Annotated in this window: 53 protein-coding genes, 1 tRNA gene and 1 pseudogene (1 of these 55 running past the window's edge); 26 read left to right on the top strand and 29 right to left on the bottom strand. The window is 54.8% G+C overall.

Translation table 11 applies throughout. The annotated features are described in order from the left end of the window. From KHS78_RS16380 to KHS78_RS16370, 3 genes are all read right to left on the bottom strand, one after another. A protein-coding gene (locus KHS78_RS16380; RefSeq protein ID WP_211829560.1) for a carboxypeptidase M32 crosses the window boundary here: on the bottom strand, nucleotides 1-90 show its 5' end (the start). Its footprint begins 1,407 nt before the window's first position; the window shows 90 of its 1,497 coding nt (coding positions 1-90); the start codon lies at nucleotides 88-90; its stop codon lies off the left edge, out of view. A 196-nt stretch (nucleotides 91-286) separates the two neighbouring features. Continuing rightward, complete coding sequence (locus KHS78_RS16375) at nucleotides 287-3,445, bottom strand: efflux RND transporter permease subunit (RefSeq protein ID WP_211829559.1); 3,159 nt, start codon at nucleotides 3,443-3,445, stop codon at nucleotides 287-289. Nucleotides 3,446-3,448: 3 nt separating this feature from the next. Further along, nucleotides 3,449-4,621 (bottom strand): efflux RND transporter periplasmic adaptor subunit, encoded by a 1,173-nt coding sequence (locus KHS78_RS16370; RefSeq protein ID WP_211829558.1) that lies wholly within the window; start codon nucleotides 4,619-4,621, stop codon nucleotides 3,449-3,451. A gap of 811 nt (nucleotides 4,622-5,432) precedes the next feature. On the opposite strand from KHS78_RS16370, the gene KHS78_RS16365 reads away from it, so the two are divergent. Then, nucleotides 5,433-5,738: an RNA recognition motif domain-containing protein gene (locus KHS78_RS16365; protein ID WP_211829557.1), complete on the top strand. Its 306-nt coding sequence runs from the start codon at nucleotides 5,433-5,435 to the stop codon at nucleotides 5,736-5,738. A 68-nt stretch (nucleotides 5,739-5,806) separates the two neighbouring features. On the opposite strand, the gene KHS78_RS16360 is transcribed toward KHS78_RS16365, so the two are convergent. From KHS78_RS16360 to KHS78_RS16325, 8 genes and pseudogenes are all read right to left on the bottom strand, one after another. Then, the gene (locus KHS78_RS16360; RefSeq protein WP_211829556.1) at nucleotides 5,807-6,709 is read right to left on the bottom strand and encodes an iron-sulfur cluster-binding protein; all 903 of its coding nucleotides are present in this window, start codon (nucleotides 6,707-6,709) and stop codon (nucleotides 5,807-5,809) included. Beyond that, nucleotides 6,702-7,724 (bottom strand): 4Fe-4S dicluster domain-containing protein, encoded by a 1,023-nt coding sequence (locus tag KHS78_RS16355; RefSeq protein ID WP_211829555.1) that lies wholly within the window; start codon nucleotides 7,722-7,724, stop codon nucleotides 6,702-6,704. Before KHS78_RS16355 ends, KHS78_RS16360 begins: the two co-directional genes overlap by 8 nt. After that, on the bottom strand, nucleotides 7,711-9,816 hold the full coding sequence (gene fdhF / locus KHS78_RS16350) for a formate dehydrogenase subunit alpha (RefSeq protein WP_211829553.1): 2,106 nt from the start codon (nucleotides 9,814-9,816) through the stop codon (nucleotides 7,711-7,713). The genes KHS78_RS16355 and fdhF overlap by 14 nt, the downstream gene beginning before the upstream one ends. A 276-nt stretch (nucleotides 9,817-10,092) precedes the next feature. Continuing rightward, complete coding sequence (rimK, locus tag KHS78_RS16345; protein ID WP_211829651.1) at nucleotides 10,093-11,034, bottom strand: 30S ribosomal protein S6--L-glutamate ligase; 942 nt, start codon at nucleotides 11,032-11,034, stop codon at nucleotides 10,093-10,095. 84 nt (nucleotides 11,035-11,118) lie between these two features. Beyond that, a pseudogene (locus KHS78_RS16340) lies at nucleotides 11,119-11,529 on the bottom strand (ATP-dependent zinc protease family protein); the annotation flags it as partial. 462 nt (nucleotides 11,530-11,991) lie between these two features. Continuing rightward, nucleotides 11,992-13,575, bottom strand: coding sequence for a BCCT family transporter (locus tag KHS78_RS16335; RefSeq protein WP_211829551.1), 1,584 nt, complete (start codon nucleotides 13,573-13,575; stop codon nucleotides 11,992-11,994). An 11-nt stretch (nucleotides 13,576-13,586) separates the two neighbouring features. Continuing rightward, nucleotides 13,587-14,711, bottom strand: coding sequence for a mandelate racemase/muconate lactonizing enzyme family protein (locus tag KHS78_RS16330; RefSeq protein WP_211829548.1), 1,125 nt, complete (start codon nucleotides 14,709-14,711; stop codon nucleotides 13,587-13,589). A 72-nt stretch (nucleotides 14,712-14,783) separates the two neighbouring features. After that, nucleotides 14,784-16,139 carry an FAD-dependent oxidoreductase gene (locus KHS78_RS16325; protein WP_211829546.1) on the bottom strand — a complete coding sequence of 452 codons (1,356 nt, stop codon included), beginning with the start codon at nucleotides 16,137-16,139 and terminating at the stop codon, nucleotides 14,784-14,786. A gap of 372 nt (nucleotides 16,140-16,511) precedes the next feature. On the opposite strand from KHS78_RS16325, the gene KHS78_RS16320 reads away from it, so the two are divergent. Together KHS78_RS16320 and KHS78_RS16315 are read left to right on the top strand one after the other, a co-directional pair. Continuing rightward, entirely contained in the window at nucleotides 16,512-17,150 is a 639-nt protein-coding gene (locus KHS78_RS16320; protein ID WP_211829545.1) for a GntR family transcriptional regulator, read from the top strand. 261 nt (nucleotides 17,151-17,411) lie between these two features. After that, complete coding sequence (locus KHS78_RS16315; protein ID WP_211829544.1) at nucleotides 17,412-17,870, top strand: hypothetical protein; 459 nt, start codon at nucleotides 17,412-17,414, stop codon at nucleotides 17,868-17,870. A 259-nt stretch (nucleotides 17,871-18,129) separates the two neighbouring features. On the opposite strand, the gene KHS78_RS16310 is transcribed toward KHS78_RS16315, so the two are convergent. Continuing rightward, nucleotides 18,130-18,990: a DMT family transporter gene (locus KHS78_RS16310; protein ID WP_211829543.1), complete on the bottom strand. Its 861-nt coding sequence runs from the start codon at nucleotides 18,988-18,990 to the stop codon at nucleotides 18,130-18,132. A gap of 213 nt (nucleotides 18,991-19,203) precedes the next feature. On the opposite strand from KHS78_RS16310, the gene KHS78_RS16305 reads away from it, so the two are divergent. The 12 genes from KHS78_RS16305 to KHS78_RS16250 all read left to right on the top strand — a co-directional run bounded on the left by KHS78_RS16305 (nucleotide 19,204) and on the right by KHS78_RS16250 (nucleotide 28,130). Then, nucleotides 19,204-19,377, top strand: coding sequence for a hypothetical protein (locus KHS78_RS16305; protein WP_211829542.1), 174 nt, complete (start codon nucleotides 19,204-19,206; stop codon nucleotides 19,375-19,377). 344 nt (nucleotides 19,378-19,721) lie between these two features. Further along, the gene (locus KHS78_RS16300; RefSeq protein WP_211829541.1) at nucleotides 19,722-20,060 is read left to right on the top strand and encodes a c-type cytochrome; all 339 of its coding nucleotides are present in this window, start codon (nucleotides 19,722-19,724) and stop codon (nucleotides 20,058-20,060) included. Next, on the top strand, nucleotides 20,057-21,274 hold the full coding sequence (locus tag KHS78_RS16295; protein ID WP_281417094.1) for a cytochrome D1 domain-containing protein: 1,218 nt from the start codon (nucleotides 20,057-20,059) through the stop codon (nucleotides 21,272-21,274). The genes KHS78_RS16300 and KHS78_RS16295 overlap by 4 nt, the downstream gene beginning before the upstream one ends. Next, entirely contained in the window at nucleotides 21,271-21,744 is a 474-nt protein-coding gene (locus KHS78_RS16290; protein ID WP_211829540.1) for an Lrp/AsnC family transcriptional regulator, read from the top strand. Before KHS78_RS16295 ends, KHS78_RS16290 begins: the two co-directional genes overlap by 4 nt. Then, the gene (gene ahbB / locus KHS78_RS16285; protein WP_211829539.1) at nucleotides 21,735-22,253 is read left to right on the top strand and encodes a siroheme decarboxylase subunit beta; all 519 of its coding nucleotides are present in this window, start codon (nucleotides 21,735-21,737) and stop codon (nucleotides 22,251-22,253) included. The genes KHS78_RS16290 and ahbB (KHS78_RS16285) overlap by 10 nt, the downstream gene beginning before the upstream one ends. Next, the gene (locus KHS78_RS16280) at nucleotides 22,240-22,683 is read left to right on the top strand and encodes an Lrp/AsnC family transcriptional regulator (protein ID WP_211829537.1); all 444 of its coding nucleotides are present in this window, start codon (nucleotides 22,240-22,242) and stop codon (nucleotides 22,681-22,683) included. Before ahbB (KHS78_RS16285) ends, KHS78_RS16280 begins: the two co-directional genes overlap by 14 nt. Then, a complete protein-coding gene (gene ahbB / locus KHS78_RS16275; protein ID WP_246506587.1) occupies nucleotides 22,658-23,251 on the top strand; it encodes a siroheme decarboxylase subunit beta in 594 nt (197 codons plus the stop codon). Before KHS78_RS16280 ends, ahbB (KHS78_RS16275) begins: the two co-directional genes overlap by 26 nt. Nucleotides 23,252-23,253: 2 nt before the next feature. After that, a complete protein-coding gene (gene nirJ / locus KHS78_RS16270; RefSeq protein ID WP_211829536.1) occupies nucleotides 23,254-24,435 on the top strand; it encodes a heme d1 biosynthesis radical SAM protein NirJ in 1,182 nt (393 codons plus the stop codon). A 25-nt stretch (nucleotides 24,436-24,460) separates the two neighbouring features. Beyond that, nucleotides 24,461-25,291, top strand: coding sequence for a uroporphyrinogen-III C-methyltransferase (gene cobA / locus KHS78_RS16265; protein ID WP_246506586.1), 831 nt, complete (start codon nucleotides 24,461-24,463; stop codon nucleotides 25,289-25,291). A 42-nt stretch (nucleotides 25,292-25,333) separates the two neighbouring features. Continuing rightward, nucleotides 25,334-26,917: a cytochrome D1 domain-containing protein gene (locus tag KHS78_RS16260; RefSeq protein ID WP_246506584.1), complete on the top strand. Its 1,584-nt coding sequence runs from the start codon at nucleotides 25,334-25,336 to the stop codon at nucleotides 26,915-26,917. A gap of 129 nt (nucleotides 26,918-27,046) precedes the next feature. Further along, complete coding sequence (locus KHS78_RS16255; protein ID WP_211829534.1) at nucleotides 27,047-27,730, top strand: Crp/Fnr family transcriptional regulator; 684 nt, start codon at nucleotides 27,047-27,049, stop codon at nucleotides 27,728-27,730. A gap of 202 nt (nucleotides 27,731-27,932) precedes the next feature. Further along, nucleotides 27,933-28,130 carry a hypothetical protein gene (locus KHS78_RS16250; RefSeq protein ID WP_211829533.1) on the top strand — a complete coding sequence of 66 codons (198 nt, stop codon included), beginning with the start codon at nucleotides 27,933-27,935 and terminating at the stop codon, nucleotides 28,128-28,130. A gap of 57 nt (nucleotides 28,131-28,187) precedes the next feature. Here the strand turns inward: KHS78_RS16250 and KHS78_RS16245 are convergent, their stop codons facing one another. The 4 genes from KHS78_RS16245 to KHS78_RS16230 form a co-directional block, all read right to left on the bottom strand. Next, a complete protein-coding gene (locus tag KHS78_RS16245) occupies nucleotides 28,188-28,565 on the bottom strand; it encodes a SirB2 family protein (protein WP_211829532.1) in 378 nt (125 codons plus the stop codon). Nucleotides 28,566-28,582: 17 nt separating this feature from the next. Further along, nucleotides 28,583-30,415: a nitric oxide reductase activation protein NorD gene (locus KHS78_RS16240; RefSeq protein WP_211829531.1), complete on the bottom strand. Its 1,833-nt coding sequence runs from the start codon at nucleotides 30,413-30,415 to the stop codon at nucleotides 28,583-28,585. 73 nt (nucleotides 30,416-30,488) lie between these two features. After that, nucleotides 30,489-31,877: a cbb3-type cytochrome c oxidase subunit I gene (locus KHS78_RS16235; RefSeq protein ID WP_281417092.1), complete on the bottom strand. Its 1,389-nt coding sequence runs from the start codon at nucleotides 31,875-31,877 to the stop codon at nucleotides 30,489-30,491. Nucleotides 31,878-31,889: 12 nt separating this feature from the next. Further along, nucleotides 31,890-32,330 (bottom strand): c-type cytochrome, encoded by a 441-nt coding sequence (locus KHS78_RS16230; RefSeq protein WP_211829530.1) that lies wholly within the window; start codon nucleotides 32,328-32,330, stop codon nucleotides 31,890-31,892. Nucleotides 32,331-32,592: 262 nt separating this feature from the next. Between KHS78_RS16230 and KHS78_RS16225 the strand changes: the two genes are divergently transcribed. The 7 genes from KHS78_RS16225 to nrdG all read left to right on the top strand — a co-directional run bounded on the left by KHS78_RS16225 (nucleotide 32,593) and on the right by nrdG (nucleotide 40,684). After that, complete coding sequence (locus KHS78_RS16225; protein ID WP_211829529.1) at nucleotides 32,593-34,629, top strand: ribonucleoside triphosphate reductase; 2,037 nt, start codon at nucleotides 32,593-32,595, stop codon at nucleotides 34,627-34,629. A 38-nt stretch (nucleotides 34,630-34,667) separates the two neighbouring features. Continuing rightward, on the top strand, nucleotides 34,668-34,874 hold the full coding sequence (gene nrdD, locus KHS78_RS16220) for an anaerobic ribonucleoside-triphosphate reductase (RefSeq protein WP_211829528.1): 207 nt from the start codon (nucleotides 34,668-34,670) through the stop codon (nucleotides 34,872-34,874). Beyond that, the gene (locus KHS78_RS16215) at nucleotides 34,871-35,602 is read left to right on the top strand and encodes an anaerobic ribonucleoside-triphosphate reductase activating protein (RefSeq protein ID WP_211829527.1); all 732 of its coding nucleotides are present in this window, start codon (nucleotides 34,871-34,873) and stop codon (nucleotides 35,600-35,602) included. Before nrdD (KHS78_RS16220) ends, KHS78_RS16215 begins: the two co-directional genes overlap by 4 nt. A 111-nt stretch (nucleotides 35,603-35,713) precedes the next feature. Beyond that, on the top strand, nucleotides 35,714-35,935 hold the full coding sequence (locus KHS78_RS16210; protein ID WP_211829526.1) for a hypothetical protein: 222 nt from the start codon (nucleotides 35,714-35,716) through the stop codon (nucleotides 35,933-35,935). A 36-nt stretch (nucleotides 35,936-35,971) separates the two neighbouring features. Continuing rightward, the gene (locus tag KHS78_RS16205) at nucleotides 35,972-37,606 is read left to right on the top strand and encodes a M14 family metallopeptidase (protein ID WP_211829525.1); all 1,635 of its coding nucleotides are present in this window, start codon (nucleotides 35,972-35,974) and stop codon (nucleotides 37,604-37,606) included. Nucleotides 37,607-38,000: 394 nt separating this feature from the next. After that, nucleotides 38,001-40,142, top strand: coding sequence for an anaerobic ribonucleoside-triphosphate reductase (nrdD, locus tag KHS78_RS16200; RefSeq protein WP_211829524.1), 2,142 nt, complete (start codon nucleotides 38,001-38,003; stop codon nucleotides 40,140-40,142). Nucleotides 40,143-40,210: 68 nt separating this feature from the next. Further along, a complete protein-coding gene (gene nrdG / locus KHS78_RS16195) occupies nucleotides 40,211-40,684 on the top strand; it encodes an anaerobic ribonucleoside-triphosphate reductase-activating protein (RefSeq protein ID WP_211829522.1) in 474 nt (157 codons plus the stop codon). Between the two features lie 274 nt (nucleotides 40,685-40,958). Here nrdG and KHS78_RS16190 read toward each other — a convergent pair whose 3' ends face one another. From KHS78_RS16190 to KHS78_RS16150, 9 genes are all read right to left on the bottom strand, one after another. Beyond that, on the bottom strand, nucleotides 40,959-41,297 hold the full coding sequence (locus KHS78_RS16190) for a hypothetical protein (RefSeq protein ID WP_211829521.1): 339 nt from the start codon (nucleotides 41,295-41,297) through the stop codon (nucleotides 40,959-40,961). A 26-nt stretch (nucleotides 41,298-41,323) separates the two neighbouring features. Further along, nucleotides 41,324-41,941: a nitrous oxide reductase accessory protein NosL gene (locus KHS78_RS16185; RefSeq protein WP_211829520.1), complete on the bottom strand. Its 618-nt coding sequence runs from the start codon at nucleotides 41,939-41,941 to the stop codon at nucleotides 41,324-41,326. Nucleotides 41,942-41,957: 16 nt separating this feature from the next. Beyond that, nucleotides 41,958-42,785: an ABC transporter permease subunit gene (locus KHS78_RS16180; RefSeq protein WP_211829519.1), complete on the bottom strand. Its 828-nt coding sequence runs from the start codon at nucleotides 42,783-42,785 to the stop codon at nucleotides 41,958-41,960. Beyond that, a complete protein-coding gene (locus KHS78_RS16175) occupies nucleotides 42,782-43,702 on the bottom strand; it encodes an ABC transporter ATP-binding protein (RefSeq protein ID WP_343216928.1) in 921 nt (306 codons plus the stop codon). The genes KHS78_RS16180 and KHS78_RS16175 overlap by 4 nt, the downstream gene beginning before the upstream one ends. Further along, nucleotides 43,699-45,060, bottom strand: a complete 1,362-nt coding sequence (locus tag KHS78_RS16170) for a nitrous oxide reductase family maturation protein NosD (protein ID WP_211829518.1) — start codon at nucleotides 45,058-45,060, stop codon at nucleotides 43,699-43,701. Before KHS78_RS16170 ends, KHS78_RS16175 begins: the two co-directional genes overlap by 4 nt. Before the next feature lie 58 nt (nucleotides 45,061-45,118). Continuing rightward, a complete protein-coding gene (nosZ, locus tag KHS78_RS16165; protein ID WP_211829517.1) occupies nucleotides 45,119-47,008 on the bottom strand; it encodes a TAT-dependent nitrous-oxide reductase in 1,890 nt (629 codons plus the stop codon). 10 nt (nucleotides 47,009-47,018) lie between these two features. Beyond that, on the bottom strand, nucleotides 47,019-49,088 hold the full coding sequence (gene nosR, locus KHS78_RS16160) for a transcriptional regulator NosR (RefSeq protein ID WP_246506582.1): 2,070 nt from the start codon (nucleotides 49,086-49,088) through the stop codon (nucleotides 47,019-47,021). Between the two features lie 193 nt (nucleotides 49,089-49,281). Further along, the gene (locus KHS78_RS16155) at nucleotides 49,282-50,079 is read right to left on the bottom strand and encodes a CbbQ/NirQ/NorQ/GpvN family protein (protein WP_211829515.1); all 798 of its coding nucleotides are present in this window, start codon (nucleotides 50,077-50,079) and stop codon (nucleotides 49,282-49,284) included. Continuing rightward, entirely contained in the window at nucleotides 50,054-50,257 is a 204-nt protein-coding gene (locus KHS78_RS16150; RefSeq protein WP_211829514.1) for a hypothetical protein, read from the bottom strand. Before KHS78_RS16150 ends, KHS78_RS16155 begins: the two co-directional genes overlap by 26 nt. Here KHS78_RS16150 and KHS78_RS16145 point away from each other — a divergent pair. The 3 genes from KHS78_RS16145 to KHS78_RS16135 all read left to right on the top strand — a co-directional run bounded on the left by KHS78_RS16145 (nucleotide 50,250) and on the right by KHS78_RS16135 (nucleotide 53,689). Continuing rightward, a complete protein-coding gene (locus KHS78_RS16145) occupies nucleotides 50,250-50,549 on the top strand; it encodes a c-type cytochrome (protein WP_246506581.1) in 300 nt (99 codons plus the stop codon). The two genes, KHS78_RS16150 and KHS78_RS16145, sit on opposite strands and share 8 nt — an antisense overlap. Nucleotides 50,550-50,635: 86 nt before the next feature. Then, a complete protein-coding gene (locus KHS78_RS16140) occupies nucleotides 50,636-52,333 on the top strand; it encodes a nitrite reductase (protein ID WP_211829513.1) in 1,698 nt (565 codons plus the stop codon). Between the two features lie 156 nt (nucleotides 52,334-52,489). Then, nucleotides 52,490-53,689, top strand: coding sequence for an NnrS family protein (locus tag KHS78_RS16135; protein ID WP_211829511.1), 1,200 nt, complete (start codon nucleotides 52,490-52,492; stop codon nucleotides 53,687-53,689). A gap of 104 nt (nucleotides 53,690-53,793) precedes the next feature. Here KHS78_RS16135 and KHS78_RS16130 read toward each other — a convergent pair whose 3' ends face one another. The 3 genes from KHS78_RS16130 to KHS78_RS16120 all read right to left on the bottom strand — a co-directional run bounded on the left by KHS78_RS16130 (nucleotide 53,794) and on the right by KHS78_RS16120 (nucleotide 56,184). Next, nucleotides 53,794-54,687, bottom strand: a complete 894-nt coding sequence (locus KHS78_RS16130; RefSeq protein WP_211829510.1) for a hypothetical protein — start codon at nucleotides 54,685-54,687, stop codon at nucleotides 53,794-53,796. A 271-nt stretch (nucleotides 54,688-54,958) separates the two neighbouring features. After that, nucleotides 54,959-55,396 carry a hypothetical protein gene (locus KHS78_RS16125; RefSeq protein ID WP_211829509.1) on the bottom strand — a complete coding sequence of 146 codons (438 nt, stop codon included), beginning with the start codon at nucleotides 55,394-55,396 and terminating at the stop codon, nucleotides 54,959-54,961. A 290-nt stretch (nucleotides 55,397-55,686) separates the two neighbouring features. After that, nucleotides 55,687-56,184 (bottom strand): TDE2712 family protein, encoded by a 498-nt coding sequence (locus KHS78_RS16120; RefSeq protein WP_211829508.1) that lies wholly within the window; start codon nucleotides 56,182-56,184, stop codon nucleotides 55,687-55,689. A gap of 305 nt (nucleotides 56,185-56,489) precedes the next feature. Between KHS78_RS16120 and KHS78_RS16115 the strand changes: the two genes are divergently transcribed. Beyond that, nucleotides 56,490-56,924 (top strand): hypothetical protein, encoded by a 435-nt coding sequence (locus tag KHS78_RS16115; protein WP_211829507.1) that lies wholly within the window; start codon nucleotides 56,490-56,492, stop codon nucleotides 56,922-56,924. Between the two features lie 236 nt (nucleotides 56,925-57,160). On the opposite strand, the gene KHS78_RS16110 is transcribed toward KHS78_RS16115, so the two are convergent. Further along, nucleotides 57,161-57,248, bottom strand: a tRNA-Ser gene (locus KHS78_RS16110). Nucleotides 57,249-57,671 lie beyond the last annotated feature (423 nt).

Below are 57,671 nucleotides of genomic sequence, written 5' to 3'. Positions count from 1 at the left end.
AGCCTGATCCCATTGCCCCATGGCGGCAAGATGGCTTAAGCGATGAATCTTTCGAAAATGTTCCTGCAGGTTGTCCAGCGCGTTGCCCATAATTTCACCCTATGATTGAGTCAATCCGAATCATCGCCTGCCAACATGATCAGCGATACCGCAGTTCGACACCGGCGTTTTTCGTTTGCAGCAGCGGCAAGGAGGCCGCGGTAGCATCGCAGGGCAGGAGCCCTGTCGATGCGGTGGAAAACGGAAAGCGCCGGTGCGATCTACCCCGATCTCACCCAAACAGCACTCACCGCTTACCCAGAGCCGCCAAACCAAAACCTTGCCACACCCGCTGCCTGATAGCCGTCAAATCATCCAGCATCATATACAACGCGGGAATCAGAAACAGGGTGATGACCGTGGCAAACAGAATCCCGAATCCCAGAGATACCGCCATCGGTATGACAAACTGTGCCTGCAGACTCTTCTCGAGAAGAATCGGTACCAGCCCCAGAAAGGTGGTCAACGACGTCAGTATGATAGCCCGAAAACGATTTTCACCCGCCTGCAGCACGGCATCTTTCAGCCGCATACCCGCTTCACGCCCCCGGTTAATGAAGTCGACCAGAATCAGACTGTCATTAACCAGTACCCCCGCCAATGCAATGAGGCCATAGATCGATAACATACTGAGATTAAGTCCCAACACGCCATGCCCAAACACAGCCCCGATCAAACCAAACGGGATAATGGACATGATGATAAACGGCTGGGTATAGGAGCGCAGCGGAATGGCAATCAATGCATAGATCATGAACAACGCCAACAGGCCAGCCTGCGACAGTTTGCTCAGCGTTTTTTGTTCTTCCAGACTGGCGCCTTCAAGGCCGTGTTCAATGCCAGGGTATCGCTTCAGCATCTCCGGCATAAACATATTATTGATATCGTCTACCACTGCCGCCGGCTCAAGACGGGACGTATCAACATCCGCACTGACGGCAATACTGCGCTTACCATCCAGACGCCTGATCGATGCGTACCCCTGCCCACGCTCCAGCACGGCCACCTCTTCCAAGGGGACTGCATCACCATTAGCGGTTCGGATTCGGACACTTTCCAGTTGCGCCAACGTTTTGCGCTCATCTTCGGGATAGCGCAGCAACACCCGGATTTCATCACTGTAGCGCTGGAACCGTTCCACTTCTTCACCATAAAACCCCTGGCGAATCTGGCCACCGAGGTCCGCCAGACTCAAGCCTAAGGCCCGGGCGCCCGGTTTCAGTGAAAGGATGATTTCGTCGCGACCGGATTCAAACGAGTTTTCAATGCTGTGCACGCCGTCAGTCATACGCAGGTACTGTTCCAGTTCCCGGGCGGCAGCCTGCAACTGCGGATAATTATCGCCATTCAGCTGGAAAAACAGGGGCTTACCTCCACCGGCATTCTCACCCGCCTTGATATCCAGTACACGAATACCCGGAAGGTCACCCACCCGCTGCCGCCAGAGATCCGCAATCTCGTAAGCATCCAGCGTACGGCCTTCAGCCTTGGTCATCTCAACAACAACCTGTCCGACGGTATCGCCGTCCGTAAAGATCAGGACATGTTTCAACAACCCGGAACTGTCAGGATGCTCTTCACGGTAGTCGCTATCGAGCGCACGAATCGCCCCCTGCAATTTCTCCAGGGTCTGGTTTCTGACCTCAGGCGCAGTACCCGGATTCATTTTCACCGTCACTTCCAGAAAATCACTCGGCACTTCCGGAAAGAAGACAAACCGTACCAGGCCGCCTTTCATCGCGCCCATAGTCAACATCAGCAAACCGATAAACACGGCGATGGTGGCATAACGGTGTATCACCGCCCACTCAAGCAGCGGCCGGTAGAACCCTGAAACAAACGACAAAAGAGCCTTATTGAAACGATCCTGTAAACGGCTGATCCAACCCTTCTCATCACCCGCTGCCGGCAAACGTTTCATATGCGCAAGATGTGCCGGCAGAATCAGCTTGGATTCCACCAGGGAAAACAACAGGCACAAGATGACAACAACACCAATGGATTCAAAAAATGGCCCGGCCTGACCTCCGACGGTTAATACAGGGGCAAAGGCTGCAATGGTCGTTAACACACCGAACATGGCGGGCACCACCACCCGGTTCACACCAACAATCACGCTGTCGATAGTGTGCCCCTGTTTCCCGATTTCCGTAAAAACGCTCTCCCCGATGATAATGGCGTCATCGACAACAATCCCCAGCACGAGGATAAAGGCGAACAGACTGATCAGATTCACAAACACCGGAAACGGACCCACCGGCATCAACCAAATGGCGCCCAAGAAACTGACCGGGATACCAACTATCACCCAGAAGGCTACCCGGACCCGCAGAAACAGGCTTAATACCAGAAAGACCAACACAGCACCTGCCAGCATATTCTCCAGCATCATATCCAGACGGCCCTGCAGGTAGTACGCACTGTCGCCCCATACCGCGACATCAACGCCCTGGGGCAGCTGGTCACGATGCTCATCCACCCACCGGGCAACCGCTGCCGATGAGGCAATATCATCGCCGTCTCCGGCAGACAGGACATTCAAACTGATGGACGGCTTGTCATTGAACAGTGACAGCGAATCATCACGGTCAAACTCTTCACGGATATCGGCAATATCCCCAAGGCGTAACTGACTGCCATCCGGGTTTGAACGCAGGATGATGCGGGCATAATCCGCCGGCGACCAGGCCTGCCCCCGGGTACGTAACACGATATCGCCATCCGGCGTTTCCACGGAACCTGCAGCAATATCGACAGAATCACCCCGCACAGCCTGGGCAATTTCGGCAAAGGTGAGGCGATACTCCCGCAAGGTGTGTTCCGAGACTTCGATGGCGACAATCAGGTCATCATCCCCAAACACCTTGACCTTGCTGACTTCCGGTAGCGCCAGGAGGTCATCACGCACCCTGACAGCCACCTGATGGAGAGAATAGGCACTGGCATCACCGTAGACCGACAGCCAGATGACATTGTTCATCCGGTCATTCTCGACCTTGCTGATCACGGGTTTTTCCGTTTCTTCCGGCAACCCGGTAATGCCATCCACGGCCTGTTCCACATCGGTGAGAATATCATCCACTTCAAAGCCGGATTCCACATCGATAATGGTCACCCCGCTCCCTTCACGGGCGATGGACTCAACATCCTTAATACCGGCAATCCCGTTAAGTGCTTCCTCCACCCGGATACTGATGCCCTGCTCGACATCCCCCGGTGAGGCGCCGGGGTAATCAATCACGACCTGGATTTTATTGATATCAAAATCGGGGAAGGTGCGTTTCTTGATACTGAATGCAGCAGTCACCCCTGCGACAACAATGATCAACATCAGCAGGTTGGCAGCAACCGGGTTACGGGTAAACCAGGCAATCACACCCTGTCGTTCATACGATTCACTACTCACCGGTTACCCCTCACCCGTTCCATCGGGTTGACTGCTGTCGATGATCGGCGTCCCCTCCAGCGGATCTTCCAAGACGGTGGTAATCAGACGGTCCCCGGTATGAAAACCACTATCGACGTACGCCATCCCGGCCGAAGCATAACGCACACCCACCTTGCGCAGACGCATCATTCCCTTGTCAGCCACCAGCACCTCATTGTTTCGCCGGATCAGGGAACGGGGAACCGCCTGCACATTGTCCAGCGATATGCCTGTAATCGACGCCCGAACAAAAAGCCCGGCCTTCAACGGCATCCCACTGTCACGGTTTGTCATGCCGTAAGGATCATGAACTTCAGCAACCAGCACATGCATGCGGGTTGAGCCTTCAACGACGCCCTCACTGCGTACAATGTCACCGGCCCACTGGACTGCCCGCGAACCAAACTGCGCGGTCAATGTGACAGAGGGTCCATTCGCAATACTGCCAAATGCCGGTATATCCAACAGTGGCAGACTACTCGCTGTCACCGGCAGACGTACTTCAGCAATATCCGTGGCAAAAGTGATACCTAATGGCGTCCCCGGTGAAACGTATTGGCCGATATCCGCCTGGCGACTTTTGACCATGCCATCATAGGGCGCACGAATTTTTGTTTTACCAAGATACAGCCGCGCCTTATCCAGTTCGGCCTGTGCTGCCTTGACGTTGGCGTCGGCCTCCGCAATAAACGGTTCCCTCAACAGCAACGGCGGTGCGTCTACCAACGGCCGTCCAGACTGCCGCCAGTTGACCGCTTCCGCCTGGCGTCGCGCCTGCTCTTCTGTCAAACGGGCCTGACTGGCTGCAAGGGCTGCCTCTGCCTGACGTACCGACACCGCATAATCCAGGGGATCCAGCCGGATCAGCACATCACCTTTGCGAAACACACCACCCGCAACAAACACCGGCGAGAGTTCCGTGACGAGACCGGATACTTCCGACACCAGCGTAGTTTCAGTGGAAGGCTGAACAGTGCCCTGACTCTCAATCTGAACAGGCACGGTTTCAACCCGCAAAGGCTGTGTCTCAACAAGAATATCCGGGGGAGCAGCGGCCTTGGTTTGCCGATCAGGTTGATACCCCGCCAGCAACAACGCGCCAAGCAAAAAGGCAGCCAGAATGATGACCGGCAGCAGGATCTTTTTTATTGTCATGCCCAATCCATGCAGTCTGTTCAGTTAACAGTAATATCACGCTGTTGCTTATATTTTTTGTGATTAAAGAATACCGGTCTTCCACGCGGATTACCGCAACAATTTGATCAACTATCACCGGGAGGCCAACCATTGCCTGATGCGCATCCGGCATCCCGGCTTTTCCCTGTATCAGGAAATGACAACTATACTCCCCCTGCCGGCCTCATGACCGACAAGCCCGTCAGTCGCAGGGCAGGGATCATTGCATCAAATAAAGTGCATACAACATCTGTCAGCATGCAAGAAGATGGATCACCGGTATGGCGACAATGAGGAGCACATGTACAACAAGGTTCACATGGAATACCGGGAACACCATAAAAGCAGTGACAATTCAGACTAACCCTTCCGCTGCCTGATGAATCAACAGCACTCTCAATGATCGAATTTTACAGGGCGCACCGAGGGTGGCCACAGACTATCCAGATGCTCAGGTTCAACCCTTTAGAGAGTTGAAACATCCCTTTCTGGGTCATTGACGCCCCCAGAAATGCACTTAGCCTATGCGCCTGAAAACCATTATTCATAACAGAAAGCAATAAAAAGTACTGTGGCATTTAACCAAACAAATGAGTAACGCGGTTCAATACGCAGAATTGCCACTCAGAAAACGAATAATCGGTCTGAGGAACCAAATATCTACCGAGCTTGTCCAACCCACTGTATGTGCAAGAAATCTTAACTTTTACCCAAAAAGACCAGCCTCTGACGGCGTCCGTTATTTTGCAGGTAGAGAGTCAAGATAACCTACGTCATTGGAGAGTATTACATGCAGAGAAAGAAACTGTTTGTCGGCAACCTGGATTTTTCGGTTACTGATGCAGACCTGATGGAGGCATTCAGCGCCTTCGGCACCATTGAAGAAGCCCGTGTCATCACGGACCATGAGTCAGGCCGATCCCGGGGGTTTGCCTTCGTGACCTTCAGTACGGAAGAGTCCGCCGAGTCCGCCCTCACCCTGGATGGACAGGCACTGAATGGACGGGATATGCGGGTCAGTATTGCCACCGAACGGAGCAAGAATGACCGCGGCAATGGTGGCCGTGGCGGCCCGGGCGGACGCAAGCGGTTTTAACACGCTCGCCCCAATGCCCAGAAAGCCAGCCTGTCGGGCTGGCTTTCTGACGTCCTGACTACCTACCGTCAAACACAGTTACCACAGCATTCACCGACATCGGCATGCCCCATACCAACCGGTTCACGGGGTGGTTTCACCGATTTTTCTTTCACCACCAGTTCACCCAGCTGATCCCACCGATAGGTCGGCCCATCCACACAGACAAGATCATTGGCGACATAGCAGTGGCCACACAGACCAACACCACAGTGCATACGGCGTTCCAGTGACAGCCAGATATGTTCAGCTGGATATCCCTGCCCGGTCAGGTACTTGCAGACGGCTTCCATCATCCCTTCCGGACCACAGCAGATCACATCATCAAAGGGACCATCCTCCGCCTGAATACGATCCAGGTTGCTCATCAGCTCGCGCCCCTTCAGGTATTCCCGACTGGCGCCTTCCTGGTTGTCCACGGCTTCATAGAGGCGACAGCTTTCCCGCCATTTGTCCCGCTCATGGCGCATCACCAGCATGGCCTCGCTGCGCGCACTGAAATAGACAACAGGCGCTGAACCTTGCGTAGTCAGCGCATCGATCTCCGCCGCCACCGGCGCCAGGCCACAACCACCGGCAATCACCAGCACCCGGCGCCCGGCCAGATCCGGCCAGCCTTTGCCAAACGGGCCACGGGCACCAAGTACATCACCGGGCTGACAGGTGAAAAGTGCATCGGTTAATTTACCAATCTGGCGGATCAGCGCATGAAAACGGCCGTTTTCATCAGGCATGCCGGCGTAAGTAAACGCGGCTTCGCCCTTACCCGGGACGGTTAGCATAAAGAACTGCCCGGGACTGACCTGATCCGGGTTGGCCACGCTGGGCAGCACGCCTTCAACCGCTACCGGCTCAAAGGTGAAGTGATCAATTTCCTCACCGTCCGAGTAACGGTCGACCAGCCGAACGGCGACAGGGGTTAAATCAAACATGAGCAATCTTCTCCATGACTGAGTGCACTCCGATAGATCCGGGACAGGTGGCTTCACAGCGGCCGCAACCAACACAACCAAAACGTCCCATCTTGCGAACAAAGTCGCCGGAGAACTTGTGGTACCAGTAACGTGCGACCCGACGGCCAGCCGCCGAGGTCGGGTTAGCACCACTGGCTTCACGCTGAAAGCCTTCCATCAGGCAGGAGTCATGGAAACGCTCACGGTAAAAGCCCTTGTCAGTTTTGATATCCCGGGTCGCATAACAGCTGCAGGTCGGGCAGGTCTGACTGCAACCGGAACAGCCCAGGCATTTACGTGCCAGGTTATCCCAGACAGCGTCAGGAATGGCGCGAGCGTTAATACGCTGGATACCGTTGATGATATAGGTGTCATTCGGAAACGCCGCCCGGGCATGCTCACCGTTCATATCACGCCAGTAGCGCCAGTGTGAATCCGCCGGTGTCAGGTTCATGCCGTCCACGGCCGCCTGTCCTGCCGGGCTGGCACAAATCAGCCACCAGCCGGGTTGATCACCGCCAACGCTGGGCATGGGCGCCAGGATCAGGTCAGCCCTGGCCTCATCCACCAGCGGACCGGCATCTACCGTACTACAGAAGCCGTTTTCGCAAGGACTACTGCAATCGATACCAACCAGCAAAGTATCCTTACGGCGAGCCTGATAATAAGGATCATCCTGGAAATGCAAATCCTGATACGCCAATGCCGTGAGATCACAGGCTTTCATCCCAAACAGGACCTGTGGCTCAGAGGCCGGCCGGGAAGATCGGAATGTCTCACCATCGAATTCAAACAGATGTTCCCGCTCAGCAAAAAACATCGTCTTGGGTGACATCACGGGACGCAGGGCCGGATCAAACGGGGTCACATCACCACTGATGACTTCCTGCCAGCTGCCGTTGCCGGTGGCATCCTGCACCGGCTGCATGACCCGGTAGCGCATCAACAGCCAATCACGCAAATGTTCGGGGCGCTCCAGCTCATAGACGTACATGGCAATCTCCCTGTTCACGCAATACCTGGATCGGTTTCGGACGTTCGGCCGGGTCCAGTGGCTCAACCCGTACGGCACAGGCCTTGAGTTCCGGCATCCGGGTCACCGGGTCCTGGGCATCGTTGGTCAGCTGGTTCGACGGTGTATCATCAAAGTGGTAAGGCATACTGACCAGCCCTGGTGGTAACTGATCAGTAATCACCACCCGGGTTTCCACATATCCCCTCCGAGAGCGGACACCCACCGGTGCGTTGTTGAACAAACCCTGGTTGGCGGCATCCTGAGGACTCATGAACAACAATCCCATGGGGGTTTCACGTTCCAGCAGCGGCGACTTGCGGGTCATGGAGCCGCAACCGTAATGGAAATGCAGGCGGATAGTGGTCAGGAAATAGGGGTATTCAGCATCCGGATTTTCCGCCGGTGGCAGGTAGTGCAAGGGCATCAGCCGGGCCTTGCCGTTCGGGAAGCTCTTCTGGTGCAGAATCGCGGTACCATCGGGCGACCGGCTGTCGCAGGGCCATTGCAACCCGCCATGCTGCTCCAGGCGTGGGTAGCTCATCCGGCTATAGATAGGCATCAGAGCAGTGAACTCATCAAACACCGCTTCAGCTGATGGCCAGTCAAACCCCTCTTTTCCAAATTCACGGGTCAGTTTGCCAATGATCTGCCAGTCCGGAAGGCAGTCACCCATCGGTTCAATGGCCTTGCGAATACGCTGAACCCGGCGCTCACAGTTGGTGAAAGTACCATCCTTCTCGGCAAAGCTGGCAGCCGGCAGGATCACATCCGCAAAACGGGCCGTTTCGGTCATGGCCATTTCCACCACAACCAGGAAATCCAGACGATTCAGCACCTTCGAAACCTGGTTCTGGTCAGGATCGGTCACGACCGGGTCTTCCCCGAAAATCATCATGGCGTGGAACTGGCCGGACAGGGTGGCCTCATTCATCCCCAGTGAGGTCATACCCGGTTTGTCTGCCACGTCGCAGCCCCAGGCACGGCTGAATTTTTCCCGCATCGCCGGATCATCCGTGGACTGGTAACCCGGATACACTCCCGGCAGCGCACCCATATCACAGGCACCCTGCACATTGTTCTGTCCACGCAGCGGATTAATGCCGGTACCGGGACGTCCTACATGGCCGCAGCTCAGGGCCAGGTTGGAAATCGCCATGACATTGTTGGTACCACTGACATATTGGGTCACACCCATGCCGTAAGCGAGGAATGCCGCCCGGGCGTGGCTGTAGATGCGCGCCGCCTGAACGAGCTGATCCTCCGGCACCCCGGTAATGCGGCTGACGACTTCCGGCGGGTATTCTTTGACATTGGATTTGAGCAGATCCAGATGTTGGCAATGCTCATCGAGAAACGCCTTGTTTTCCCAGCCTTTCTCAAAAATGATATTCAGCAAGCCGTTGAGCAGCGCGACGTTTGACCCCAGACGCAACTGCAGGTGGACATCTGCCAGACCGGCCAGTCGGGTCTTACGGGGATCCACGACCAACAACAGTGCCCCGCGCTCCTTTGCTTTGATGATCTCACTGCCAATGATGCAATGGCTTTCGGTCGGATCACAGCCAAATACGACCACGACATCGGCCTTTTCAATATCGCCAATACTGTTGGTCATGGCGCCAGAGCCCAGTGTCCGGGCCAGGCCTGCGACCGACGGGCTGTGACAGATACGGGCACAGTGGTCAATATTGTTGGTTTTCAACACCGCGCGGGTAAATTTCTGGATCGCGTAATTGTCTTCGTTGCTGGCCCGGGCACAGCTGATAGCGCCGACAGAGGTTGGGCCATGTTCTTCCAGATGGTAACTGAACTGCTCATGAATCAGGCTGACGGCTTCTTCCCACGAGGCTTTACGGAAGCTGCCGTTTTCCTTGATCAGTGGCGTGGTAATCCGGTTCTGCCGGTCAACCCCGAAGGCGCTGTTCCAGCCCTTCGAGCAGAGGCGGCCCTTGCTGACAGGATGGTTCCGGACCGGCTCAACACCGATGATCTGCTGACCCTCCGTGCGCAGGCCAAGACCGCAACCGGTGCCACAGAACGGGCAGATGGTCGAGGTGGTTTTGATGCTCATTGACATATGTCACCTGAGTTTGAAGATGATTGCATCCCTTCGTCACCGCCAACTCACACCCGCGCCCATGCGCCGGTCTTTTTCAGGTGACTTTGGAATCGTGCAGGCGTGCGAATGCATCGGACAGTACCCGCGCTGATCTGCGTCAACGTCGTCCCGATACGCGACGTATGATGCTACCGTCGTGTAGTAAATGGATTGACTTAAAACAATAGTTTTCGTGTGGGTATATCGCCACCCGGGTTCAGGTGGCGATATCAAGAAAGGCGGGAGTAATCAGGCCAGCTCTTCGTCGAGCAGCATTTCAGGGGCTTCCGTCATGGCGCCAAGCGGTCGACGCCAGCCGAGTTTCTTCTCAATGGCACTGATCATCTGACCGGCAATATCCTTGCCTGTCGCATTCTCAATGCCTTCCAGGCCAGGTGAGGAATTCACCTCCAGCAGCAACGGCCCCTTACGGGAACGAATGATGTCGACACCTGCCACTTTCAGGCCCAGCGTCTTGGCCGCCTTGATTGCCAGTTTTCGCTCTTCCGGTGTAATTTTGATAACCGAGGTAGTACCACCTTGATGGACATTGGCGCGGAATTCACCGGGCGCCGCCGTACGCTGCATGGAAGCCACTACTTTGTTGTCGATCACAAACAGTCGCAGATCCTTGCCATCCGCTTCCTTGACAAATTCCTGAACCAGCAGATTGGCCTTCAACGACGTAAAGGCACCAATGACACTTTCCGCCGCTTTTCGCGTTTCAGCCAATACGACGCCCCTTCCCTGTGTGCCCTGCAACAACTTCACGATCAATGGCGCACCACCCACCATATCGATCAGGTCTTTGGTTTCAATCGGTGAATTGGCAAAGCCGGTCGTCGGGATATCCAAACCACTGGACAGCAACAATTGCAGGGAAAACAATTTGTCGCGCGACATGCTGATGGACTGCGAGGAGTTCAGCGGATAAATACCCACACTTTCAAACTGTCGTGTCAGCGCACAACCATAAAAGGTCATGCTCGGACGAATTCGCGGAATCACGGCATCCAGATCATTCAGGATACGTCCGCCACGGTAATGAATTTCCGGGGTTTCTGCATCCAGCTTCATGTAGCAGTGCTTGATGTTCAGAAACTTCATCTGGTGCCCGCGCTCTTCGCCAGCTTCCAGAATGCGCTGATTACTGTACAGGTTCGGGTTGCTGGCCAGCAGGCCAATCTTCAGACCGGTGTTCTTTTGCTCATGCCCACCGTATAACGCCCGCACTTCCTCACTGGTACGGATACCGGAACGATGACTTTCCGACGGATCCACCAGCATTCGGCCACTCATGGCTTCGCGCCCCAGCAACATCCGGTAACCCATTGAGTCTCGATTCGCCAGGGTCAGCTCAATATCCCAGGTTTCACCGGCAAAGTTGAGCAGTGTACGAATCACATAGCGCTTCTCCGAGATACCCGTGGAACTTTTCACCAGGCGACGATCCACAATCTGGGCTTCACAACGCACCACGGTACGACGGTCCTGCTGGATCGGATGAATCTCAAAGCTTACCCAGGGTGTCCCGCTGCGGGAGAAAGGGTGAATATTGAACGCATGAATTGAGGAGGTCTTGGCGCCGGAATCCACCCTTGCCTTAATGGCGGGGATGCCTAACGCCGGAAAGGCACACCACTCTTCACTGCCAACAATGATCTTGTCCGAATCATTTTTCAGCATTGGAAACTATCTCTTAAAATACCGGCGGCTCCCGCCTGCCGGTTATCAACAAAAAAACACCACCGCCCGCAAAAACTCGGTTACAGGTCAACTCGGCGTTGATCATGAAGGACCAAAGTGACAGCAGCATGTCCGGGCACTGTCGTACCCTTTAAAACCGTCTTCTTTAAAAAAGATAAAATATAGTACAGCGTTTCGTCAGGCAGGATACCGACGACATTAACGAATGCTTCACTGTACGACAGATACACTCTATCTAAACAAAAAAACTCCCGTTAAAACGGGAGTTTTCGCAGTTTAACCGAAACCGGTCGATAGTAAATAACAGTTCTTAAAAAATCTCCATTTAATTTTCATCCGGCGCTTGTTTTCCCCTCGACCGAATGATGGCGTCCCGCCAGGGGCAATAAGCTGGCCGGTGCATCCCCACGCATACCGGCCAGGCTCCGTCATCGCTCAGGATCAGGCAGTCTGCGGTGCTGCCATGACGTTCTCTTCTTCCAGACCCAGCCGCTTATCCTGCTCACGCTGGTGCGCCATGATCTGGTGGTAGTTCTGGTTCAGGTACTGCAGGGTCTTAACAGCCGCCACAAAGAATACCGGCATAATCAGGACAATAATCAATACCGGGAATGACTTCAGGATATTGAGGTCCGCATTGATCAGCAGGAACACAATGGGCAGCGCCGTCAGCAGCAGACACCAGAACAGACGGAACATCGGTGACACGTTGGCCTCCGCATCCAGTTCCTTGGTGGCAATGCCTGCCAGGGAGTAGGAGGTACCGTCCAGGGTCGTCACGGTGAACAGGATCATGGTGATCAGGTAGATCGCCGTCAGCAACATCGGGATCGGACTCTGACCAAAGATATCCTTCACCAGCGTCGTCGGCTGACCGGCCTGGATCAGAGCAACCCCATCCACGGCACCGGTATTGATCAGGTTCATGGAGTACGTACCGCAAACCCCGAAGATCACCGCACTGCCCAGCGTACCACCGATGACCAGAATCAGTACCACATCACGCAGTTTCTGACCCTGGATGATCTTGGTGATGAACACACCCACACCCGGAGAATAAGAGATCCAGTTCGCCAGGAAGAACACCGTCCAGTACTGCGGGAACAGCGTGGTGCCATAGGGGTCAGTGTTGGTGCTCATCCGCAGGTATTCGGTCAGCATGACACCAATACCGTTGGTCAGGTTGTTCATGATCAGGGCAGACGGACCAATGATGAAGATAATGCCAACAAAGGCCGCACAGATGTAAATGGTGGCGCTAGACAGACGCGCCATGCCCTTCTCAATACCGATGTAGGAACTCAGCGAGAAGATCACGGACAGACCCAGGATGACACCAACACCCAGCATCAGGTTATCGGGAATACCGGTGAGGCTCGCGAGATTCGACGAGATCATCGGAATACCCAAACCCAGGGTCAGCGCAGTGGCCGCCAGGGTGGTGATAATGAACAGCAGGTCGATCAGCTTCTGTGCCCATACCGGCAGACTGTCGTTGAACAGGCTGTTGATCACGCCACTCAGGCTCATGCGCTGGCTCTTCTTCAGATAGAAGACCACGGCAAAGGGAATGGCCACGATCAGGTAAATGAACCAGCCAGCCGCACCCCAGTGAAACATGTTGTAAGCGGTGGCATATTCCATCGCGATATGCTTATCAGCAATACCGAACTGCGGGTCCATGAAATAGTACACGCTCTCGATAAAGCCCCAGTACATGGTACTGGCGCCCATACCGGCAGACAGTGCCATGGCGAACAGCTGGAACTTGCTGAACTTGGGTTTACTGTCACCCATGCGGATATTGCCGAACCTGGAAAATGCCAGGTACAGCAGTGCAAAGGTGGCAAACAGCGTATACCAGAGGAAACCGGAACCAAAATTGATCACGGTGAAATCCAGCATGCTGCCCATGGTGCCTTTCACCACTTCCGGATAAAGCACCGCCAGGATACCCAGCAGCAGCACCGCTGCGAAGCTGGTAAACGTCAGATTAAGGTCAATGCCTGAAGTATTGAGTTTCATCACACTGCCCCTTACTCGAAGACATAGGACAGGATGGAAGCGGCCTTCACGGCGTCCCAATCCATTTCAACACCCAGACCCGACGCTTCAGGTGCGTGAACAAAACCGTCACGATCCGTGCGGATCACGTTCTTCGCACCGTACTCAAAGTTCTCGTAGGGGTAGGCCTGCTCGAAGTAAGTGCTGTTATGGTGCGCCAGCGCCACGTGCAGGTTGGCTGCCTGGGTCACAGTGTAACCCCAGCTCTGGATTTCCAGTGGTTTGCCGTGGGCTTCTGCCAGTGCAAAGCACTTGTTCAGCGGAGTAATACCGCCACAGACAGTGGCATCCTGGCGGACATCGGACCACATGTCGTTAGCCAGTGCGTGCGCCACTTCCGGCAGGGTCAGCAGGCAGTTACCGTGGCTGGAGATCTGGACACCGGTCTCACGCACCAGACGCTGGTAAGACTTGTAGTCGTAATCCGATACCGGCGCTTCGTACCAGGCCCACTCGAACTCTTCCAGTAGCTTGGCCATTTTCAGGGCTTGCTTCTGGTTGTAGTACATGGCGGTATCCAGCATGAAAGCGATACCGGAATTCTTGTAGCGTTCCTGAATCGCTTTTACCAGCTTCACGTCTTTCTCATAGACGCAGTAGCAGTGCAGCTTGATGGCTTTGAAGCCGTGCTCAATGCAGCCATCGATGAAGGGGAAGTACTCTTCCACGGTATCGAACATCGGGGTAGAAGAATAAGACAGCATCTTGCTACGCGCGCCGCCCAGCATCTGGTACAGGGGCATACCCGCTTTCTTGCCCTTGATATCCCATGCAGCGATATCAAACGGCGACTTGGCCACCAATCCACCCCAGCTGCAGCGATTCATCAGCCAGCTATGGAGTTCTTCGGTCATCAGTGCGTTTTTGCCAATCATACCGGGGGCAATGGTACGCATGGCTTCAACAATGCACTTGTCAAAATCATTTTCGGTGTAGCTGATGGTCGCACCCACACCTTCCAGACCGTCCTCAGTCACCAGACGTACGACATTATTTGTATAAAGCAACGGCTCCTGATCATCGGCCCAGGGCAGGGTTTCGGCATTACGGTCGGCTACGGCGTACAGTTCTACGCGGCTGATTTTAGATTCCAACATGTTTCACACTCTTTAATGGTTTCAATCTCTCAACGGCCGGGTGTAACCCGGCCTTATAAGGCACCGGTCTTCTTAAAACCGGCTGCCCGCTTGTGTCATGTGTTCACGGACATCTTCACCCCGGATGTCCCGGTAGCGACGCTCTTCCCGAATGGAAAGCAGTGTTGCCTGGGCTGCTGCATGGCCGTATTCAAAGGTCTGGGCCGTCACCCGTGCGGAGGCCAGGGCTTCGTGCTCGGCGCAGAGGCAGCGACCGGCGACGATAATGTTTTCACCCAACTTCGGCACTAAGGTGCCGTAGGGCACTTCGTACCAATCATCCAATAGCCAGTGCAGCTTGGGCTTGGTACCGGAATGCAGTTCGATCGGCCATGGGGTTCGGACGATGCCATCACTGCGCTTGCGGCAGCTGACCACATCTTCATTGGTCAACTTTTCAATGCCCTCGATAGAACGGGTCTGGCGGATACCGACTTCCACCGCGGTATCCACCACATAACTGTTTTCACAACCGGGCATGAAGGCCTTGAGGAACTTCGCGTAATCACGAACCTGCTTGCGCCCGAAGATTTCCGCTTCGGAGAAATCCACCGGATCAATCACGTTCAGCACGCGACCGTCCTGACCCGCCAGGCGAGTGGCGTTCACCATCAACTCATTGAGGCGGGTGGTCGGGAAGATCCAGATCTTGTGTCGGGGCAGGCTGTATTCGCCGGAGGCGTTAAGCGCAAGAATCTTCTCAGTCACCTTGGGCGGACAGATGGTATCTTCGCCGTAGAACTCCAGGTACGTGTCCATATCCACGTTACCCAAGCGGAAGAACATGGTGGGATTCTGGATGACACCGTTATCACCGAAGAAATACTCTCCACCCGCACGGGCAACCACTGCGGCGTCACCGCTGGCATCAATAATGCGCTTGGCCAGAATCACGGAACGTCCGGCATTGGATTCAACGATAACGCCTTTGTATGTCTCACCGTCCATGATCACACCGCTCACGGCCGTGTGATAAAAAACCTCAACACCGGCTTCCTCGAGCAGCTCATCAGCAACTTCACGCCAGACCAGCGGATCATGGGTCACGGTGAAGGTTTTGCCGTAGAGCTGAGGTTCAGTCACGCCACCACGAGCAGCCAGACGGCTACGGAATTCTTCTGTAAAACCGAAAACGACCTGCTCCGGTGCATGGCTCTCCTTATCGGACGCCATGTACATGCCGCAAATGGTGCCGGACATGCCAGCAACCGCTGCGCCACCACAGAAGCCGTACTTTTCAATTACCGCGGTTTTCAAACCGTTACGACCACATACCGTCGCGGCGGCAACACCGGCGGAACCACCGCCGACCACCAGGACATCCAGCTCTCTGAGAACCGGCATGTCCGGCAAACCGTCTGTGCGGTTTTCAAGTTTCCAGTCTTTCATCACACCCTCACAACTGCGCTCTAACTGATATATCAATGATATGCGTATAATATTCACAACGGGGATCAGATAGCTGACCTGCGTCAACAAAGCGGTAGGTGTTCAGCGTTAAATTGCGCTGCCAATACGCGGTCAAAGAGTGTGCAACATCTATACAGTGTTGATGGCGGTGGGATGCTCGAAGCTGGCACAACGCTGCTTGCTTCTTTAGACTCGCACTCACGCAACACAAGCTGATAGCGAGAGCCTAATACCTTTAATCACCGGTTGACGAAAACCTTCGGTTTCCGGATTCCACAACAGAGTTACTACCTGCCCCGAACAACCAGGCAGACACGATGAGAACCACCGGCGAATATGGGCGCAATATCAATGGACAGTGAGATTTCTTTAACGGATATGGCGTATGAGCGCCTGGAGCGCATGATCATATTCGAGGCGTTGCGCGGCGGCGCCATGTACTCCGAAAAGCAACTGGCGGAACGGCTGGATATGGGGCGTACCCCGGTCCGGGAAGCGCTGCAGAAACTGGCCTGGGAACAGATGGTGGTCATCCACCCACGCCGCGGGATTCAAATACCGGAAGTTTCCGTGGAAAACCAGCTGAAGCTGCTGGAAGTTCGCCGCCCGATTGAGGCCGCCTGCGTAGAGCTGGCCGCCCAACGCGCGACCTCTGGGCAGAAAAAACGCATGCTAGCGCTGGCCGAAGGCATCCTGGTCTGCTCTGATAATAATGATGATGAAGCCTTTCTGACGTATCTGCGTGACATTCATCATCTGTTAGTTGAAGCGGCACGGAACGAATACTTTATTAAAGCCATGAGTCCACTGCAGGGACTCTCCCGTCGCTTCTGGTTCCTCAACAAGGAGCTGGATACCGGCCACCCGGCCAACCTGCATGCCGATATCATGCGGACCGTGGCCGCCGGTGACCGACAAAATGCCCGCGAAGCCTCCGATACACTGATCAGTTACCTGACACAGCAGGCCCGGGATAAAATTGGCATGTAAATCATTACTCGCCCGGTAACTGGTCTGAGGCCAGAATCGGGCTCCCCTCTCTGCCAGTTACTGACTTATGACTCCCTGTTCTTTTGTACCTTTCCCCGCGTTTTCTAGACTGGTTGCCTGATGGCTTGTCTGCAGGCCATGGATTAACGATGAACTGTCACAACATCAGGACGCTGTTGCATGTGACCCATTCACTCCCAGCTAATGATCTTCAATTTTCTGTACACCCCCTGTCATTCCTTTTATCTCAGGAGTGTTACCATGAAGTTCTTGCGCTACTGCCTCCCCTGCCTTGCCTCTCTCCTTATCCTTTCCATACCTCCGGCGCAGGCCTCAGAGGGCGTTTATGAATACACACCCACGGATGAACATATCCTGGCCAGCACGACCGAACAGGCAGATGTTTCAATCGATTTTCTTCCCGGCACCGCGTTTGTCGCCTGGATCGTCTCCCGTGATGGCGAAAGCCAGAAAGTGCATGATTACGGCACCTATGCCGTCGGCGGACACTGGCAGGTGAACTTGCCGGTCAATTCACGCATCAAGGTGGGCATCCAGGGCTTCGGACCCAAGCATTGTCGGTACTTTAGTGTGATCAAACCGACCTCTGGTACGATCAAGTTCTGGGGCGCTTCCGATCACTCGAAATACGGGATAGAGGGTGACGCCGTTAAATATGATACGGAAGAGACCACCTTCCAGGGCTGCTCAGATCCATAAACACGGCAATAACAGGAAATAATGAGGCAGGTAGTACTCAGGTGCTGCCTGTCACTGGGATGTATGGAAAAACAGGATCGAGATAAAACAACAAAGCGGGGAAAAGAGAGGAGAAAAAGAAGATAAGCTGACACATCCCTGTGTCATGTTTCACTCAAAGAGAAAGGTCTTAGCCATCAGCTTTGAGTGATCTATCGTATAAAAAACAATCGACCTGCATCAGTCGCATTTAACGTTTCATCACTTCGGTATATTCGGATCAGGCGTCTGCCATTGACCGCTGACGCCAAACCACTGCAGCAAGAATCACACAACCGCCGATCAGGGTCGTTAAAGCCGGAATCTCCTTCAGCCACACTACCGCAGCCACCATACCGTATAGCGGCTCAAGGGCTGTCAGCAGAATCGCCATAGTCGCTGTCACGACAGTCATACCCCGTATAAACAGTGTATGAGCCACTGCGGTTGCCAACACGCCCAGCACGATTAACCAGGACAGTGTATTGCCATCCAGTGCCGGCAATACCGGCCAGGCAACCGGTGCAAGCACCAGCGCGGCAACCCCCGTCTGCCAGAAGGACACCTGCACCGGGGAATAGCCCCGGATCAGTTTTCGGTTGGCAATCTGCAAAACTGCAAACGTCAATGCGGCCAGCAGCCCCGCTCCAATGCCGCTATACAGTTGACCATTGGCCCCCTTCAGGTTCGCAACCATCGCCACACCCGCGATCACAGCCACTCCGGCCAAGAGGTCGCGACCACTGATACGACGACGATCCACCAGCGGCTCCAGCAGGCAGGTAAACAGCGGCGCAGAAGCAAATGTCACCAGGCCGATCGCCACAGAAGTCAGCACAATGGATTGAAAAAAGGCATACCAGTGCAGTGCCAGCAGCATCCCCAGCCCCGACATGGCCAGAAAATCCCGGTAGTGCCGCAGACGAAAGGAAATACCGGTCATTATCATGAACAGCCCCAACGCCAGCGTGGCAAACAGTGTTCGCCCACCTGTCGTGACCAATGCATCCAGTGCGACGTATTTCCCTATGACGCCTGACAGGCCAAAAAGCACGATAGAAAGGTGCAACCCCACCAGCCGACGGTACGACTTCAGTACCATAACATCACCCCATTACTTCGCTTATGCCAGCAGGCAGAAAAAGCGATCATTATCACTGCACCCTGTATGGAATGACAGACTGTTGTTCAAACACTGGCTATTGCGAGATTCCATCACTTTTATTTCTCATCAGCATAAAAATATATCCATTTACCCACGCTGTTTTTTGCCGGACAGTAAGCCTGCCATCTTTAACATCCTGAGCGAATCGCCGTGGAAGAGATCAGCTATTTATACGAAGAAGACATCGAAGCGTCTTCTCGAAAAGAAAAACAGCGTCGACGTCATGCCGAGTACGAGAAAAAGCGAAAACGGGCCGAACTCCACCTGGAGCGTCGCCGGCTTCGCGAGATGCTGGATATGGATGACCTGGAGTTTAGCTGGTAAGAAAGGCCAGACTCTTCAATAAAAATCACGCAAATAACAATCGATAGCCCGTCATTACTACGGGCTGTCTTATACCAATCGCACTCTCTAATTTTGATCAAGGTTGCCTAATCGCACACTGTAGCAGGGATTTAAACCGTAGTTAGAAGACGCGATTGGTATTACGTCCTCCACGCCCTCATATAATGGCCCCTGAGCCACACACTGCACCAGGCACAAACCGTGCGCACCCTCAGTAGAAACACTTAACAGTCACACCTTGATACTTATCAAGGCACCACTCTTCATCTCTGTGGCAGTATCGAACCAACCAATAATAATGCAGCAAGCCGGGAGGATCGACCGTGCAAAAAGCTGCCCTGACGCTACTGACCACCCTGTTGCTGGGCACAACCAGCCATTCCCTGACGGCTGATGACGATATCGCTATTACCAGCCAGCGCCGCAGTGAACTGCTTCACCTGCTGAAACAGGATTGTGGCTCCTGCCACGGTCTGACCCTGAAAGGCGGTCTCGGACCCGCCCTGCTGCCAGAGAATCTCACCGGAAAACCCGAGCCCCTGCTGACCGCGACCATTTATTACGGTCGGCCCGGCACCGCCATGCCCCCCTGGCAATCCATCCTCACCGAATCTGAATCTCGCTGGCTCGCAAGACGCCTGCTTGAAGGGGTATCACCATGATGTTCAGACACTGTACAGCGATTGTCGTCAGTTTACTGTTGGGCGGCTGCACGACTTTTTCACTCAACGCTATCATTCCACGGGCAACCGGCGATCTGGGCGTAGTGATTGAACGGGCGAGCGGTTCAGTACAACTCGTGGATACCAGCGACCAGCGCGCCTTCGCCAGTGTCAGCGGACTCGGTGACCTGTCACATGCCTCTGTCGTCTTTTCCCGGGATGAACGTTTCGCTTATGTCTTCGGGCGCGACGGTGGTCTGACCAAGCTGGATCTGCTGACATCGGCGATTGATCGGCGGGTCATTCAATCCGGTAACAGCATTGGAGGCGCTATCAGTCAGGATGGCCGACGGGTAGCCGTATCCAACTACACACCCGGCGGGGTTCGAGTATTCGACAGCGACACCCTGGATCTGGTAGCGGATATTCCCGCCACCCAATTGTCAGCGATCGATGAAAAAACCGGCAAGCCGAAACAGGCCCGGGTTGTCGGTCTCGTGGATGCCCCCGGCAACCGGTTTGTCTTCAGCCTATTTGACAGCAATGAAATCTGGATAGCCGATTTTTCCGACCGCTCCACTGACCAGCCCGTCATTACCCGGTTCGAAGATATTGGTCGCCAGCCCTACGATGCCCTGATTACACCGGATGGACGGTATTACATTGCCGGCCTGTTCGGTGAAGATGGTATGGCACTGCTGGATCTCTGGCATCCGGAACAGGGCGTCCGCCGCATTCTTCCTGATTATGGCCGCGGCCAGCAGAAGCTGCCGGTCTACAAGATGCCACATCTGGAAGGCTGGGCCATTGCCGGAAACCGGGCATTCATTCCCGCCGTCGGACGTCACAGTGTACTGGTCATGAATATCGACAGCTGGGAACAGGTTGCAGAAATACCGGTCCAGGGCCAACCGGTCTTTGTCATGGCCAGGCCTGACGGACGACAGGTCTGGGTCAACTTTGCCTTTCCTAAAAACAACAGCGTCCAGGTGATTGACACTGAAAGCCTGGCTATCAACCAGACCCTGTCGCCAGGTAAAGCGGTACTGCATATGGAGTTCACACCGCGTGGTGAGCAGGTCTGGGTCTCAGTCCGCGATGACGGCAAAATTCATATATACGACACCGACACCCTGCAGCTGGATAAGGTATTGAGTGCCGAAAGTCCCAGCGGCATCTTCTTTACCGCCAGGGCACACAGGATCGGCTTATGAACAGCTATCAGGATATTGCCATAGAACAGCTGAAACGGGAGATCATTGACCACTATCAGCACAATTTCCCACTGACATCTTCCCCTTACCGGGTTATCGCTCAGCAGTTGAACACAACAGAGGATCGCGTGATTGAAGCCCTGAGGCAGCTGCAAGATGACGCCATGGTCAGCCGTGTCGGCCCGGTATTCTGCCATCGACGCTCAGGGGCCAGTACGCTGGCCGCCCTGTCAGTGCCCGAACCCCGGCTGGAAGCCGTCGCAGCACTTGTTAATCGTTTTCCTGAAATCAACCACAACTACGCCCGGGAACATGATTACAACCTCTGGTTCGTGGTCACCGCACCCGATCAGAAGACCCTGACCGCCGTGCTGCGCACCATCGCCCAGGAAACCGGTCTGGAACCGCTGGATCTGCCGATGGAACAGGCCTATCACATCGACCTGGGATTTCCGATCCAATGGAATTAACTCAACGTGACCAGCAACGCCTGAAGCAACTGATCCAGAATGGCTTACCCCTGGTACCGAAACCGTACCAGGCGCTGGCGGAACAGATTGGCACAACCGAGGATGCAGTCATAACCACCCTCTCCGGCTGGCGGGATCAGGGACTCATCCGGCGCTTCGGTATTGTGGTCAACCACCCAAAACTGGGGTATCAAGCCAACGCCATGGTGGTCTGGGATATTCCCGATCATACCGTTGATGACATCGGCGTACTGATAAAAGAGAGTGGGATAGTCTCCCTGTGTTATCGCCGCCCGCGTCAACTACCACTCTGGCCCTACAACCTGTTCTGCATGATTCACGACAAAAGCCGTCCAAGTGTACAGACCCGGCTGGATACGCTGATCAAAACCTGTCACCTGTCCGATTACCGCTACCAGCTGTTATTCAGCACCCGGCAGTTCAAGCAATGTGGCGGCCGTTATGCCGGGAGCGCCGTAACTCAGGAGATCACTGATGGACAAAACTGACCGCACCCTGATCAACCTGTTACAGAAAGGCATTCCGGTCTGTGATCGACCTTACGAGCAGGTCAGTCATGCGCTGGGCATTACGGAAAATGAAGTACTGACCCGGCTGGGCCAGTTGCTGGACGACCGGGTTCTGACCCGGTTCGGCCCCATGTACAACGCGGAACGATTGGGCGGCGGGCTGACCCTGGCCGCAATGGAGGTGTCCGAGGACGACTTCGACCGGGTTGCGGCCATCGTCAATGCCTTCCCGGAAGTGGCGCACAACTACGCACGCGATCACCGGCTGAACATGTGGTTTGTCCTCGCAACAGAAACCCAGGATGACATTGCCGCCGTTATCACCCGTATTGAACAGGAAACCGGACTCACCGTCCTCAATCTGCCGAAACAGGAGGAGTTCCATGTCGGACTGTATCTCCCGGTCTGAACACGCAGACACTGCACCCGATATGCCTGATCAGGCATCAACGGTATCCGGCAGCCATGGTTTTCAATGCCTGACCGATATTGACCGTCAGCTGATCCTGCTGACCCAGAACGGACTGCCACTGACACCGGAACCCTACCGCCAACTGGGCGACCAGCTGGCACTCAGCGCCGATGAAGTGATGGCCCGGCTGGAGCGAATGAAAGCCGTCGGTATTATCCGGCGCATTGCGGCGGTCCCCAACCATTACCGGCTGGGCTACCGGGTCAACGGCATGACCGTTTGGGATGTGGCCGATGAACAGATCAGGACGCTGGGCCTGCAGGTAGGCGAACTCCCTTATGTCAGTCACTGCTACCACCGTCCCCGCCGACTGCCCGACTGGCCTTATAACCTGTTTGTCATGGTACACGGCCGTAACCATGAGGATGTCAGCGAACATATCGCTGGCATCGCCGATTTACTGGGCAAACACTGTCGTCAAAGTGACGTGCTGTTCAGTAGCCGCATCCTGAAAAAAACTGGTCTCAGACTCCGTAGTGAAGACACCTCGAGCGGAGGACTTTAACCATGTTCCGCATCTCGCAATATATGAAAACACTGTACCGGCCCACACCGGTACGGGCCGCCGCCAGCCCAACAGGGCCGGTGGTTATCTGGAACCTGATACGCCGCTGCAACCTGACCTGCAGGCACTGCTATTCCATTTCTGCGGACGTTGATTTTCCAGGTGAACTGAATACCGAACAAGTGTTCAGCGTTATGGATGACCTGAAACAATTCCGGGTACCGGTACTCATTCTCTCCGGCGGCGAACCGCTGCTGAGACCGGATATTTTTGCTATTGGCCAGCGGGCCAAGGCTCTCGGTTTTTATGTCGGCCTGTCCAGCAACGGCACCCTGATTACCGAGGAAAATATCGGACAGATTGCTGCTACCGGATTCGATTACGTCGGTATCAGCATTGATGGCCTGAAACAGACCCATGACAGGTTCCGCCAGATGCCCGGCGGATTTGACGCCGCTCTCCGGGGCGTTCGCCTCTGCAAGGAGGCCGGAATCAAGGTCGGGCTGCGTTTCACCCTGACTCGTGACAATGCAGCTGAATTACCGGCGCTGCTGGACATTATGGATGAGCACGATGTCGACAAATTTTACCTGTCCCACCTCAATTACGCCGGCCGCGGCAAACGTTCTCGAAAACGGGATGCCTTCCACCAGATGACACGCGAGGCCATCGAACTGCTGTTCACCCGCTGCTGGTCAGACATCACCAACGGTCGTGAGCGGGATTATGTCACTGGCAACAATGATGCCGACGGCCCATTGCTGCTGCAATGGACCCGGAAACATCTGCCGGAACAGGCCGAAACCCTCGAACAGCGGCTGGTGAACTGGGGGGGCAATGCCTCCGGCGTCAACATTGCCAATATAGACAACACTGGCATAGTCCATCCCGACACCTACTGGTGGGATCACAATCTGGGCAACGTGAAAGAAACCCCCTTTTCCACCCTCTGGCGTGAAACCGATGATGCCCTGATGCAGGGGTTCCGGCAAAAACCGAGACCCGTGAAAGGCCGCTGCGGACAGTGCCGTTACCTGGCCATCTGCGGCGGCAATACCCGTACCCGTGCCTTTACCACGACCGGAGACCCCTGGGCAGAAGACCCGGGCTGTTATCTGAGCGATGATGAAATCGGTGTTATGCATTCACCGGTTCCCGAAACGATTGCCCTGCAGCAGGTCTGATCCTTCAAGACCGGGAGACAATATAATGACAACAATAGCCCCCCCTGGCTCTTCGCAATCCACAGCACTGCTCCCCGGTGAAGTCGCGCTGGTAGGTGCCGGCCCCGGGGATCCGGAGCTGCTGACCCTGCGAGCCTACCGTCTACTGCAAAATGCCGATGTGATTGTGTACGACCGACTGGTCAGCGACAGCATCATGGCACTCGTTCCGACGGGTACTGAAACCATTTATGTCGGTAAGCGAGTGGATCAACATACCCTGCCACAACCCGACATCAACCGTCTGCTGGTCAAGCTGGCACAAGCAGGCAAGCGGGTCATCCGGTTAAAAGGCGGAGACTCCTTTATCTTTGGCCGGGGTGGTGAAGAAGTTGACCACCTGCTGTCCTGCAACATCGCCTGTCAGGTGGTGCCCGGAATCACCGCCGCATCCGGTTGCACCACATATGCAGGGATTCCGCTGACCCACAGGGATCTGGCACACGGCTGCACCTTTATCACTGGCCACCTGAAGCAGGGCGAGCTGGAACTGTCCTGGTCCAGCCTGGCCGAGAGTCAGCACACCCTGGTGTTTTACATGGGACTCAAAAGCCTGCCGGTTATCAGCCGGCAGCTGATCCGTCACGGGCTGCCTGCCGAGACACCGGCTGCCCTCATTCAACAGGGCGCCACCATTGCCCAGAGCGTCTGCCGCGGAACACTGGAAACGCTGCCGGAACTGGCCCGCAAAGAACAAATTGAACCCCCGGCCCTGCTGGTGATCGGCAAGGTCGTGGATCTGTTCCGGGAACATTCGCTGGCGTTTCCGGCAAGACTGGCATCCGGTAATAACAACCAACAGGGCTGTGCCGCCTGAACGGTCGTGTGACAGACCATCCGTCGCACCAAGGGGGAACCTATGAAGAGTATCTGGCCGTTAGGCCTTGCGGGCGTGCTGCTGTTCAGTATCGCTCCGCAGACCGAGGCAACCGCTGATGCTGAACCAACATCGACAATCACACTCTATGAACAACATTGTGGCTCGTGCCATGGCAACGACCGACTGGGGAGAATGGGACCCGCCCTGCTGCCCGGCAATCTCTCCCGCCTGAATAAGAAAAAAGCCATCCAGACCATTACTCAGGGACGTTCCGCTACCCAGATGCCGGCTTTTGAAAAGACGCTGACGCCACCACAGATCACCGCACTGACCGACTACCTCTATACGCCACCGAAAGAGCAGCCTGACTGGACGTTAAATGACATCAAGGCAAGCCATACCGTTCCTGTCCCGATGGATCAGCTGCCGGAAAAGCCAGTCTACAAAGCGGACATGATGAACCTGTTTGTGGTGGTCGAATTGGGCGACCACCATGTTACCTTGCTGGACGGCGACCGGTTTAAGCCGATCCACCGTTTCCCCAGCCGTTACGCCCTGCACGGTGGCCCCAAATACTCACCGGACGGCCGGTTTGTCTATTTTGCCTCCCGCGATGGTTGGATCACCCAGTACGACCTCTACAGCCTGCAGGTGGTCGCAGAAATACGGGCGGGGATTAATACCCGCAACCTGGCCATATCCCACGACGGCCGTTTCCTGATGGCCGCCAACTACCTTCCCCATAACCTGGTGCTGTTGGATGCCCGGGAGCTGAAGCCACTGAAAACTATTGAAGCTCGTGGCGAAAACGGCCAGACCAGCCGGGTCAGCGCCGTCTATACCGCCCCGCCCCGGGGTTCGTTTATTGCCGCCATGAAAGATATAAAGGAAGTCTGGGAAATTCCCTACCACGAAGTACCGGTCAGTGACTATGCCAGTTGGGTGCACGACTACCGGCAGGAATCCGGGGAAGGCAACGCATTGAAAACACAGTTCCCGATCCGCCGCATTGTTACCCGGGACTACCTGGATGATTTCTTCTTTGACCCGGATTACCGGCACCTGATCGGCACCAGCCGCGACAGCGGCAAGAGCCGGGGCATGGTAGTCAACCTGGACGTCCGCCGTGAAATCGCGGAAATCCCCATGGCAGGCATGCCGCACCTGGGTTCCGGCATCACCTGGGATTACCAGGGACGCGAGGTCATGGCTTCACCCAACATCAGCAAAGGAATGGTCAGCGTCATTGATATGGCCGACTGGACGGTGATCAAAACCATCGAAACCCTGGGGCCAGGATTTTTCATGCGCAGTCATGAGCAAACCCCCTACGCCTGGACCGATGTTTTCTTCGGCCCCAAAAACGACGCCGTTCATGTGATTGACAAGAAGACCCTGGATATTGTCAAAACCCTGCGACCCATGCCAGGTAAGAATGCAGCCCATGTCGAGTTCACCAAAGACGGCCGCTACGTCCTGCTTAGTGTCTGGGATATGGACGGTGCCCTGATTGTCTACGACGCCAACACCCTGAAAGAAATCAAGCGATTGCCCATGAAGAAACCCTCCGGAAAGTACAATGTCTGGAACAAGATCAGTTATTCGCGGGGGACCAGCCACTGAAATCAGAGTTCACTTCTCCCGTCGCATTCCCTACACTGGCTCCCGATAACAAATAACAGTATCGGGGGTCAGGCCGAATCCCCCGATAAAACCGGAGGCCGGTAACCGGCCTCCTGCGGGGGAAACGTCATGGAACTGCAGCGCGTTCACGCCAGCCTTCTGCATCAGCATCACCTGTTTTCATCATTCAGCGATGAAGAGCTGGCCATCCTGTTACAGGACACGCAGCTTATTCACCTCGAACGGGAAGAGCTGCTGTTTCGTCAAGGTGACCCTGGCGGGCACTTTTATTTTCTGATTGACGGCACCGTCAAACTGTATCGCATATCACCGGATGGGAATGAAAAAGTACTGGAAGTGATCAGTCAGCATGAAACCTTTGCCGAAGCCATCATGTTCATGGAAAAAAGCCAGTACCTGGTCAGTGCCCAGGCCATTACTTCAGCCCAGCTTTTTTCCTTTTCCAACAGCACCTATCTGCGACTGCTGAATCAGAACAGCAGATTGTCCATCGCCCTGCTGGGAAAACTCAGCATACGACTGCATCAGCGTATTAATGAAATCGAAACCCTGTCCCTGAAAAACACCACCCACCGTGTCGTCCGTTACCTGATAGAAAGCCTGACCAACAACCTGACCGAACGCCCGGAAATTGAACTGAATATACCCAAACGCCTGATTGCCGCTCGCCTGTCGATCCAGCCGGAAACCTTCTCCAGAATCATGCGTAAATTATGTGATGATGAAATCATCGCTGTCGATGGCCGGCATGTGACCGTTCTGGATCCGGAACGATTGCTGCATTACGAATAATCCCTTTTCCCTCCTGTCACACGACCATATCTATTGTGGCAGAGGCTCCCAATATAACCCGATAGTGGCACAGGAAAATTATCCCGGCATCCCGCCGGTTAAACCTTGATTACAATCAGGTTTAACCATTCCCAGCGGTTGAGCCTGCGTTCAGAATCAACAATCATGAAATGGCCATCCATACTGAGTGGGAGAATCAGGGATGCCAGGAGATTCTGAAAAACAGTGCCTTTACTGCCGGGCGATGAGCAGACAGAGTGAGACGCATTGTACACAGTGCGGAATGCCGTTACCGGATAGCCTGCATACCGGGCAAACACGACGACAGCAGTACTTCTGGCTCAGCTTTACCGCCATCTCACTGTTCTGCCTGATCATGGTGTTCTGGTTACCCCGATAAACAGCCGCAGGCAAACCGGGTGTTTTTTGTCGCAGGGAGTACCTGTTCGGCGCCTGACTACATCCCCATAAACGGCAATGGACTTTTAGTAACGGCAACCGAGAGAATATAGACAAAAACAGCAATGGAAATCAGCGCCGCAACAGCCCGTACACGTGGTGTTTTCCCTCGCTTGATAGCGACCATCCCCAGCCCTATATAAACAAACAACGCCGCAAGCTTGGCCTGCACCCAGGGCACATCCCAGGCTGACCACTGCCAGGCCAACCAGACACCACAACCCAGCAACAGGGTATCCAGCAGATGCGGTACTATTCTCACCCAACGCTGCTGCAACCGGGCAGAACCGGCCACCGACCAGCAGGCACGGACAGAAAACAGGCCGACACTCAACAGCGCCAGCGTCATATGAAGATGTTTAACGATCAGATACATGCGTGTGTCAGTCCCTGCTAACAGCCTCCGGTCAGACGACTGTATAACAGGGGCAATTCCCGTGGCAACTGTGCCGGCCGGTGAATGACTGAGAAACCATCACTGCCGAACAGATAGGGCAGATAAGCTTCCGCCTCCTGGTCAATCGTGATGCAAAACGGTAACAGCCCCTGTTGCCGTGCCTCGATGATCGCCATGCGGGTATCTTCCACCCCATAACGGCCTTCATAGTGATCGATATCATTGGGCTTGCCGTCACTGATCAGCAACAGTAACCGGCGGGATTCGCCCTGGTCCATCAGGATCTTCGTGGCCTGGCGTATCGCCGCTCCCATTCGGGTGTAATAACCCGGCCGTAACGACTGCAGGCGCCCCCTCACCCGGTCATCATAGGTTTCACCGAAATTTTTCAGCAGATTAAACCGAACCTGGTGACGCTTAACCGACGAGAAGCCATACAGGGCGAATCGGTCGCCCACCGCTGACAGTGCTTCAGAAAACAGCAGAAGACTGTCCCGGATGACATCAATGACCTGGTAATCATTATTGATATAGGCTTCAGTCGACATGGAGAGATCCGCCAGCAACAGGCAACAAAGATCCCGATTCTGGTGACTGAATCGCCGATACAGTCCCGCGTCACGGTTATCGCCCTGCTGTCGTCTGGCCTGGAAGTCGAGCCAGGCATCCAGGTCAACTTCATCCCCCTCCGGCTGCCGGCGCAGCCATTGTCGCTCTGGCTTCAGTGTTTCAAACCGGGCCCGCAGCTGTTTCACAACCGGTATCAGTCGCCCGGGCAGGGGCATCGGTTCGGCCCGCTGATCCAGCATGGGCTGCAGCAGGCAATACCCCTCACGCAGACTGTTGCGACGAAAATCCCATTCAGGCAACAGGATCCCATCCCCCAGCGGCAGGTCATCATTGATCGCAGCCGGCAGGTCCAGATCCAACTTCAGCCGCGAGGCGCCGGCCTGCCGTTTGCGGGATACACTAATGATATCGAGGTCATCCGCTACCCGACCGACATCTTCGTCCTCACTGTCATCACAGGTGCGATCAAGACTGCTGTACTCAGACCAGCTGAACAAATTCTCGAGACGGAACAGCAGCAGACCATCCCTTCCATTGGGATCATCAACGACCGCCCCCTGCTTTCGAATACGTTTATGCCCTTCGCCCCCCCCTGACTGCGGCACGTCAACCGTATCGTCGTCATCCAGCATGGCTACCGGCGCATTGACGCCGGTAGACGGATACAACCAGAGCAGCACAGGCCAGGGCGCACGGTTACTGGCAGGGAATGTCTGCACTGAACCGGGGTCCAGCAACGCTTGTTGAATGGCTCGTTCCAGCCTGGCATCACCTTCAGGCAACCACCCGGGATCGGGTCTCAGGCCCATATAAGACGACACCAACCGCTGGTAACGGGGACGCAACCCGGGGCACTGCTGCAACAGGTCAACCACATGCTGCTGATTGTCCCTGCCCCAGTGCCGAAAACCGTTTGGCTGCTTAGACGCCAAGGCAGCCAGCCAGAGATAGAGCTCCCGGTTCTGTGCAGGTTCAGGGAATAATGCAATGCTTTCCGGCAGGCGCAGGCTTTCGTCATCCCGCCAGGCCAGGCTAACCTGACGCCCGGTACCGGCTATCCTCGCCAGCAGGCTACGCCAGGTCAGGTAATCCCGGGGGGCCGACGCCTCGATTCTCAGCCCCCTGTCACCGCCCAGCGCACGGAACAGTGTCGCCACAGACCGTCCAACGTCCTGCAGACAGACTCGGGCCTGCGCATACTCCTGGCTGGCACTGCGGGTAATCAGACGGTGCCAGAGGCTGCCAACATATTCTTCCATCTGCTATTCCCCTCTGCCGAAAAAAAAGCCCCGGCAAACCGGGGCCAAAGTACTTCAACGACGACTTCCGTACTTACTGCACAACACGCTCATCCCCCTTGACGAAGAAACTGACGAAATAGGCGACCAGACCCAGCAGGAAGACAACCCCCGCAACTTCACGCAACCAATAGAAGATGGCCAGTTCATCCTGGGTAGCCATAAACGACAGCGCACTTTCATCTTCAGCCAACCGCTGCAGCCAGATCTGGACGACACCGGCGCCCGTCAGAAACAGGGTAATGAACACCATGCCCACGGTCATCAGCCAGAAGCCCCACATTTCCACCACCTGGGCCCGGTTACTGTTACCGTTACTCCGGCCACGCATGATCGGCATGGCGTAGGAGATGATGGTCATCACGATCATGGCGTAGGCGCCGTAGAATGCCATATGCCCGTGGGCAGCCGTGAGTTGAGTGCCGTGGGTGAAGTAGTTTACCGGTGAGAGGGTATGCAGAAAGCCCCAGACACCCGCGCCAAGGAAAGCCATCACCCCGGTGCCCATTGCCCAGAGGGTAGCCACCCGGTTGGGATGCTCACGACGACGACGGTTAACCATGTTGAAGGCAAACAAGGTCATAGCGAAAAACGGCAGTGGTTCAAGGGCCGAGAAGAACGAGCCCAGGGGCTGCCAGTATTCCGGCGTGCCGATCCAGTAATAATGGTGACCAGTGCCAATGATACCGGTGATCAGCGCCATGCCGATGATCACGTACAACCACTTCTCAATCACTTCCCGGTCAACCCCGGTCACCTTGATCAAGGTAAAGGCCAGGATCGAACCCATGATCAGTTCCCAGACCCCCTCAACCCAGAGGTGTACGACCCACCACCAGAAATACTTGTCCAGCACCAGATTTTCCGGGTTATAGAAGGAGAACAGGAACATAACGGCAAGACCGATCAGGCCCGTAATCAGCACCATGTTGATTACGGTCTTGCGTCCTTTGAGAATCGTCATGCCGATGTTATAGAGGAACCCCAGACAGACCACGACTATACCGATTTTGGTAATCGTCGGCTGCTCCAGGAACTCCCGCCCCATCGTCGGCAACAGGTGATTCCCTGTCATTTTCGCCAGTCCCGCGTATGGGACAAACAGGTAACCAAGAATCGTCAGCACACCGGCTGCGGCAAAAATCCAGAACAGGGCTATCGCCAGTTTCGGGCTATGCAGCTCGGTATCCGCCTCTTCCGGCACCAGGTAGTAAGCCGCCCCCATAAAACCGAACAGAAGCCAGACAATCAACAGGTTGGTATGCACCATTCTGGCAACGTTAAACGGAATGGCCGTGGCAAGGAAATCACCCACCACATATTGAAGCCCCATAAGCAGGCCGAACAGGATCTGCCCGGCAAAGAGTATCAGCGCGAAGACAAAATACGGTTTCGCCACCGCCTGGGATGAGAATTTCATCATAATAATCTCTCCTCAACCTTCTATATTCGGTGGCCAGCCATTGGTATTGATCTCTGACGACCATTTCAGGAACTCCGCCAGATCATCCACTTCCTTGTCAGACAGGTTAAATTGCGGCATCTGTCGTCTTCCTGGAATATTGAGCGGTTGTGCTGCCATCCAGCCCTTAAAGAAGTCCTTGAAGCCCTCCTCTCCGCCGCGACGGTCATAAACATTGACCAGTTCCGGTGCGAAATAGGCGCCTTCTCCAATCAGCGTATGACAGCCAATACAGTTATTTTCCTCCCATAACAGTTTGCCGTTCGCTACCGCTTCAGTGATATTTTCCCGATGATCACGCTGCGGGAGCTTCCTGGTGGTGTCCAGGGTCAGGCCAAGAAACAACAGGATGAAGAACAGACTTCCCCCGTAGTAAATGTTTCTGGCCATGCCCTTGGTAAATTTCTCCGGCATGTTCCCCCCCCTCTCATTATTTTTGTACGTGTCCATTCTAGGGAGGCGGCCCGATAATCCACTTGACGATAATCAAGTCATGAAAAAAGCCCGCTGCAACATGAAAAAAACCCTTTTCTGCCATGTAAAACCTGAAAATCCTTGATCAAAATCAATTTTAGAAAAACAACATATTGTGCTTGTCTATATTTACACACACAACATGTTGTGCTTGACTGAAGCATATACCACAACACATACAGAACGTATAAAGGAGCACGCCATGCCCGGCCTGTCCGATAGGGATATCCAGCACTCCCCCACCTGCATTCTGAAACGCGACAACAGCCGGGAACCCTTTGACCCCGTCAAAATCAGCCAGGCCATCCTGAAGGCAGGAAGAGCCACTGGCGAATACAACGCGCTAGAAGCCGGGAAGATTTGTGACAAAATACTGACACTGATTCGGTACCGCTTTCAGGGTGAAGCCACCCCCACGGTCGAGCAGGTTCAGGATCTGGCAGAACAGGTTCTGGCGACCGAAGGTTACCTTGAGACGGCTCGCGCCTATATCGTCTACCGGGAACGACACAATACCCTGCGCGATGACCGGCGCACCCTGCTGGATGTAGAAACGTCGATGTCCGAATACCTGGAACGCAGCGACTGGCGGGTCAAGGCCAACGCCAACCAGGGCTACTCATTGGGTGGACTGATACTAAATGTGGCGGGTAAAGTGACCGCCAATTACTGGCTCAGCCACGTCTATGAACCGGCGATCGGTGAAGCTCACCGGGAAGGCGACATCCATGTCCACGATCTGGATATGCTATCCGGCTACTGTGCGGGCTGGTCCCTGCGCACCCTGCTGCATGAAGGGCTTAACGGAGTACCCGGCCGGGTCGAGGCCGGGCCGCCCAAACACCTGACCGCCGCCATTGGCCAGATGGTGAACTTTCTCGGCACCCTTCAAAATGAATGGGCTGGCGCCCAGGCCTTCAGCTCCTTCGATACTTATCTGGCGCCGTTTATCCGGAAAGACCAGCTATCATACGACACCGTCAAACAGTGTATTCAGGAATTCATCTACAACCTGAATGTGCCGTCCCGCTGGGGTACCCAGACACCGTTTACCAACATCACCTTCGACTGGGTCTGCCCGGATGACCTGAAGGAGCAGATACCGATCATTGCCGGCGAAGAAATGCCGTTCAATTATGGCGACCTCCAGCAGGAGATGGCGATGATCAACCGGGCCTACATCGAAGTCATGATGGCCGGTGACGCCAGGGGGCGGGTATTCACATTCCCCATTCCCACATACAACATCACACCGGAATTTGACTGGGACAGCACCAACACGGACCTGCTGTTCGAAATGACCGCAAAGTACGGCCTGCCCTATTTCCAGAACTTTCTGAACTCCGACCTGACCCCGAACATGGTGCGCTCCATGTGCTGCCGTCTGCAGCTGGATCTGCGTGAACTGCTGAAACGGGGTAATGGCCTGTTCGGATCCGCTGAGCAGACCGGTTCGCTCGGCGTTGTCACCATCAATTGCGCCCGCCTGGGATATCGGTTCAAAAAGGATCGCACTGCCCTCTACCAGCGGCTGGATGAACTGCTGGAACTGGCGAAAGAGAGCCTGGAGGTGAAGCGGAAAGTCATTCAGCGTCATATCGATGAGGGGCTGTTTCCCTACACGAAGCGTTACCTGGGCACACTGCGCAACCATTTTTCAACCATCGGGGTGAACGGCATCAACGAGATGATCCGTAATTTCACTGACGACACCGATGACATCACGTCACCGGCCGGGCATGGTATGGCCGTCGCTCTGCTGGACCATATCCGTGAACGGATGCAGGCCTTCCAGGAAGAGACCGGACACCTCTATAACCTTGAGGCCACACCGGCGGAAGGCACCACTTACCGCCTGGCAAAGGAGGATCGCAAACGGTTCCCCGACATCCTCCAGGCCGGCACCCCGGAACAGCCGTATTACACCAACTCGTCACAGCTGCCTGTCGGCTATACGGATGACCCCTTTGCCGCTCTCGACCTGCAGGATGAACTCCAGTGCAAATACACCGGTGGTACCGTCCTGCACCTGTACATGAGTGAACGGATCACTTCGGTCGAAGCCTGCAAGAAGCTGGTACGTCGCAGCCTGGAAAACTACCGCCTGCCCTACATTACGGTGACCCCGACGTTTTCCATCTGCCCCCGCCATGGCTATCTGTCCGGCGAGCATGAGTTCTGCCCCAGGTGCGATGATGAACTGGTCATCCGAAAACAACAGGCCCTGGCTGAAGCCTGATAACCATTAACAACCCTTGAACCACAGGAGAAATACCCATGAAACAGGACAACAACCTCACACTGGATGACAGTGAACGCCAACGGTGCGAAGTATGGACCCGGGTGATGGGTTACCACCGTCCGGTATCGGCCTTCAATCCCGGCAAGCACCAGGAGCATGAAGACAGACTGCACTTTCAGGAAAAGCGCCCCACTGCGTCCGTGACACAACTTACTGCTCACTCTGCGGAAGCCGTCCAGTGAGTTCAGCGTGCATTCCGGCCACTTCAGAAAATGATCAGGCCGCCGCGTTGCGCGTCGGCGGCCTGACGCCAATGACGACCATCGACTTTCCGGATGCGTTATCGGCCGTCATTTTTACTCAGGGCTGCAACCTGCGCTGCCAGTATTGTCAGAATACGCATCTGCTCCCTACTCGCTCCAACGAACAGTTATCCTGGCAGGACGTTGAGCACTTTCTCCAACAGCGCAGAGGACTCCTGGACGCCGTGGTCTTCAGCGGCGGCGAGCCTACCCTGCAGAAGGCGTTATTACCGGCGATCAGGTCGGTCAGGACTCTGGGCTTCCAGACCGGTATGCACACGGCGGGCACCTCCCCCTCACGATTTTCGCAGGTACTTGCACACCTTGACTGGGTGGGTTTCGACATCAAAGCGTTGCCGGAGGATTATCGGGAAATAACCGGTACTGCGAGCGGTGATGCCTGCTGGCGCAGCCTGGATATCCTGCTGGACTCCGGCACCAACCATGAAGTACGAACCACTGTGCACTGGCAGTTACTGCCGCCAGAAAAACTGATCTCCCTGGCAGAGCAGTTATATCAGGCAGGTGTCCGTCGTTTTGTTCTGCAAAACTGCCGCACTCAGCATTGTTTCAATACCGACATCAGCCCGTCATGGCTGGATGAACAACAAAAACAGGCTATTTACCGGGAGTTGAATGCACTGTTTCCTGAATTCAGTACCCGTTAACAGCCTTCAAAAACACCACTATTCAGACCACCATACGTTTTACAGCACGCCTGAATTGAACTTTACTTTCCAGCCTGATTTATCTCCTTATGTACCTCTCAGGAGGTCACGATGCGTTCCATTATCTGCTTGCTCCCTCTCTTGATGCTGGTCTCCCTCTCCCGACTTTCCCATGCAGTTCCGCCCCCTCCCGCCAACACTAACGACAAAGCGTATTCAGAGGCCGCTAAACACCGCATTCTACCGCCAGACATACCCTGGAAAGGTAAGAGCGAACGATTCACTGCATCAGCCAGTGATCCCTTTATTACCAAGGCAGAAGCCTCCGACTAAAAGAAAACCGGTGATTACCAGGACACTGTCAACTGGTTGAAACGACTGGCGACCCAGACGTCAGATATCCGGATTATCAACCTGAACGAGAAAACACCGGAAGGCCGCAACATGGTCATGGCAGTGGTGTCCACCAGTCAAGATAAGACACCAAAAGGGTTGAAAGAGAGCGGCAAGCCCACCGTACTGATTGAATCCGGCATTCACCCGGGCGAAGTCAACGGGAAGGACGCCGGATTGATGCTCCTGCGAGACCTGACTGTCGGTAAGCAATACCCAGGCCTGCTCAAAAAAGTGAATGTGTTGTTCATCCCGGCAGTGAACCCGGATGGCGATATGCGACGCAGCGCCTACAGTCGCATCAACCAGAACGGGCCGGATGTCACCGGCTGGCGGCTGAACGCCAACAACCTCAACCTGAACAGGGACTTTACCAAGCTGGACAGCCCCGAAATCCGCAATGTCGTCAATGTCATGGCAACCTGGGATCCGGATTTTTTCATGGATGTCCACTCCACCGACGGTATCAATTACCAGTACGATGTCACGTATTGTGATAACGGTAACGGCTGGTCACCGGCGGCCAAGGCATGGATGGACAAGTCCATGACCCCGAAGGTCTACAAAGATCTGAAGGCCATGGGCCATATTCCCAATGTCTGTATCAGCGCCAATGACAACAGCGATATCACGAAAGGCTACTACCCGTATTCAAGTGATCTGGCGCGATTCTCGAACCAGTATGGGGATATCCGTGGCATTCCAAGCATCCTGGTCGAATTGCACGCACTGAAACCCTATAAACAACAGGTACTGGGTAATTATGTGCTCTACAAATCGATACTGGAGAGTGTGGCGGCGGATCCAAAAGGGTTGAAAAATGCGGCAGAAAAAGACCACGCCATGCGCCCTGCCAGAACAGTACTGACCTGGAAGGCACCCGAGAAGGTTCCCGACGTTGAATTCAAGGGCGTCACCTACGAAACAGAAAAATCACCGATTACGGGTGATGATGTGGTGATCTGGAGTAACAAACCCAAAACCTATACCGTGCCACTGACCGGCATGACAGAGCCCGACCTGATCATCAAACGCCCCAAGGCTTACGTGATCCCTGTCCAGTGGCAATCCATCATCAAACGCCTTAAGGAACACGGTATCAATATGACGGTGTTCAAGCAGCCTACTACGCTCAATGTCACCGTCTACCGGATGAAAGACATACGACTGGGAGTGGGTTTCGAACCGGATCGTGCTGGCGGTGCCAAGTTGCCAGGCTACGAAGGCCGGTTGCTGATCACCGGTACACCGGTACCGGTGAAGCGCCGTGTCACATACCCTGCAGGCTCCGTGGAAGTCTTCACCGACCAGCGTCTCGGCACCCTGGCCATGAACCTACTGGAACCCAGGAGTCCGGACTCATTCCTGCAATGGGGTTTCTTTAACAGCATGATGACCACTGGCGAAGAGCCAGAACGCTATGTGATGGAACCCATGGCCCGCGCCATGCTTAAGCAGGATCCCAAACTTGAGGCCGCTTTCAAGGCGAAGCTGAAGTCTGACAAAACCTTCGCTAACGATCCCAATGCGCGGTTGATGTGGTTTTTTGAACACACACCTTATATTGATGCCAACCGGTATCTTTACCCTATCGGCGTGATCCCTTCCTAAAGAGAACTGAACGTTTGTCAGACAGCCATGGATGGCAATCTGTCGACGTCTCCATAGACATGGCAATTGCCGTATTATTTCCAACCACAGACCGTGCCTGACCACCACGCTTCGGCAAATACCTACAAATGTCGTTTTCCTGTTAGCCCATTTCCCCCATGCCGCTACTCGACAAGGCGCAACGCGAAAGTAACAACTGACTCCTGACCGTCCACACTGACAAACCACAGTCGTTTTTCGTTTTGTCAATATTGAAGATATCAGTCCTTTCAGAGAACATACCGCCGCCCAAATACTACATATAGTGTTCCGCCCCCAAGACAAACACCATTTGAGGGATTATACGGATACACAATAACGACTGTTTACCTGCTGACTCCCGGAGATGCCCCGCATGACTGACATCATCAAGCGCGATGGTTCACGCAAGCCTTTCGACGCACCACGTATAGTCAAGGCCGTGGCAAGTGCATTGAACGATGCCCATGTCAGAGACGATACCTTCGCCGAGCAGGTGGCCCGGGAGATCGAACAGAGCGTTGCCGACCAGGCCGTGGTCGATATCTATGATATCCAGAACCTGGTGGAAGATCTGCTGATGCGCAGCCAGTACCCGAATGCGGCGCGCAAATACATCGAATACCGCCAGACCCGCGATATCGAGCGCGAGTCCCGCAATGCCCTGGGCCGCGATATCCTGAGCATCATCAACCAGGATAACGAACAGTTGATGAACGAAAATGCCAACAAGGACAGCAAGATCATCCCTACCCAGCGGGATCTTCTGGCCGGCGTTGTTGCTAAACATTACGCCAAGCAGCATCTGCTGCCCGCCCATATCAGTGCGGCCCATGACCGGGGCGACATCCACTACCACGATCTGGATTACGCGCCGTTCTTTCCCATGTTCAACTGCATGCTGATCGATATCGAAGGCATGATGACCAACGGGTTCCGCATGGGCAATGCGGAAATTGAAACGCCGAAATCCATCACCACGGCAGCAGCGATAACCGCCCAGATCATCGCCCAGGTGTCCAGCCATATTTATGGCGGTACCAGCATCAACGAGATTGACCGGATTCACGCGCCTTACGTACGCAAGACCTACGACAAACACCTGACTCAGGGTATGCGGTGGATTGGCGACGAAGCCAAGGCCCGCGAATACGCCATGGAAATGACCGAGAAAGATTGCTACGACGCCTACCAGGCGCTGGAGTACGAGGTCAATACCCTGCATACCGCTAACGGACAGACGCCGTTTGTCACCTTCGGCTTTGGCCTCGGCACCAGCTGGGAAGAGCGTCTGGTACAGAAATCCATTCTGAAAAACCGGATTCGCGGTCTGGGTCGTAACAAGAAAACCCCGGTCTTTCCCAAGCTGGTATTTGGTATTCGCAAAGGTGTTAACTTTGCCCCCGAAGATCCGAACTACGATATTAAGCAACTAGCCCTGGAATGTGCCAGCAAGCGGATGTACCCGGATATTCTGAACTACGACAAGCTGGTCGAAGTCACCGGCAGTTTCAAGACCCCGATGGGCTGTCGTTCATTCCTGAACACCTACGAAGAAGATGGCAAGCTCGTACACGACGGCCGCAACAACCTGGGCGTTGTCTCCCTGAACCTGCCCCGTATTGCCATTGAAACCGTCCAAAGTGGTGCGGATGACAGTGAGAAGGAGTCTGCCTTCTTCCGCCTGCTGGATCAGCGCCTTGAGCTGGCCCGCGAAGCCCTTATGACCCGTATTGAGCGTCTTGACCATGTCCGTGCCAGCGTCGCACCGATTCTCTATGTTGAAGGTGCCTGTGGCGTGCGCCTGAAGCCGGACGACAAGGTCAGTGATATCTTCAAGAATGGCCGTGCGTCTATTTCTCTGGGTTACATTGGTATTCACGAGACCATCAATGCCCTGTATGGCAAAGGCGATATATACGATTCTGAAGAGCTACGCCAGAAAGGCGTTGCCATTGTCGAATATCTACGCAATGCAGTGAACCGCTGGAAAGCCGAGACCGGTTACGGTTTCAGCCTTTACTCAACCCCCAGCGAAAGCCTGTGCGACCGTTTCTGCAGACTGGATGAAAAAGCATTTGGCGTGATCGAAGGCGTCACCGTGAAAGGGTATTACACCAACTCTTTCCACCTGGATGTTGAGAAGAAAGTCACGCCCTATGACAAGGTGGACTTCGAACAGGTCTACCCGCAGCATGCTTCCGGCGGCTTCATCTGTTATGGCGAATACCCGAACATGACCCATAACCTGAAAGCCCTGGAAAATGTCTGGGACTACACTTATGACCGGGTACCCTACTACGGCACCAATACCCCCAATGACTCCTGCTACGCCTGTGGCTTCGAGGGCGAGTTCAATGCCACCAACCGTGGTTTCGAATGCCCCCAGTGCAAAAACCGCAACTCTGACAAAATGTCAGTGACCCGCCGGGTCTGCGGTTATCTGGGGCAACCCAACAGCCGCCCCTTCATCCGAGGCAAGCAGGAAGAAGTGGTTCGTCGTGTAAAACACCTGTAATTAAAACAGGCATGAGATCAGTGCCGGTTCTGTTGATACAGAACCGGCTGACACCTCCGGAACCGTCCATGAATTACCTTCAGTATTACCCGATCGATGTCGTCAATGGCGTCGGCACCCGCTGCACACTGTTTGTCAGTGGTTGCGAGCATTTCTGCAAAGGCTGCCACAATTCCAGCAGTTGGGATGCGGCTTCTGGCCACCCATTCACTCAGGCGATGGAAGATCAGATTATCCGGGATCTCGGTGATACACGCATTCACCGTAACGGACTCTCCCTCTCCGGTGGGGACCCACTGTTCCCCGGCAATCTTGACTGTATTCTGAGACTGGTGAAGCGGGTAAAAGACACGTATCCGGACAAAGATATCTGGCTATGGACCGGGTATACCCTGGAAACCCTGAAAGAGAAACAACGGAAGATTATTTCGTATATTGACGTACTGGTTGACGGGAAGTTTGAGCTGGAAAAGCGAGACCTGTCACTGGCCTGGCGCGGCAGCAGTAATCAGCGGGTAATCCCTCTGCATAGCCGGGACTGATACCCGACAGCCAACGGTATTCATCAATAACCGATGCGACGTTACCTCCCCTCTCCGACTGCCACCTTATCGAACGATGTCAGTACATTACTCTTCGACTCGAAGGCGCCCCCGGACCCGCCGCTCTATAATCAGGAAATCTCTCGCTGAAATCTGCGATCACAACCGTTGCGACCAGGCCAAGCCTGCAGCAAAACAGAGATTAACTCGGTAGTTATAGCGATTCTGCTTTTGCATGCTGCAATGCGCTAGTCCGCCACTGATGCGCTTTTAGTCAGTCATTCATTGCCATGGCCTTTGCCAATCCGACAATACCTGGCAGGACACAACAGGCATGGGCGGTGACGATATAAACCAGTAGCGACATCACCACGGTGGCGCCTGTACCGAAACCCAACACAATGACCAGCGGTATGATGATCAGCAAGACGCCGGCGGCCAGACTCAGGCCAACAGCACACTGGAGATGGCGACGCACCTGAAACGCTTCATGACGACAGTGGCGATACCCGCACCAGAGCAGACCAATAAACGCCACACCGGGTAACAGCAACAGATTCATTAGATACAGCGACCAGGCGACAACCGCCGGTCGCATCCCCTGCTTGTTCATACCTCCCTCCCTGGCCCGAATGTCTGTCAGTGGTTCATCGTGTGTGACGTGTCAGCGGCAGGCATATCCTTCATGGTGGAATGCTCCGCACCGTGTTTCATCACCATGCCATGCATCCCCCTCCCTTCACCTGGCATCGCAAGGGAACCCAGTAATTCAAGGGTTACTGACTCAAAACGCAACACCTCACCCCCAAAATCCCGGGCAAAGGCAGTAGCGTCCCCTTCCGAGGCAAAACTGCTCAGCGTCGCGCCCATGGCGCCGCTTTTGCTGCTGCCAGCAACAAACCAGGCATCTTTGGCTTCAATAAACGCGTTGTCATCCGGCGTTTCCCAGGAGGACTTTGCCATGTCATGCACAAAAACGGTCTGAACATTCGGCTGATTTTCCGGCTGCAGCAACCAGGAAAACAGGTCCCGGGTGGAGCAGAAACGTTTGATTGACGGGCTGCCGTTTACATACAGCTCCCCCTTGGGGCCGGGGTGGTTCCGGATAATCATGCCACACAGGTGACAGGTGTCACCCGCCTCAATGGGCATGGCATGCTGCATGGCACTGTGCTCCGGCTCCTGGTTACAACCAACCAGTACAACCAGTAGCAGTCCCGCACACAGGGTCATTACTTTTCTATTTATCATGGACATTCTGAAGTACTCCTTATCAAAGCGGGCGACGGCGAAAGACCATCAGCGCAAGGCCGACCGGCAACAGCAGCCAGCCGATCATCACCACGATCAATGTCAACCATGAGAACACGCCACCGGCTGCGACGGACATGATTCCAGTCAAGGCTTCACCACGCCCCAGGTACTGCAAGTTGACCAGCCGGAATACGTCGGTGGGGTTAAGCAGCAGTAACCATGGAAATAACTGGCCATCCACCTGGCCGCCGGTCGCCACCAGCAGTCCCAGCAGCCCCATATCAAACACCAGCACAAACAGCATCCAGACCACCAGCGCTAGGCCGGCAGCCCGCGACTTCTCACGCACCCGGGCACTGATCAGGTAAGCGATACCGATAAAACACCAACCCAGCAGGATGGCCGTCACCATCAAAACGGCAAAAGGTGGCAACAGCTCTGCCGGTTCAGCATCTGAAAACACACCCATCACAACGGCTGCCGACCCGAACCCGGCGACAGTAGCCGTCGCCAGGATGCCACCATGGCCCAACCATTTCCCGAGCAGTAACTGGTCACGGCTCAGGGGGTAGGTCAACAACAGCAACAAGGTGCCGTTCTCCGCCTCACCCACCAGCGCATCAAACGACAGAAGCAGTGCAATGAGCGGTACAATGAACACCGCCAGGCTGGCAAGGCTGGCAATCGTCGTCGCCACCGGGGCAAACCCGCTGTGACCGGCGGCGGCCGCACCAAACACCGCCAGACCGATCGCCAATAGCCCCAGAGTAACGGCTATCGCCAGCAGCCAGCGGTTTCGCAGGCCGTCCCGGAATTCCTTGCCCGCCACAATCAGCAATGCGTTCATTGTCGAGTCTCCTGCAGGCATTCCCGGCTGAAATGGTTATAGAGGTCTTCGAGGTTCGGCACGCGCCACTGGATATCGGTCAGCCCCGGCATGGTGGCAGCCCCCCGCAACAGTTTGAGCTTGTCATCCGCCCGCCCCTGCAGCTGCAACCTGCCCGCCTGCTCCCGGGTTCCCTGCGCCAACGCTTTCAGGTCATCCGGCAACTGTTGCAGCAGGTTTTCCCCTTCCAGCAGAACACTGACCGGCAGGTCCGCCTGCGCACGCAGCGTCTCCAGCTCCCCCTGCGCCAGCACCCTGCCCTGTCCCATGATGGCCGCGCGATCGATATAGCGCTCTACCCCGGGCAGCACATGGGAACAGAGGATCACACTGCAGCCCTGCGCTTTCAGCTCAGCCACGCTTCCGTAGAAATCCTGGGTGGCCGACGGATCCAGCCCGACGGTGGGCTCATCCAGCAGCAACAGTTTCGGCTCCCCCAGCAGCGCCTGGGCCAGTCCCAGCCGCTGACGCATCCCCTTGGACCAGGTGCCGACTTTACGCCCGACGGCATGCGCCAGCCCTAGCCGCTCCAGCAATTCCAGGCACATTTTGCGGCCATAGCCCTTGAGCCGTGCAAAAAACAGCAGGACTTCCAACCCGGTCAGCTGCTCATAGAAGCTGACATTCTCCTGCAGGAAACCGATCCGGTGACGCTGCTGGCGAAAGCCCTTCTGGTCCGGTTGCTCACCGAACACCGATATTTCGCCCTCGTCCGGGCTCAGCAGCCCCAGTATCAGTTTCATGCTGGTACTTTTGCCCGCGCCGTTATGGCCGAATAGCCCCAGTACCTCACCTTCTTCCAGTGACAGGCTGATGCCCTGCAGGGCCTTCAGCGTGTCGAACTGTTTAACGACATTGTCCATCTGCAGGATGGTCACAGCGGCTGCCCTCCTGTTGCCGGTTCCACCGGGTGATCTTTTATGACGATGGCACTGGACGACAGGGATTTCGGTCTGGCCGGCGCCACCGGATTGGCCATCAGCGGGTAGCTGTCCGTCACGCCCGGCGACCGAAACACCGGAAACTGCTGCTGTACCCAGCGCAATACGACAACGGCGGGTGAGTTGATCAGCAGCCGTGATGACGGGTACTTCCACAGCAACCGGTCCATATTGTCGTTAGGTTCATACACCACATCCCCCAGACCGTCGCCATTCATATCCCAGCCCAGGTAATCACTCCAGTAATTGCCGCGGTGCCGCCCCTCGCCACCGGACCACTCCTGCGCCCGGGTGGCGACATACTTCACCTGGGTGCGATTCCCGACAAACGCGTTCTCAAACACGGTATTGCCTTCTGATCCCGCAGTCAGGTGAATGCCAAGATCACTGTCGGCAAACAGGTTGCCACTGATGCGGTTATAGGCCGAGTTGTAGACAAACAATGCCTTGCCCTCGGCACCCTCAATGTTGTCACCGTCCGCGCGGATGCGCCGGATGCGGTTGTCACGAATCTCGGAATAGGTAATAAAATTCATCAGGATGCCGTAATTACCATCTTCCTCAGACGTGTTGCCAAGAATCTTCAGGCCCCGGGATGACATCAGCGCGTAACCGGTCCGGTTGCGCCATGACCGGTTGCCGATGACCTCGTTATTATGGGAATACATGTAATGGATACCGAAGCGCAGGTCATGCACCCGGTTATTGATCAGCCGGTTATTCTCGCTGGAGATGATGTAGAGTCCGTCCCGGGTTCGACGAACGTCGTTATCCCGAACCTCAATACCGCGAACCAGCGACAGGTGAATACCATTGCCCCGGTCAGCAGACCGCAGCGCCGGGTTACCCTCAATCCGGTTACCGCTCACCCGGCCGCCCTGGACCCGGTCCAGCCAGATGCCGAAGGCATTGCCCTTCAGGTCATTGTTGTCTATCTGGCAATTACGGCCGGCGGCTTCCACGTAGATCCCGGCATTCTGGGCCGTCAGATCGCCGCCCCAGTTGATGATATTCAGGTTGCTAATAACGACATCCGGCGCCTGTATCCGTAACGCATCGTTAATGCCATTACCATCAATGACCGCCCCAGGCTCACCGGTCAGCGTGATGGATTGGCGTATCACAAAATTTCCACGATACGTGCCTGCCTGTAATACAACCCGATCCCCCACACGGCTGCTGTCCAGCACCTGCTGAAGATCACTTCCGGGGGGAACCGGAATATCCACAGCCTGCGCCGGTACAGTACCCAGTAAAAGACACAGGACGTACAACAGACGGGCAACGTGTTTCATGGTATCGCTATTCCTGACCGGCGCTGCAGCACCGGTCGTTATGGGCCACCCCGTTCAATCAGGCTTTTTCCACCAGCATACGTCCACGCATTTCCATATGCAGGGCATGGCAGAACCAGTGACAGTAGTACCAGTGCACCCCGGGTCTGTCGGCCATGAAGGTGACGGAGGCGGTCTGCTGAGGCCCAATCTCCATGCTCACTCCGTGGTTGACCACACAGAAGCCATGGGTGACGTCTTCGATCATGTCCAAGTTGGTGACTACCACCGTGACCTCATCCCCCTGCTTAACGGTGAAATCGTTCATACCGAAGCTGGGCGCAATCGAGGTCATGTAAACCCGCACCTTGTTACCATCACGAATTACCCGGTTATCCGTCTCCAGATTGACGCCGTCGTCTTTTGCCATGGCAACGGTACCGGCAAAGATCGGATCATTCCGCTTCCAGAGCTTACGGGTCTTGACCTTGCTGCGATGGACAATCATGCAGTCATGGGGTTCGGCATAGGTCGGCCCGTCATGGACGATCCGCATCTTGTCGCCAGAGATATCAATCAACTGGTCATTCTCCGGATGCAGGGGGCCGGTCTTCAGGAACCGATCCTTGGAGAACTTGCACAGGGCCACCAGCCACTTACCGTCAGCATCCCGGGTTTCGCCCATCGACGTATGGTTATGGCCGGGCTGATAATGCACGTCGAGCTTTTCGACAATGTAATTGACCTTTTCACCGTTGTACGCGCGAATGGCTTTTTTGACATCCCATTTAACAATCTGGCTGTCAATGAACACGGTGGTATAGGCGTTGCCACGACCGTCGAACGCCGTATGCAGCGGCCCGAGCCCCAGCTCCGGTTCGGCGACAATGGTATCCCTTGGCTTGATCCGGTCGGCAAACAGATCATCAAGCTTATCAATGGCAATGACGCTGACAGTAGGCGACAACTTGCCATTAGCGACAAAGTACTTGCCGTCCGGCGCGGTATTCATACCGTGCGGGCTCTTCGGCACCGGAATATAACGGGTCAGTTTGCTGCCATGACGGCCATCCACAACAGGGACTTTCGAATCCCCTATCGTGGTGTAATCTCCGGCGGCGATCGCCTTTTCGATCAACGGGATGTTGTAGACCACCACCCAGTCGCGCTCAGCGGAGATCATCTCCGGCAGGGTCATGCCCTTTTCGGAGTTGTAGCAGGTGGAAGCGGCGTAGGTGCCGGTATAATCCGCATCAGTGTTATCCAGGTTGCCATCGACAATCACCTGGAACGCCACCTCCATTTTCTCCGCATCAATCACATTGAACATGGAGAAATATTTCTCCGGATTATTCAGGTCACGGCCATCGTTCGGCAACGGCACCTCATACTCACCATTGCAGAATACATATTTGGTATGGGGCACTTTCTGCACCCGCAAACCGTGAATCGCCGACACATTGGGAATATCAATGATCTTGTCAGTCTTCATCACATCGCAGCGAATCCGTGCAACCCGGGTATTGGCCTTGTCATTGATAAAGACATACTTGCCATCATAATGCCCGTCAGTCATCGACATATGCGGGTGATGGGCGTCACCATTCAGGTATTTTGATGAATCCCCCAGGATCGCCTTGCTTTCGTTGGTCATGCCCCAGCCTGTGGCGGAATCCACGTTGAACACAGGAATGCGCATCAGTTCGCGCATGGAAGGCAGGCCGAGGATACGGACTTCACCGGAGTGGCCACCGCTCCAGAAGCCGTAATACTCATCCAGCTCACCGGGCGCCACAGCACCGGACTGTTCCCCCTTCCCCGCCGCTTTCGCCGTGGGAACAAACAGGCTGGTCGCCAGACCGGTCCCGGCAACCACACCGCCAGTCAGTGCCGCCGCTGACCCCAGGAACAGGCGACGGCTGATCTGCACATGTTCACTGACGTTTTTATCATCCGGATCAATTTTCATTATTCTCTCCTCACGGTCCTGCGTTTTTCAAAGGAATCGTTTTTTCAGACGTCCGATGTCGTTGGTGTTTCGCCTGTTTTTTCGCTTTCAGCACGAGCGGCGGACATTTGCCGCTGTCGTGGTACGTCATCTGGCAATCCAGGCAGTGGTGGCATTCATTGGCATTGATCACCCCGTCCGGCTGAATCGCCTGAATCTCACACTCGTTGGCGCAAACCCGGCAGGGCTGGCCACACTCGGGGCGGCGCTTGAGCCAGTCGAACAGCCGCAACCGGGCCGGAATGGCCAGTGCAGCGCCCAGCGGGCAGAGGTAACGGCAGTAAACCTTGCGGGTAAACAGGGAAATGAAAAGCAGGAAACCGGCATAGAATACAAAGCCCCACTCCCGCTGGAACTTCAGGGTAATCGCCGTCTTGAAGGGTTCGATCTCGGCATAACGTTCGGCGGTGCCCAGCGATTCGAGCGAGATGGCGAACAGCACCAGCAGAATCATGTACTTGATCGCCCAGAGCCGTTCATGCACCGCCCAGGGCAGTTCATACTGGCGAACCTTGAACTTGCGCGCCAGTTCATTGATCAATTCCTGCAGTGCACCGAACGGACAGAGCCATCCGCAGAAAATCCCCCGCCCCCATAACAGCAGGGTCATAGCGACAAAGCCCCAGAGGATGAACAGCATGGGATCCAGCAGGAACACATCCCATGTAAATCCGCCCATCAGGGCATGAACAAAGGTGAAGACATTGACAATCGACAGCTGCCCCAGGGCATACCACCCGATAAAGACGACGGTGTAGATTAAAAAGCCGGTACGGATGCGATGCAGGAGCCGGGGATGACGCACCAGGACATCCTGCAGGAAGATAATCACGGTCAGTAAGCCCAACCCCAGGCAAAGCACGACAATCTGGAAACTCCGCTGTTTCCAGATAGAGACCCAGAGTGGTTCCAGTTCAGCCAGAACCGGGGGTTCCGGCCTGTCGACATACGACTCTGGTATCAGGTAGTCACCATAGAAACTGGCAAAGATGCTCTTAACGGGTCCCACCTGACGACGCACCAGCAATTCCAGCTGCCACGGACTGCCCGGATCAAAGGCAAATTTCGCACGGGCAATGAAAATTGCCATTTCACTAAAACCGGGGAAACCGCCAATATAAATGTCACTGAGGCGGTAGTAATCCATATCCCGGAAACTGAAGGTCTGGTTATTCTGCTGCAGCTGTACCCGGTCAAAGATACCGCCCCGGACATAACCATTTCCCTTGAAGGAGTAGAGACCGTTCGCCATGACGGAAAAGGCCTGGTCACCGGGCGCCAGCTCTTCCATCAACCACTGATACTCACTGTCACCCAGCAGGTTACGGCCAATCGTCGGGACATTCAGCGGAGCGTAATAGAGATCAATAAAGGTATCCGAAGCCTCGGACTCAGCCGCTTCATCCACCCCTTCGCCAATGGTGCCAACAAAGGCGCTGTCGATATCTGAACGGGACAAATGAAGACGCCGAATAGAACCGTCACCGGTCAGTGTCGTCCAGTCAGCCGGGGCAAACTGCTCCATTTTAATCGCAGCAGGCAGGGTTTCATGGCCATCCAGACCGGCGATTCCCAGCGCAGCTGCCACGGTAGCGGAAGCCCGCATCACTGTTTCATTGACCACCATCACCGTCACGGTGGCGCCGGTAATGGCGTCAACACTGATGACATCCTGCTGGTTGCCGGCACCAACCCGTACCCGATCACTGACGTTTAAACCGATATACTTCGCCGCAAAATCAAACAGTGACTGTTCCGGAATACCGACCAGGAGAATCGGCTCATGGTGCTCGAGCACCTCAGAGAGAAGAATCTTTCCGTTCTCATCCAGCGCCACCAGCATATTGACCGGTTTTCCGGAATAGGCGGGGATATCGACAATTCGGTCAGTTTCAAACGCCCAGACCCGGGTTTCTCCCGGGCCCTGAACCTGCCATAGCGGTAATGGATCGGTCACCGAGGTCATCGTAGCGCCGGGAAACGCCTGACCCAAGGCATCCTCAACGGTACCGGACCAAGCTGGAAGAGACAGGATCAGCAACAGAAACAGCCACCCTGACCGACAAGCGGTCGAGGCAGCTGCCCGTATATCCTGGATACAACACCGAAACCTCTGCATCTCCGCCCCCACACTTTCCTGTGTGCGACATTTTGTCGCAGGGACGAAAGAAACAACTTGATTACAATCAACGCTTACAAAATAAATACTTATTATTTAGGAAACATATACGCACTTACCCGAAATACGCTCGCACTACCTCCATCAGGGCACTGACGGTTTCCGTATCATCACTGAGCGGTTCCACCAGGCAGGCCTCACACGCTTCCAGGGGCGTTACCCCACTGACCATCAGCCGGGCAGCATAAATCAGCAACCGGGTCGATGCCGCCTCTTCCACATCATGGTGCTCCAGTCGTCGCAGGGCGTTACCCAGTGCTACCAGCTGTTCAGCCTGCTCAGGAGCAATATCCGCCTCCCTGGCAACAATACGCGCCTCCTGCTCAGGCATCGGATAATCAAACCGCATGGCGACAAAACGTTGCCGGGTGCTGGGCTTCATACCTTTCAACAGGTTCTGATAGCCCGGATTGTAGGAAACCACCAGCATAAAACCGGGCGCTGCCTCCAGCAGCTCGCCGGTGCGTTCGATGGGCAGAATACGACGGTCATCCGCCAGCGGATGAAGGACGACTGTCGTATCTTTTCTGGCTTCTACGACCTCATCCAGGTAGCAGATGGCCCCTTCACGCACCGCCCGGGTCAACGGGCCATCCTGCCACCAGGTGCCCTCTGCTCCGACCAGGTGACGCCCTACCAGGTCAGCAGCGGTAAGATCATCATGACAGGCGACGGTATAAAGCGGCCGATCGAGTTTTCTGGCCATATATTCGACAAAACGGGTTTTACCACAACCCGTCGGCCCCTTGATCAATACCGGCAACCGATGGCTGGCGGCATGTTCAAATAATGCGGTTTCATTGCCCTGCGGCTGGTAAAACGGCATATCACTGCCGGTAACAATGTGATTCATGGCGAGCCCCCGTTGTTTGCAACAGGAAATCAGCCTTTCGAACCCGCGACAACCCCACTATTACCCATTCTTGATTCTGGTCAAGCCCCTGTGCAGCGCCTTTTCTTACACTCTTCACCACTAACAACGATAAATAAACGACATCAGGATGATGATGGGGAGAAAGCACCATGCTCATGAAAACAGTCCTGGCATCCATGGTTCTGCTGTTTGCCGCGTCCGCCAACGGGGGGGATATCGCAGCCGGTAAAGCCAAATCCGGCCTCTGCGCCGGCTGTCACGGTTCTGCCGGCATCAGCGGCAATGACCTCTGGCCCAACCTGGCGGGCCAGAAAGTGGGCTACCTGAAAAACCAGCTGAAGCTGTTTCGCAGCGGCAAGCGCAGTGACCCGATGATGGCAGGCATTTCAAAATCACTCAGTGACCAGGACATCGACAACCTGGCCAGCTACTACGCATCCCTCAAATAAAAAAACGCTACTCCAGTGACGCCTTGATGGCGCCCGAAAAGGACAGGGTTGTCCGATAAAAAAAGAAGCCACACGAGGAGGTACACATGATAACCCACCCGACGTCGCGGTTACTGACTGCGGCCGCAACAGGGTTAGCCCTTTATTCCAGTCTTGCACTGGGCGCAGGGGAAAAAACCTACGAAGGCTCCGCCTCCACGATCAGCGCCGACAGCGCCAAGGTGGTTCGATCACCCGGGGCGCCGGACCTGACCGAGGCTGAATTCAGCAAAGCCAAGCAGATCTTCTTCGAACGCTGCGCCGGCTGTCACGGCGTACTGCGCAAGGGTGCCACCGGCAAAGCCCTGACCACGGATGTCACCCAACCCAAGGGCCAGGCCTACCTGGAAGCTTTCATTAACTACGGTTCGCCTGCGGGCATGCCCAGCTGGAAGGATGACCTCACACCCGACGAAGTCACCCTGATGGCAAAATTCATTCAACATGAACCGCCCATGCCGCCAGAATTCGGCATGCAGGAAATGAAGGAAACCTGGAAAGTCCTGATCAAGCCGGAAGACCGCCCGAAGAAACAACAAAACCGGCTGAACCTGAAGAACCTGTTCTCCGTCACCCTGCGTGATGCCGGACAGATCGCCCTGATCGACGGGGACAGTAAAAAAATCGTCTCCATCATCAACACCGGATATGCGGTTCATATCTCCAGGATGTCTTCTTCCGGCCGTTACCTGCTGGTCATCGGTCGTGACGCCAAAATCAACATGATTGACTTATGGATGAAAGATCCGGCCACCGTTGCTGAAATCAAGGTGGGGCTGGAAGCCCGTTCGGTGGAAACCTCGAAGTTCAAGGGGTATGAAGATAAATATGCGATCGCCGGCTCCTACTGGCCGCCGCAGTTTGTCATCATGGACGGTGAAACTCTCGAACCCAAGAAGATCGTTTCCACCCGCGGCATGACCGTGGACACCCAGGAATATCATCCCGAACCCCGTGTAGCTGCCATCATCGCTTCCCATGAAAAGCCGGAGTTCATCGTGAACGTCAAGGAGACCGGCAAGGTCCTGATGGTCAACTACAAGGATATTGACAACCTGACCGTGACCACCATCGGCACTGCCCGGTTCCTGCACGACGGCGGATGGGACAGCACCCATCGTTACTTCCTGACGGCGGCGAACAAGTCCAACAAGATTGCCGTGATCGATTCCAAGGACGGTACGCTGGAATCCCTGGTGGATGTCGGCAACATTCCCCACCCCGGGCGTGGCGCCAACTTCAACCACCCGGTGTATGGCCCGGTCTGGTCCACCAGCCACCTGGGCGATGCGTCGATCTCGTTGATCGGCACCGACCCGGAAAAACATCCGCAGTATGCCTGGAAGGTCGTGGAAACTCTGGAAGGCCAGGGCGGCGGTTCACTGTTCATCAAAACCCACCCAAAGTCGCGGAACCTGTATGTCGATACGCCGCTGAACCCGGATGCCGGTATCAGCCAGTCCGTGGCGGTGTTTGATATCAAGAACATCAAGGCCGGGTTCAAGCAGCTGCCGATCGCCGAGTGGGCCGACCTGGGTGAAGGTCCCAAGCGGGTCGTCCAGCCGGAATACAACAAGGCCGGTGACGAGGTCTGGTTCTCCGTCTGGAACGCCAAGGACCAGAAATCCGCCCTGGTCGTGGTCGATGACAAAACCCTCAAACTGAAAAAGGTCATCAAGGACAAACGCCTTGTCACGCCAACCGGAAAGTTCAACGTGTATAACACGCAGCACGATATCTACTAACCCACGGATCACCTGATCCCTGATAACGGCGCCTTTACAGGCGCCGTTTTTGTTCGACTTGATTATCGTCAGGTTTCTGTTTCACAACCGATTGCAGAGAGCCTGATTCACGGTTTAGATAAGAGCAGGTCTCAGACAACAGGGCGGACTCATCGCATGCACCAGATTATTGACCGTCAACAGGCAGCACGTTTGCATCCCCTGCTTCGCCTGGGGTTCCGGCCCTTTTTCCTGGCCGGTGCGCTGTTCAGCATTGCCTGCCTGGTTCCCTGGGGGTTCTACCTTCTGAACGGTACTGACCTGTCGCCCTACGGGGGTATGCTCTGGTGGCATATGCATGAAATGGTCTTCGGTTTCAGTTCCGCCATTATCGCCGGATTCCTGCTGACAGCCGTGCAGACCTGGACCGGGATTCCCGGCCTCAAAGGGATGCCGCTGGCAGCGCTGGTACTGCTCTGGCTGGCGGGGCGCCTGCTGCTGGTGACGCCGGGCAATGTGCCACCGCTCATGATCGCACTGGTTGACTGCGCATTCCCGCTAGTCACCGCCTTTATCATGGCCCGCTACGTCATTCGGGTGAAAATGTGGCGCAACCTGGTGTTTACCCCGGTACTGCTGCTGATGTCGCTGGCCAGCGCCCGGATGTATTACGGCCAGATGAGTGGTGATTACAGCCATGTCACTGGCGGCGCCTACAGCGGTGTCTACCTGATCACTCTGCTGATGGTCGTACTCGGCGGCCGGGTGATTCCCTTTTTCACGGCCAAGGGAACCGGTACCCTGCAAGCGGAAAAACGCCAATGGGTGGAAGCCTGCGCCATCATCCCCCTGATCATCATGGCGTTGCTGGTTGTATCAGGACTTTCGGGATGGCTCCCGTGGCTGGTTGCTCTCTGTGCCGCCATTGCATTGACCGCCAACCTGATTCGCTTCCTGAGCTGGCGCAGCCTGCTGACACTGGGTACACCGTTACTCTGGTCACTGCATGGCGCCTATGCCTTTATCCTTCTGGGCCTGTTGTTGACCGTCATGCACTATGCCGGTCTTCCCGTCCCTGCCACCTCGATGATCCATGCCCTGACGCTGGGCGGTATCGGCGGCTTGATTCTGGCGATGATGGCCCGGGTCTCACTGGGGCATACCGGGCGCCCCTTAGTGACCGGAAAAGCCATGGCCCTGGCTTTTTTCCTGATACTGATGTCGGCGATTATACGGCTGTCAGCAGGCCTTCTGACCACCGGAACCGTACACGCCTGGTTAAGCAGCATCGCTTTGTGGGTCAGCGCCTACGGCATTTTCTTTATTGTTTACCTGCCGATGCTGAGTAAACCTCGGGTAGATGGTGCGCCAGGGTAGACCGAAAATCACTTTTTGGGGGGGAATCACCAGACAATCAGGAAGCGTCGGCAGTACAAGTCGACCTTTCCCTCAGATGAGCCATCGGACGATCGGTGAAGTTGTTATATCGCCTTGACCGTCAAAGTCACCGTATCCTGGTAAACGCCTGGCGATAAACTGTTCACTTCGCTGTTTGTCATGGATATGCTGACTTCCGCCTTATCACTCGCCGTGCAATCCAGCTTCACACTTGCCGCCAGTCCCTGAAGCTCACCGCTGTCAGAGGTCAGTTGATCCGTCATTTCCTGTCGACTGCCTGAGCCTGCTTTCCAGAAGATCTTGTAGTAGCCCTTATCCGGCGGAGCGGGAGACAGGCGCCCCCTGTTGCTGGAGCGAGCTTCCAACGCGTAGCTGCCGGTACTACTGTAGACACAGACATTGCTGTTCGATGCCACCCACTCCGTACCCGCGTCGCTCAACATCAGATCTTCCAGGTTTTTAATCTGAACACGATCGCCATTCCGGATTCTGACAGGGATATCAATCGTTTCAGCCTGCCCTGCAACGGTCACCCGCAATAGGCTTTCATAATGACCGGCTGCCAAGACTCCCAGATTTTTAAAGTTCAGGTGAAGTTTTGTATCGTGCACGGCTGCATGACAGCCTGAGTTAAAAGAGATTGAATAGGCTGCCTGTTTAACAACCGGGTCAACCTCTGCACCGCCTTTGGGCTGCAGTTTCAGTGTGTAATCCTGACCATTGGCACTACCGCCAATCGGTAACACTGTAAAATCACCACTGGTCTGCGGGTTATCAGTGAATGCCATGGATACGGTTGCTTTAGTGCTTGAACAGAGACTGACCGTTGAATCGGTATAATCCAACTTTTGCCCACTGGAAAGATCATCAATATTAATATCAATTGCACTTTCACCACTCCCCAGCCTTATTTCTGCAACGCAAGGCGCAGAAGCTATCAGGTAGAGTAGCGAACAAATGACCATTTTATTATTCATATCCCTCCGCCCCCTTACTGAATGATCCGCTTCAGTCATTGCACCCTGCTGCAGGAAAACGCGCCTTTATCCCACCAGTACGCGAAGCACTACCTGTAATAGTTAACGCACCATCGCTCCAAATCAATCATATTTACTGAGTTTTACCACTCAAAAAAGTCAGCCTGCAATTTCCAGGCTTCTATGATTTACCGATGAAATTGTCATTCGTTAGATAGGTTCAGCATCAAGCCCCGAAAGCGTTCAGCGATTAATAAACATGACTACCACATCAAAACGTACAGCTATTCAGAGATACCAACTTACCAATCAGTAATATGGCATCGTCATAACTGAGATTGGATTCATATATCGTATTATCCAGCAGTACGCGGTAATAATAACTGTCCTGCTTCAGCAACCGACAATGCGGCAGCCTCGCCGACCCATAGCCTGACGAATAACCAGGAGACGTCCAACCCGTTCCGGCATGATGACCTTGCACCTTGATTTTCACGGTTGTGTAGCCCTGATTGGCGAGCCGTAACAGCTCACTGATATCGAACTGTTTCTCTTCTCCCGCCTTAAGGTAGAGCGTATACGTCGTGGCCTCTTCATAGCTCGGCGGCAGATCATAATAGGGCGGTGCTGACGGCTGCACAGCAAACAACGCAACAGCATGAAAAGCCAGCAAGGGTGCACATTGCGATAATAAGGAAGACCACTTCATCGACCTGAATCCTTTATAACAGCACGTTTTTATAACAGCATCACATTTCAACAGACATAAAAGGCATCGTGCCTGATCACTGCCTGCAGATGATGGTGACAACACGGGCTTATAAAAGTAGTCAATAAAGCATCATTACATGAATTTCTTTACGCCATGACTGTTATTGAGGGGCAAACCGACAGACTTTGAGCGATTCGAGAGGAATATAAAAAGGAGCTCAAGAAGCTCCTTTACTGATGTCATACCCAATACGTCAAAGGTACCTGGCCCATGACACTATTGAATCATTAGGCAGCGTTCAACGTACGCTCAACCCACTGTTTGAATTCTACGCCATCCATCTTCAGCGCATCGCCGCCCATGATGTCTGCCTGCAGACGGAAGAAGTTAACGTACAGGGTGTTGCCCTTAAGGGTGTAGTCGTCCATATGCAGAGGGAGAACAACCACTTCATAGTCACCGGCCACTTGGATATCACTCAGGTTCATCACCTTGAGCGGCGCCATCATGGCTTCCATCAGGCCCATGTCTTCCATGGCCCACATATTGTTGTTCCAGAAACGGGATTCACACTGATGGTCTGCACTGAAACGCTCCCGATTACTGATGGCACTCAGGGCGCGGCGGACGGACTCTACAGTGAACACATCCGAGTAGACAGGTTTCATCGCCTCGTGACCAGCAATGGACATAATGAATGCTTCCCCGACCTTATCCCTGTCACTGGTGGCCTGCCAGAAGTAAAACACCAACTCCATGACATCCATATTCATCTTGATCGCCATTACTGCTCCTCGCTGATCTGACTGCCCCAGGCTGGTGACTCACACACCATCCGTCACTCTACCCGGTCGGTTGTTAGGAAATACGGCAGCCATCCTAATGCCAACAGCAGCGCATTTTTCATGACAAATGACAAGGAAAGGTCAATAAATTCAGCGAGGTGCAGCTGCCTATTTTTAGTACTGACTACCTGAGGTGGAGCACAACACGCAGACCTGCATCTAGTAACAGGCGCATTAGCGATTCCGGCTAAAAGGTCTACGCTTGTTGCCATCCGTACAATGTAACCAACAGTGCGGTATGGATTATGACAACGAATCTGTTCCATGAACTCAAGCGCCTCGGCATTGATGAAGAGCTGGCCTATCAGCTCGACAAAAGCCTTGCCCCTGAATACAACGCGACCAAACAAGACCTGCTGGTCATGCAGGAAACCCTTCTACAGATGCAGTTTCGTACAGAAGCAGCCATCACGGGGCTAAGAGAGGAAGTCCGAAAAGACATGCACAGCATGCAGGAGGAAATTCAGGAAACTCGAGGGGATATTCAGGAAATCCGGGGGGAGCTAAAAGATGTTCGAGGTGAAATCAAGGATGTCAGAGGTGAAATAAAGCTGGTTGAAGCTGGCTTGAAGTTGGACCTGGCCGGTTTTTCACGCCAGTTCTGGATCACCTTTGGAGGCTTGATCGTCACAATTCTAAGCGTCTGGGGCGTGAACTGGTATTTTCATACCTTAGGCTAAACGAAAACAGTGGCAGGGTGCCCCGACCATCGCTTGCAGCCAAAAGAAGCACAAGCCTGCCCTTCTTCTGCGGTAAAGACTTTCACAACAATATGGGGAGTGGATCAACTGGAGAAAACAACACCTCCAGACTGGGTTTAAACTTCAGGATATGAGTCTAATGTATGGCCAAAGATATTTTGAACGGTACAACGAAAAAAACCCGCTACCCAATTGGGTGGCGGGTTTTTCAATTCTGGCGGTGAGGGAGGGATTCGAACCCTCGATACGTTGCCGTATACACACTTTCCAGGCGTGCTCCTTCAGCCACTCGGACACCTCACCAGCTGATCTGCTTTCGTTTTGGGCTGTGCCCCGAAAGCGAGGCGTACTGTATATCAGAAGGGTTCCGGAGACAACCTCTATGGAAGACAAAAACAGATAAAATACTGCAGAAATTTCATAGCGTTACCTGCAACATAAACTTTAGAGGGACATAAAACCTCCACTGAGGCAAACACCCCCAAACCTACTAGACATACTCAAAAAAGCTTTGACTCTCTCCCATAGAACAACCATCCGCCCAGGAAAATAACAGACTGTCCCCTATCACAATGCAATTCATATGCATCATATGCAGTCCTGATTACCACCTAACATAAGCCATTCTCCCGTCTAAACTTACGACACTGGTTTTCCTTGGGTTAGGAGACGTGTCATGGCCAGGAACAAAATCCAGTTTCAGAAAGGCATGAGCCTTGTGGAATT

Source organism: Kistimonas asteriae, assembly GCF_018263925.1.
Lineage (GTDB): Bacteria > Pseudomonadota > Gammaproteobacteria > Pseudomonadales > Endozoicomonadaceae > Kistimonas > Kistimonas asteriae.
Note: the sequence above shows the minus strand (reverse complement) of the source record. Positions and strands in the feature narration are given on the sequence as shown.

Bases quoted from the DNA above. Each gene is read 5' to 3' on its own strand.
- KHS78_RS16260 (WP_246506584.1), top strand. From the start codon at position 25,334: ATGAAGAGTATCTGGCCGTTAGGCCTTGCGGGCGTGCTGCTGTTCAGT.
- KHS78_RS16320 (WP_211829545.1), top strand. From the start codon at position 16,512: ATGGACAGTGAGATTTCTTTAACGGATATGGCGTATGAGCGCCTGGAG.
- KHS78_RS16115 (WP_211829507.1), top strand. From the start codon at position 56,490: ATGACAACGAATCTGTTCCATGAACTCAAGCGCCTCGGCATTGATGAA.
- KHS78_RS16255 (WP_211829534.1), top strand. From the start codon at position 27,047: ATGGAACTGCAGCGCGTTCACGCCAGCCTTCTGCATCAGCATCACCTG.
- ahbB (WP_246506587.1), top strand. From the start codon at position 22,658: ATGTCGGACTGTATCTCCCGGTCTGAACACGCAGACACTGCACCCGAT.
- KHS78_RS16280 (WP_211829537.1), top strand. From the start codon at position 22,240: ATGGACAAAACTGACCGCACCCTGATCAACCTGTTACAGAAAGGCATT.
- nirJ (WP_211829536.1), top strand. From the start codon at position 23,254: ATGTTCCGCATCTCGCAATATATGAAAACACTGTACCGGCCCACACCG.
- KHS78_RS16125 (WP_211829509.1), bottom strand. From the start codon at position 55,396: ATGAAGTGGTCTTCCTTATTATCGCAATGTGCACCCTTGCTGGCTTTT.
- KHS78_RS16360 (WP_211829556.1), bottom strand. From the start codon at position 6,709: ATGTTTGATTTAACCCCTGTCGCCGTTCGGCTGGTCGACCGTTACTCG.
- KHS78_RS16135 (WP_211829511.1), top strand. From the start codon at position 52,490: ATGCACCAGATTATTGACCGTCAACAGGCAGCACGTTTGCATCCCCTG.
- KHS78_RS16235 (WP_281417092.1), bottom strand. From the start codon at position 31,877: ATGATGAAATTCTCATCCCAGGCGGTGGCGAAACCGTATTTTGTCTTC.
- KHS78_RS16230 (WP_211829530.1), bottom strand. From the start codon at position 32,330: ATGCCGGAGAAATTTACCAAGGGCATGGCCAGAAACATTTACTACGGG.
- KHS78_RS16365 (WP_211829557.1), top strand. From the start codon at position 5,433: ATGCAGAGAAAGAAACTGTTTGTCGGCAACCTGGATTTTTCGGTTACT.
- KHS78_RS16190 (WP_211829521.1), bottom strand. From the start codon at position 41,297: ATGAACAAGCAGGGGATGCGACCGGCGGTTGTCGCCTGGTCGCTGTAT.
- KHS78_RS16330 (WP_211829548.1), bottom strand. From the start codon at position 14,711: ATGTTGGAATCTAAAATCAGCCGCGTAGAACTGTACGCCGTAGCCGAC.
- cobA (WP_246506586.1), top strand. From the start codon at position 24,461: ATGACAACAATAGCCCCCCCTGGCTCTTCGCAATCCACAGCACTGCTC.
- KHS78_RS16150 (WP_211829514.1), bottom strand. From the start codon at position 50,257: ATGAGCATGGTGCTTTCTCCCCATCATCATCCTGATGTCGTTTATTTA.
- KHS78_RS16250 (WP_211829533.1), top strand. From the start codon at position 27,933: ATGCCAGGAGATTCTGAAAAACAGTGCCTTTACTGCCGGGCGATGAGC.
- nosZ (WP_211829517.1), bottom strand. From the start codon at position 47,008: ATGAAAATTGATCCGGATGATAAAAACGTCAGTGAACATGTGCAGATC.
- nrdD (WP_211829524.1), top strand. From the start codon at position 38,001: ATGACTGACATCATCAAGCGCGATGGTTCACGCAAGCCTTTCGACGCA.
- KHS78_RS16290 (WP_211829540.1), top strand. From the start codon at position 21,271: ATGAACAGCTATCAGGATATTGCCATAGAACAGCTGAAACGGGAGATC.
- KHS78_RS16355 (WP_211829555.1), bottom strand. From the start codon at position 7,724: ATGTACGTCTATGAGCTGGAGCGCCCCGAACATTTGCGTGATTGGCTG.
- nrdG (WP_211829522.1), top strand. From the start codon at position 40,211: ATGAATTACCTTCAGTATTACCCGATCGATGTCGTCAATGGCGTCGGC.
- KHS78_RS16140 (WP_211829513.1), top strand. From the start codon at position 50,636: ATGATAACCCACCCGACGTCGCGGTTACTGACTGCGGCCGCAACAGGG.
- KHS78_RS16155 (WP_211829515.1), bottom strand. From the start codon at position 50,079: ATGAATCACATTGTTACCGGCAGTGATATGCCGTTTTACCAGCCGCAG.
- KHS78_RS16170 (WP_211829518.1), bottom strand. From the start codon at position 45,060: ATGAAACACGTTGCCCGTCTGTTGTACGTCCTGTGTCTTTTACTGGGT.
- ahbB (WP_211829539.1), top strand. From the start codon at position 21,735: ATGGAATTAACTCAACGTGACCAGCAACGCCTGAAGCAACTGATCCAG.
- KHS78_RS16370 (WP_211829558.1), bottom strand. From the start codon at position 4,621: ATGACAATAAAAAAGATCCTGCTGCCGGTCATCATTCTGGCTGCCTTT.
- KHS78_RS16315 (WP_211829544.1), top strand. From the start codon at position 17,412: ATGAAGTTCTTGCGCTACTGCCTCCCCTGCCTTGCCTCTCTCCTTATC.
- KHS78_RS16310 (WP_211829543.1), bottom strand. From the start codon at position 18,990: ATGGTACTGAAGTCGTACCGTCGGCTGGTGGGGTTGCACCTTTCTATC.
- KHS78_RS16325 (WP_211829546.1), bottom strand. From the start codon at position 16,139: ATGAAAGACTGGAAACTTGAAAACCGCACAGACGGTTTGCCGGACATG.
- KHS78_RS16245 (WP_211829532.1), bottom strand. From the start codon at position 28,565: ATGTATCTGATCGTTAAACATCTTCATATGACGCTGGCGCTGTTGAGT.
- KHS78_RS16185 (WP_211829520.1), bottom strand. From the start codon at position 41,941: ATGTCCATGATAAATAGAAAAGTAATGACCCTGTGTGCGGGACTGCTA.
- fdhF (WP_211829553.1), bottom strand. From the start codon at position 9,816: ATGAGCATCAAAACCACCTCGACCATCTGCCCGTTCTGTGGCACCGGT.
- KHS78_RS16335 (WP_211829551.1), bottom strand. From the start codon at position 13,575: ATGAAACTCAATACTTCAGGCATTGACCTTAATCTGACGTTTACCAGC.
- KHS78_RS16145 (WP_246506581.1), top strand. From the start codon at position 50,250: ATGCTCATGAAAACAGTCCTGGCATCCATGGTTCTGCTGTTTGCCGCG.
- KHS78_RS16120 (WP_211829508.1), bottom strand. From the start codon at position 56,184: ATGGCGATCAAGATGAATATGGATGTCATGGAGTTGGTGTTTTACTTC.
- KHS78_RS16210 (WP_211829526.1), top strand. From the start codon at position 35,714: ATGCGTTCCATTATCTGCTTGCTCCCTCTCTTGATGCTGGTCTCCCTC.
- KHS78_RS16225 (WP_211829529.1), top strand. From the start codon at position 32,593: ATGCCCGGCCTGTCCGATAGGGATATCCAGCACTCCCCCACCTGCATT.
- nrdD (WP_211829528.1), top strand. From the start codon at position 34,668: ATGAAACAGGACAACAACCTCACACTGGATGACAGTGAACGCCAACGG.
- KHS78_RS16295 (WP_281417094.1), top strand. From the start codon at position 20,057: ATGATGTTCAGACACTGTACAGCGATTGTCGTCAGTTTACTGTTGGGC.
- KHS78_RS16180 (WP_211829519.1), bottom strand. From the start codon at position 42,785: ATGAACGCATTGCTGATTGTGGCGGGCAAGGAATTCCGGGACGGCCTG.
- KHS78_RS16240 (WP_211829531.1), bottom strand. From the start codon at position 30,415: ATGGAAGAATATGTTGGCAGCCTCTGGCACCGTCTGATTACCCGCAGT.
- KHS78_RS16130 (WP_211829510.1), bottom strand. From the start codon at position 54,687: ATGAATAATAAAATGGTCATTTGTTCGCTACTCTACCTGATAGCTTCT.